The following is a 57,671-nucleotide window of genomic DNA, read 5'->3' as shown; positions in this document are numbered from 1 at the left end:
GTCAAGGTAATGGTGGCAATATCTTTATCGATACACGCGATGCTGTTACCTTTGACGGAACCAATGGTAAAAATTCGTCAACTGCGGCATATACTTTTGCTAGTGGAAGCGGTAATGGTGGAAATATTCAGGTTAAAACAGGAACGCTGACCTTAAAAAATGGTGGTGTAACTCGCACCTCTGCAAATCGGAATGCTGGAAATATAAACATTGATGCCCGCGATGCTGTCATTATCGATGGTACTAGTGGCAATAACCCGAGTGGCGCTTTTAGTTTTTTGTCTGCTGGAGGTGTTGGCAAAGGTGGGGATATCCAAATCACAACTAACTCCTTAACACTAAGCAACGGCGGACAACTTGCTGCTACAAGTTTTGGTAAAGGTAATGCGGGTGACATTATAGTTAATGCTGGCAATGCTATTGGCATTGATGGTGTCGGTAGTAATGGAAGTTCAAGCGGTGTTTTTACTACCTTAGAAGGTCAAGCTGAAGGTAGGGGAGGCAATATTAACCTGACAACAGGCTCTTTATTTTTAACCAATGGTGGAATAGTCAATGCTAGTACTTTTTCGAGAGGCAATGGGGGTGATATTACCATTGATGCACGCGATCGCATTCTAATCGATGGTATTGGCACTACAGGTTTTTCTAGCGGTGTTTTTAGTGCAGTCAGTCCAATAGCTGTGGGCAATGGAGGTAATATTTACCTTATAACAGATTCTTTGTATTTAAGTAATGTTGGGCGACTAAGTACCAGCAGTGTGGGGCAAGGGAAAGCCGGAGATATTAATATTAATTCTGGTTCCACAACACTTGATAACAAAGGATTTATTACAGCAACCACCAACTCTGGTGATGGTGGAAATATTAATTTAACTGCTAGCGATCGCTTAATATTGCGTCGTGGTAGCGGAATTTCGACTACCGCAGGTACAGCCCAATCAGGTGGCGATGGTGGTAACATCAATATCGATTCAAGATTTATCGTCGCCATCCCCGAAGAAAACAGCGACATCACAGCCAACGCCTTCACAGGAACAGGTGGGAACGTCGAAATCAAGTCTCAAGGTATCTTTGGTATCGAGTCGCGGACAAAGCCAACGGAAAAAAGTGATATTACCGCCAGTTCAGAACAAGGCGTTTCAGGAGTGATTAGCATTAACGCACCTGATACCAGTTCCATTCAAAACAGCTTTACCCAATTACCTCCAGTCATCGATACCAATGCACTCATTGCCAATAGCTGCATTTCCCGCGCTACCAAGCGACAAGAAAACTCTTTTACCATTACAGGTTCCGGTGCTTTAACCAATAATCGGCCTGATAATGCTTTGGTTTCTAACTACACAACTGGTGAGGTGAGAGGTGTAGAAATTACATCCCGTCCTTGGAAGAAAGGCGATCCGATTATTGAACCACAAGGATTATATCGGCTTGATAATGGGCAGTTGCTATTGAGCCGAGAATGTTCTAATTAAACGTGAGTTCGACTGGTCACAATACTTTTCGGTTAAGGGGAAAAGGGGAAAGAAAAAACCTTTAACCTTTACCCAAAACCCAATTCCGAGTTAAAAATCCTTAACCGAGCAGTATTGCGACTGGTCATATCATGTCCACCCAAAAGACCTCTCCCTGGTTTTACTACGCAAAACCTGTCCCTCTGCGACTCGGAGAGGGACAGACTTGAACTTTAGTTCAAGGCAGGGAGAGGCCTGTCGAACTTACGTTAATTAAGGACATGATATTACCTGGAGAATGCACAAGTTATCGCTATGTATAGCGGTTCCCATTCAGATGAGGTACAACATTATACCGCAAGGTGTAAGGGCACGGCACTGCCGTGCCCTTACAGGTGTACCTTACTAGGTCGGGAAATTCTATAGATAATCTTATCCAAACCGTATCGAGTTGCTGAGAAGATTATTTAGCAAGCAATAGGGGTTCTTGGACTGGTTGTAGCAGTTGAGTATAAAGTTCACTCAACTGAGTTGCTACACCATGCCAACTAAACTTGCTTTCAACGCGCTTTCTACCGGCTTTACCCAATTCGTCTCGCCACTCTGGATTTAAAAGAATTCGGTCAATGGCAGACGCAAAGGCATCTACATCTTGTGGTGGTGCTAATAAACCAGTTTCTTCATTAACTACAGTAAACTGAAGTCCGCCAACATCGCTAGCTACAACTGGTGTACCGCTTGCCATCGCTTCGATCGCTACGAGTCCAAAGGGTTCGTAATGACTAGGAACAACGCAAACATCGGCGGCTGCGTAATAAGTTGGCAAAATCTCTTGGCTGAGACGACCGGCAAGGATGGTAAAGTCGCTCATTCCCAATTCGTTGATAATAGCCTCAATGCGATCGCGCTCAATTCCATCGCTGTTACCTGGAGTGCTACCACCACCAATAATTAGCTGGATATTTTTCGAGTCGCGTAGTTGAGACTCGTTGACTGCACGCACCAAGGTTTCTATACCTTTGCGTTGGTCAAAACGCCCTACATACAATACAACCTTAGCTTCTTTGTCAATACCAAATTCAAATCTGGCTGCTTCCCGCCCAATGGAACCAAACTGCTGAATATTTGTACCACAGGGAATGATGTCAATATTGCCTTTGAGTGAAACTAGCGATCGCATGTGTTCTTGTTCTTGTGGACTTGTCGCCACAATTCGCTCTGCTGTTTCCAACACCTGTTTTTCTACTGCTAATCGCTGACTAGCAATCAGAGGAATATTTTCTATAGTGTTATATTTTACTGCCCCTAAGGAGTGGTAGGTGTGAACTTGTTTACTTCCTTGGATTTTATTTAACTCCATCCCCACCCAACTAGAGAGCCAGTAATTAGTGTGAACTAACTGGTATGTAATCTCATTTTTTACTTGAAATTTGAGGAAATTATCCACAAATTCAGGCAGATAATCAAAAATCTCATCTCGCGGCACAAACTCAAGAGGGCCAGCTTTTAAACGAATAGTTCGACAATTGTCACTGTGTTCAACAATCGAGTCTTGCTCCAGACTCACCTTGCGGGTAAACATATCAACTTGCCATCCTAGCTGCGCTAGTGCTTCACCCACCTGGCGCACATAAACATTTTGTCCCCCAGCTTCTTCTTTCCCTATTTCAATCGCCGGATCTCCGTGGACGGAAATTAAGGCGATACGTTTTTCGGTGGTAGAGTTCATAGTTTGTGTGTTGCTGATTTTAACAAAGTTTTAGGCTGTTCCAAGCTTGTGAATAACACACTTGCCTGAATTGTTTAGGAACTTTGATTAATATTGAATTGATTTTAATTTACTATACCTAATCTTTTTTTACATCCTCTGTCAGAAGTATACTTTTAGGTTAAATATTTGTATTTAATCTGTATTTAATTTGTTTTTAATTTCTTTAGATGTAGAAAATCGTTATATTTATATCTCATACTTTTGATAGATGAAAATTATATTTTTAATTTATATATAGCTCTAGTTTTATAGATATAGCAATCTTAAATTTGCTCTCTACCGAGATCCTCCGATCCCCCGACTTCTTCAAGAAGTCGGGGATCTTCTGATTTATAGATGCATTGACGCTATATCAGCAAAATAACTGATCAATAAGTATTATTTTTAATAAGTATATGTTCAATTTAGATATTGAAGTTCAAACCAAATACCACATTTACCTCACCGTGTTGAACTCATTTTGTATTAAGTAGTAAGAATAACTGTTAAATATTGATGCAAAATCGGGTAATTTATTGAATTTGCTTCGGAAAGTTTCAGATTATATTTTCAACCATTAATAAATTTCAGGAGCAAATCAGGTGTTTACTTCGACCTTACTCGCTGCTGCAACCACACCCCTGGAATGGAGTCCAACAGTTGGTCTGATTATAATTCTCGCTAATATCGTTGCGATCGCCTTTGGCAAATCTAGCATCAAGTATCCCAACGCAGAACCAGCACTACCTTCACCCAATTTATTTGGTGGTTTTGGTTTACCCGCACTTTTAGCAACTACCGCCTTTGGTCATATCTTAGGCGTGGGCGCTGTCTTAGGGCTGCATAACCTGGGAAGAATTTAGGCTTTTACCCAAGTTAGCCTTTATTTGATGATTCTTTTGTCTCCAGCTTTGAGCCAGAGAGTTAGTTCTCTGGCTCTTTTTTATACAAATTGTCCTGAGAAAACCAGGTTTGTTGAAGAAGAATTCAGAATCAAGACGCTCTCTACGTTCATGCAGCGTATCGCAGACAAACGCTACGTCAGACCCGCGACTGAATTGTTGCACCACCAAATTTTAAATTTTCACGCAACCCAGACACAGAAAGCAATTCCCAATCAAAAATCTAAAATTCAAAATGGTATAAGCAGCCTAAAAATTACTAAAAAAGGTGGGCTGTTTGCCCACCGAATGATTAGGATTTTTTCAGATATGCCAAAAATCCTTTGCTCAAAATCAATCTATACTCTAAGAGTGACTTTCTAGCGGATTAGCAATGTATTTGAATGTTGGCTCAGAATTCCAAGGGCCACGCTCGTCTTTACCATCGCCGTTTGTCGATAGGTTGTAGTAGAGAGCAACAGTTTCATCTGGCTTAACATTACCAAAGAATGGATCTGTCAATTTACCCAGTGAATCTAGAGCTTTCATAAACATCTGAGTATGAGAAATTTCTCGTGTTAACAGATGCACTAAAGTCTCTTGGGTTCCTTTGTCGGTTGCCAACTTGATCAATGATTCGTAAGTCTGACGGGCACCGGCTTCTGCTGCAACGTTAGCTCTTAAATCACGTACCACATCTCCACCCTCATTCAAGTAACTTGCAGTCCAAGCAGTACCCTGGCTATCTAGAAAATGAGGACCAATCCCTCTAACTGCAAAGAGAGTACTTTTATAAGCCTCTGTTTGATCCACATTTTTAGTATGAGCCTCAATAAGTTTCCCAACCATTTCTAAATGGCTGAATTCCTCAATGGCAATGTCTTGCAGCATATCTTTAATGCCAGCATTTTCGACATGGAATGATTGAACCCAATATTGAAGTGCTGCGCTAAGTTCGCCAGTAGCTCCCCCAAACTGCTCTAGTAGCAACTGAGCAAAACGAGGGTTTGCTTCACTAACGTTAACTGCATGAATAGGCTCTTTCTTGTGAAAAAACATAGATTTACACTTCCCAAAATTTGGTGTTACAGAATGAATCGATTTAATCTTTTAGTCTTTTTCCAGAGAGAGCTAATTTGATGTTTGATAGCTTCTTCAACTGGTGAACTAAAACACTGAATAAAATACAGTAGTTATCTCAGGTTTGATAACCGCTAATCAGTGATTAGGCATTGCTGCTTCTTCTGATTAATCCCCATAGATAAATAGCAACAATTGCACCAAGCACAGCCACTAAAACACCAGGAAGAGTTAAACCAGTGCCAGCCGCAGTAATTTGTAGAGTTCCTGTTCGTAACAAGGTAAATAGAGTTCCACCAACGAAAGCACCAATGATACCCAAAATCATTGTGGAAAGGATTCCACCACCTTGATAACCAGGATAAATAGCTTTAGCGATTGCACCTGCCAAAATTCCTAAAACTATCCAAGCAATAATACTCATAACTGCCTCAACAAGCTCACCTGTGTCTAAGTTATCAACTCTGATTTCAAATTCTTTCTACCAGATGGGGTAAATGCTAAATCCAAAAGTTAGACAAAAGAGTTTATATCAAAAGAACTTAGATCCCCGACTTCTTAAAGAAGTCGGGGATCTGGGCAGCACAATTTGCAGAAATGATATCAAATAGCGCGGGAAAATTTTGTCTCTCGCGTTCTTGTATGAGTATCAAAGATGACGGCAATATTTCTTACTAGTAATCTACCGATGTCTGTAATCTGGATCTGATTTTTTGATAAACTGACTAGACCATCGGCTTCTAGTGGTTTTAACGCCTCTAGCTCATCAGAAAAATATTCATCGAAACTGATATGATATTTGTTTTCAATGTCTTGCTTATGAAGCTGAAAGTGAGACATTATGCCCATAATCACATCCCGTCTGATGATATCGTTCTGAGTAAGTTTAATACCTTTACTAACAGGTAATGTACCCGCTGTAAGTGTCTGATAATAATCCTTTAACTCTTTGTGGTTTTGGGCATAAGCATCTTCTAGCATACTGATGGATGTGGCACCAAAACCAAATAATTCTGTTTCAGCGTGGGTAGTATAGCCCTGGAAATTACGCTTGAGAGTGCCATTGCGTTGAGCGATCGCTAGTTCATCATTAGTTTTGGCAAAATGATCCATCCCAATAAATAGATATTCGTTACTAGTCAATTCTTCAATGGTCATTTTCAGAATATCTAACTTTTCCTCTGCTGGGGGTAGCGCTTCTTGAGGAATATTTTTTTGTGTCGGTTTGAGCCACGGCACATAAGCAAAGTTAAAGACTACAATTCTGTCAGGATCTAATTCAATCGTCTTTTTCAGCGTCTCATGAAATGTCTCGCGGGTTTGATAAGGTAAACCATAGATTAGGTCTACATTCACACTTTCAAACTTAGCTTCTTTGATCCAACTCATGACATCAAAGAGCATTTCTTCAGGCTGGACACGATTTACAGCTACTTGAACTTGGCGATTAAAATCCTGAATGCCAAAACTAATGCGGTTAAAGCCAATCTGTCTCAGAAAGAAAATGTAGTTTTTATCGATATAGCGGGGATTAATCTCAATTGAGATTTCTGCTTGGGGGTCGATGTTGAAATAGCGATTGATGTTTTTCCATAAAAATTCTACTTGGTGAGGTTCTAAGTAATTAGGAGTACCACCTCCCCAATGGATTTGCAACACTTTTCTATCTGGATCGATTAAAGCTGCGGTGTTTTTGATGTCTTGAACCAAAGACTCTACATAAGGTTTAGCAATATTTTTATTGTTGGAAATTACTGTGTTACAGCCGCAGAAGTAGCAAGCACTTTGGCAGAAGGGGATATGGAAATACAAAGAAAGAGGGGTTTTGCGTTGATTCGAGGCTGCGATCGCGGCCTTAAAATCAGTTTCAGTGAATGTTTCGCTTAACTCTGTAGCGGGCGGGTAACTGGTATATCTAGGTGCGCGAGTGTCGTACTTTTGAATCAAATCCAGATCAAACTTGACACCAGGTAATAGAAAAACCATTGAGTTGCTTTCCAATGAATGAGGGGATTGGGAATTGGGGACTGGGGATTGGGGATTGGGGATTGGGGACTAGGGATTGGGGAGAATTATTGAACAAGTTTCTTTCTAATGCCCAATGCCCAATGACAAATGACAAAATTAATTAGTCGCCGCTACTTCAGTGCTACCTGAATTCCGAGAACGAGTGAGGCTATTAAACAGGACTTGACCGAGTGCTTTAATTAAACTTCCCTCTAACTCTTGAGCCATTTGTAAATTGAACCCAAAGGCATTATTGGCTTCTGCAACAATCCGTTCTGCTGTTATATCATCAACGGGTAATGCATTTAATGCCTGACGATACTTATCCTTAAATGCCTTTTTGTCAGGAATTTGCTCAAAGTTGTAAAAGGATGTGCCTTCATAGCCAGAAAGTTTCAGGGCTGACTGAGCAACTTTTTGTAGCATTTGACCCCCAGAAAGATCGCCCATGTAGCGAGTATACGCATGACCTAACAATAAGGCTGGTTCACTAGCAGAAATTTCCCGAATGCGGCTAATGTATATCTGGGCAGCTGGTGAGGCTGTAACTCGCTCTCGCCAATTATCCCCATAATAGAATACCATGTCTTTTTCGAGCGAAGATTGGCGATTAAGTTCAGGAAAGTAAACTGCACTAATTACAGGATGCTTTATATGGCTTTCTAATGCCGCTTCTAGTTCACTGTAGACGTAATACAAGTTGCTTAAGAACTTGGCAAAGCAGTCTTTATCCACAACTCCTTGCAAAAAACATTTCATGAATGCCACATTTTCCGCTGATGTGTGGGCTTGTTGAGTTCCAGAGCGGAGTTTGATGGCTAGATTGCTACTCATTGTTGCTTCCTTCATGTTCAAGCGCAAGGTTTCTCGGCAGTCACCGATTCACGATGCCTGCCAAGTCCAGCTAAAAAATTGTTATTGTAGGTTTAGGTTTAGAAAGTATTTGCATCACTCTATCCAGCAAGAATCACTGCCGATGCAAATCCTAGCTATTTTTATCTCTCCTAAAAGTATTTAACTATTCATTCATATATAACTATGCGGATATTAATATTTATTTATGTTTTCTGATGCTCATATTCAGGCATCTAACCTTAATCTGAAACTAGCAGAGATTGGCAAGAGCGATGCCTACGACGGCAAGCTACGCTCAACAATTATAAAATTTTGCCAAAAATTACTCTTGATAACCTCCATTGTTGGGCATCTATTGCAGACTTACCTAATTGTGAAGGAGGTAGCCCCGATGAAACAAGTTTCAAAAGCCTTGAATGAAAGAATAACTAGGGACTGGGGATTGGGGATTGGGGACTGGGGACTGGGGACTGGGAGGAGAATAATAACTCAGCACTCAGCACTCAGCACTTTCAAGTCAGTCCTGATCAAACAAGTTTCACAGCCTTGAATGAAAGAATGACTGGGGACTGGGAACTAGTATTTTTACTCAGCACTCAGCACTCAGCACTTTCAAGTCAGGAGGTTGCAATACAGCATAGCAACTCTTGGATTTCAGTGCTACTGAAGCAAAAATTTAACTTAATCTTATCCTGTTTTTGATTTGTTCTTAGTTGTGCTAAGACTTTTAATACAATATATTCTGTTTAATCAGTATTAAATCTTTTATAAAAATCCGATTTAATCTTGTAAAATCCTGGCTGCTGTAGCTTTGAGTGATGTAAATCAGAGCTTCAGTATACTTAACAAGATTCATACCGGATTCTGAAGATATCTATGTGATATTCTCAAAATGTGTTTAAAGATTCAGCCTGACTGTTTGGTATCGTACTCACTAAATCAGGATAGACTCTATGTATCGATTCCAAATCAGTGCATACACGCAAACGGGCGAATACATTGGTATTGTTGGTTCTACTCCAGAGTTGGGATTGTGGGATATTACCAAATGCATCCATCTGCATACAAGTAGCGATCGCTATCCTTTATGGTGGACAAATATTGACATTCAAATTTCTGGCGATGGACAGAAAGTTGAATACAAGTATGTGCGTCTCGATACAAACGGTAACGCAACATGGGAGAGCTTACTAGATACAAACCGCTGGATTCCCATTGATTCTAACAATGACGCCAACACAATTATTGTGGATGATGGCGCATTTGGCTATTTACAACCTTATCCGTTCGGATATATTGAGAACCCTGCTGTCAGAATATCCCTGGATGAAGAGTCTCAAGGATTAAAAATCGTAGTCATTGGTAGTTCCGTCGCATTAGGTCATAAAGCCTGGTTTTTGAAAGGTTGGGTCTGGTTGTTGGCACAGGCTTTACAGCAAAAATATGGGCATAAACTCGTAAATGTGTCAGAGGTGGGGGCGAATGTCAGCAGAACGGTCGCTCGATTTGGCTCAGTTGTCACTCCAGAACAACCAGATATCGTCATTATTGCCTTGTCTCTGGGCAACGAAGGATTAGCCTACTGTCCCCCTCACGAACGTCGGGCAGTACAGCGACGGTTTGAAAGTGGCTTGCAGCAACTTGTGAAAATGACACGCGACATCGGAGCAATCCCGATTTTAGGCGGAGTCTATCCCAACGGTGATTATTCCCAGGAACATTACTCGCTGATCCGAGACACACATAACCGGATGCTAAGTTGGGGCGTGACTGTATTGGATTGGTTGGCAGCCGTCGATGATGGGCAAGGACGATGGAAAGCAGGGACATCTTTCGATCCGGCTCACCCGAATACAGTCGGTCATAGCCTCATGTATCAGCAGATCGACCACCACCTATTCGATATCGAAAAAGACGAATTAGCAAAAGAAAAACAACGCTCCCAGCAACCGAATGAATTCCCCATCTACTTTGACAATGGTGGCTTCCATCTCTCTATCTGTATGGAAGAGAAGCGTTTGCGGATTGTTAATCCATCACAATACAGCTATACCATCGCTCCCTATTGGCAGGAACTACAAACTGCACTGCAAAGTCAGGCGGGATTGATATCAGGTATTTACATTGCCAAGAATGCCCAGCCAGAAACGCTCCCTTTCTTGGCTGTAGAGGATGGCGCGATCGCAACTACAATAAATATTCCTCCTGGTGTCAACCTAGAATATAGCGCCGCCTTCAACCTCTTTTCGCCGAACAACGTTTTGTTCTATGACGGGCATTTGGGGATTTTGCAAGCTGATGAACGCCACCTCTGGATAATCAACGAATCAGACAATGAGTACAATATCCAGCCGATGTGGACGGAGGTTTGCAACGCACTTAAAGCTATGCCATCGGGTGTTTATGAAGATCCGCTTTATCCCGATGCCCCTTTTCGCACCATGATGATTGGTAAGGATGGGTTAGAAAGTCGGGTGAAAGCACCACCTAAGTCTGCGGTGTTGTTTCAATACAAATGTGAGTTATCGGATATTAGCCGTGTGGCCATTCTTCCCCTTGGCGATCGCTGTGCCGTCCGCATGATGTTATATAAAATGGAATATGATGGTCCCGCCTTTCCCTTTGATCTGACGCGCACCACCAATATTGGAGATGTTGCGGATGCGATCGCACACGGTTTTGATGATATGTGGAATCCTGCTTTTCTGCATTACAGTCCCGATGCAGGTAGAATTTACCATAGTAAGTGGTCGGGATTATCCTTTGCCCATGAAGTTGAGGAAACAGACGACCCCACGAACGATATGTTTCCCGTCCATGAACGGATGCGCGTTCGCTACACAGCACGCTCTGAAAGGTTTTGGTACGCATTGCAGCACTGCGACAAAGTTCTTTTCGTCCGCACTGGAATTAGCGATCGCGGTGGTGTGATAGATTTGGTGAACAAGCTACAAAAACAATGCCAGGGGAAACCATTTCATCTGTTGCTGCTTTCTCCTCAAAGCGATTATGAATTTTTAGGCCTTCCCAATGTACTGCATTACAATGTCGAGTTTAATCCCGATCGCATGTATGATGATTTGGGACACTGGATGTATTGCACAGAGGTGATGCGAAGAATTCTGGAATCCCTTGGTGTGTCGAGCAAAAACCTCTTTTGGTGTCCGCCGAAAATACCAAAGGTTACTTCAAAAGCGTAGGGAAAACTAGTCTCAATTATTTTTATAATTTATGTGAAAAATATTGATAACAAACGTTAGCTTTCATTTAAAAATCTATATCTATATCCCAATTCAATGAAATATTTTCAAGTTCCACTAACAAGAAATTGTTAATTCCAGTTGTTTCCCATAGTCTCATAAAATCATTTCTATTTATATTTGAACCAACAGGTATATCTATACGTTCTTCTTCTGAAGACTTTATTGTTACTAAACCATTGCCTGTAACTGGAATTACTTTTCCGACTTTGCCAATCAATATCGAAATTAATACATCTTCTAAATTTAAAGGATTATAAGGTAATTGTTCTATACATTCTTGTAAGTTTTTGTTATTCCAAACAAAATCTTTAGGATAAGACATTGCGTCAGCCTTTTCCTCAGTATACTTATAAGCATCTTGATGCCATATACAAGTGGAACCATATTTATCAAAACCTTTTAATGAAAACCCAGGAACATAATCGTTAATAAATAATTCCCATATAGCTACTTCAGATGACCATTTATTTTGTCTTGTTAATTGATCGTGAAAATGAGCCTTATTACTGCTAGATGTTTTATAATCCCAAGAGTAATTAGTTCCTTTACGTAATCTTGGATATTTGGCTTCAAACATACAAACTTTTACAGCGTTTTTAGCACGGAACAATATAAGTGCATCACATCCAATTTTTTTTTCTAAATTACTATTTAAAATTTGAGACTGAAAACTAAACAACCGTTTTACAAGCTGACTATTACGTAAAAACAATCTTACATAACTCATTAATGTAGATACATAATCACGCTCGTCTACAATGCAACAATCATGTATATCTTTTCTAAGATGTTGATCTAAAATATAAATGCCTTTAGCTATAGAACTGTAGGGATAAAAGTTAGGCTGAATAGCTATCATAAATATTTTTTGTCAGGAAATGATTAGAATGTATTATATCTTCAATCTAAATATAAGTCATTTGATATTATGCAAGGTTGTTATATTCTAAAACAATCTTAGTGACTGGGGATTTACTTAAGTTAAAGGAATTACGAGGTTTGAAATTCTAAGTCTAACCCTCTTCCGTCACTCTGGAGTGAAACCTTAATTTTTCGTTAGCTAAAATATCGAAAATTCGTTAATTTTTCCAAACCTGATGAAAGAGGACTAATTAGGCGTTTACGATCGCTATCAGCAAAATAGCTCAACCACCGTTGGCTTAGTCACTTTCCCCATCGCATTGCGCGGTAATTCTTCAACTATCAAAATTTGGGTTGGCACTTTATAAACAGCCAATCGCTCTTTTGCCCAACTTCTGAAAGCTTGTAATGTTAAAGGTTGTGAGCCTTGCAATACTAACGCGGCACAAACCCGTTCACCCCACTCTAAATCGGCAACCCCAACCACTGCACATTCTTGAATATCTGGATGAGTTCTTAGCACTTCTTCAATTTCTAAAGCTGAAACTTTATACCCTCCGGTTTTGATGATATCTACACTCATCCGTCCTAGAATGCGGTAGTTGCCATTCTCCACTACGGCGGTGTCTCCAGTACGGAACCAGCCATCTTGGAAGGCTTTGGCGGTTGCTTCAGGGTTTTGCCAATATTCTAGAAACACTCCAGGGCCTTTAACTTGGATTTCTCCTGGGGTTTCGTCTGGGACTAACTCTCCGTTTTCATCCACTAATCTGACTTCAACATGAGGTAGAGGTTTACCAACATATCCAGACAACCGTTTACCATGTAAAGGGTTTGATAACGCCATACCGATTTCAGTCATTCCATAACGCTCAAGCAGAAAATGGCCGCTGATAGTTTGCCACTTTTCTAAAACTTGGACTGGTAATGCTGCGGAGCCAGAAACCATCAGGCGCATCTTAGAACAGCCTTCTGACATGATTTGTTGGCGTTCCTTAGAGGCTGTTTCCCAAGCAGTAATTAGCTTTACATAAATTGTTGGTACTGCCATAAATAAGGTTAAGTCGCCGTCACAAATTCGGTTCCAAACAGTTTCAGCATCAAATTTGCTCAATATATGGCACTCCGCGCCAGCCCATAAAGCACAGGTGAGTACGTTAATAATTCCATGAATATGATGTAGTGGCAGGATATGTAAAATGCGATCATCCGATTTCCATTCCCAAGCGGTGATTAAGCTAGTCACTTGCGCTTGAATATTTTGATGAGTTGTAACTACACCCTTGGGTTTACCTGTTGTACCGCTGGTGTAGAGAATTAAGGCGCGTCTGGTGATATCTATCTCTGGGAGCGGAGCAATATTAGATGGGAGCGTTTCTGAGGTGAGGATAAATCGTAAATTGTGTTCTTGGGTGAGCGATGCCTGCGGCGGTAAACTACGCAGTATACCTTCAAAATTAGGATGAGCAACAATAATCGATGCTCCAGAATTTTTAATTACGTACTCCAATTCTGGACGTGGGTGGGAAACACACAGAGGTACAGCTATGCCACCAGCACGCCAAATTCCCCATTGAGTGGCTACATACTCAAACCCAGGCGGAATGAGAAAGGCAACTCGCTGCTCTTGTAAATCTTCTGTATTTTGAAGAAGACTTGTTGCTATTTGACTAGAAGTGTGTAGCAAATCTCGATAAGTAAATGCTCCATCCGTTGTCACAATTGCTGTTTTTTCGTTTTGTTCTTCAGCACGAATAATCAATGGTAAATTCACGTTTATTTGCCGATTTAGGGTTGATTCAGTCTAATTAAAGAAAGTATATATATAAATCTAATTTAATTTACTTCGCACCAACAGACTCAGATCCCTGACTTCTTGAAGAAGTCGGGGATCTTTTTATTCGTAACTTTATAGATACTACAACCAACGTTGTTTTTTCGCATAGGCAATACTACCAATTACAATTAATGCCATCATACAAATCACCATAGGGTAAGCCCAAGGTTGTTCTAATTCCGGCATATATTTGAAGTTCATACCATAGAAACCAGACATAAAAGTGATTGGTAAAAATATTGTCGAAAGAATAGTCAGGCGATTAATTCGCTCACCTGTTTTACTAGCAATATTATCACGTTGAATTTCCATTAATTCTGACATCCAGGCTCTTATCGCTTGATATTCTTGCCAGAGCTTATCAACGTGATGAACCAATTCTTGATTGAATAGTTCTTTCACTGGCTGGCCGATCCATTGGAAATCTTCATTATCCATAATCGCCATAAGTAACTTGATACTTTGAAAATTACGGCGTCCAGAACGAGTAGATTGCCTCATGGTGGCAATTTTTTGGTATGTTGATTCATCACCAGAATTGTCTAAAACTTCATCTTCTAAATCATCAAGTTTTCTAGAAATATAGGTAAATACAGTTTCGTAATTATTTAAAATGTCTTTAAATATGAGATAAAAAAGATAGTCGATTCCCAATTTTTGGATATCTAGAGTTCGTTTTTGGAGATTATTAGCTAGAACACTTAAAATTTTTAATTCAGTGATTTCAAAAGTTATAATGAAGTTATTGCCAACGACAATATTGCCACGCACCACCTCAAACTCATTATTTTTTATTTGAGAAGTTAGGATTTCATAGCTGTCAAATAAACAATCTTCTACGTCTTCATCAATTCCTAGAGGTGAATGGTTGAAAATCATGTTAACACGAGATGGATTGAGTCCAAAGTGCTTGATAATTCTAGCTGTTCCAGTGCGATCGCGAAAGTGAATACAACGTAACCAAATATTGTGAGAACCATCAATTCTTTCTAGTACCGTATCGACATCCCTACTAGTAAATATTTCCAGGTTATCTGGATAAAAAGTCAGGAGAATTAGCATATAACAATCCTAATTGAGTCGTGAAAAAATACGGTGACTCATATTGAGCAATAATTTATATAACGCTAAGTAGTAAGGACTAAAGAGCTTACTAGGGAACATCTCACTTTCGTAAAAATATATCTAGCCGTGGCGAATAGAATTCGCGGCTATACAGACAAAACCCACCTCCGTGGGTTTCAAATTTCTTGAGTCCGCGCAGGCGGACTTGGTTTGTGTAGCCGCGATTTCTAATCGCCAGGTATATTTGCTAGTCGTAAATTTGTAAAGTAAAACACATTTAAATAGCACAATCACTTTCTAAGAGTTTTGACAGTTGACAGTCAACATTATATTGAATTGTGGCTCAATTTTTTTCTATTTTCCCAGATTTAGGGCGCGTAGTTGGCGCTGGCGCTGAATTATTTTGCAGAATTGCAATTTCCCGCCGTGCATCTTGATAACTATCTTGTTCCCCTTGCTGTTGGAATAGTTTTGCAGCTTTTTTGAAATCTGCGATCGCACCCGATTTATTTTTCTGCTTGGTGCGAATCACGCCCCGGTTATAATAGGCTAAGGCATTGTTAGCGTTAATTGCGATCGCTCGTGAATAATCCTGATTTGCAGCTTTTTTATTTCCTAGTTCGAGATAGGCGTTACCACGGTTGTTGTAAGCTGCTACATTATTAGTATCTAGTTTTAGGGCTGCGGTATAATCTTCAATAGCACCTTTATAATCTCCGAAAGAAAAGCGGTGAATACCTCTATGAATATAAGCTGCAATAAATTTCGGGTCTATCTGTAAAATAGTGTTGTAATCTTCAGTAGCTTCTACTTTATTGCCTAAATCGCTGTAAATATCACCACGATTAAGATAAGCTTCTATATATTTGGGATTGATGTTAATTGCGTCTGTATAATCTTTAAGTGCCGCATATTTTTGTTTATTAATCGATTGAGTTAAACCCCTTTGATAATAAGCTTTGGCATCACTAGGATTAATCTTAATTACTTTATCAAAATCTTGGATAGCTTCAAGTCTTTGTCTAAGACGACGGCGGAGAATCCCTCGTTGTAAGTAGGCTTCAGTATACTCAGGCTTGAGAGCGATCGCTTTGCTAAAATCTGCAATTGCACCGTTATTATCCTTCAATTGAGTACGAGCTAATCCCCGGCCATAATAAGGGTATGCCTCTTTAGAATTTAACTTAATTGCTTGGGTATAATCTGCGATCGCTTCTTTGTATTTGCCTAATTCCGAAAAAGCAAATCCTCGGTCAAAATAAGCATTAGCATCTTGAGGATTGAGTAAAATGGCTTGGCTAGAGTCTGCTTGTGCTTGCTCATAATCTCCTAATCGATAATAAGCATCACCTCGCCGATTATAAGCCAAAGCATTTTGCGGATCTAATTTAATAGCCTGATTAAAATCTTCAATTGCTCCTTCATAGTTTCCTTCTTCATATTTATTCTCTCCTTTTTGGTACAATGTCTGTTGAGCATCACGTAAAGGTTTTGGCGATCTCAATTGCCACGCTGCAACACCAAGAGTGATACAGACAGTTATACCAATTAGAACTAGTAATAATTTTTTTTGATGCTGTTTTTGTCGATCGTCATCAACATTTGTTATCTTTTTCAGATCGTCTAAAACTTCCGTTGCATACTGGTAACGCTTACGATAATTAAAACGCACCATTCGATTAATAATTTTTGCTAATTTCTGGTTAACTTGGAGATTTTTGTCGCGCCAAATTATTTCACCTGTCAGCTTATTTTTCTGGTTTTGTAAATTAGATATTTCCTTTGTAGGTAAACCTTTAAGTGCTGCGATCGCAACCATACCTAAAGCATATATATCACTGTTATATTTGAGGTTGCCATTAACTTGTTCTATCGGCATATACTCGGAATTTTCAACCGTATTAGTGATGGCTTCATTAACATTACCAAAATTAACCAAAACTAACTTTTTATCTGATTCACGGCGAATAATATTTGCTGGTTTAATATCCCGATGAATTACGCCATAGCTGTGTATAACAACCAAAATTTCTAATATTTCTGATAAAAGAGTAATTACTTGGTCTTCTCTCAAAGGTTGTCCCTGGATAATTTCGTCAGTTAAAGGATTCCCATGTATGAATTCTTGGACTATATAAAATTCTTGATTTTCTTCAAAATAAGCAATTAGCTTTTGAATTTGCTCGTGTTTCTGTCCGAGTTTTTCTAAAGTTGCTGCTTTACTGGCAAATAAGCGGTGTAAGCTTGTTAAAGCTTGAGGATTGCTATTAGGAGAATATAACTGCTTTACGATAAATTGGCTGCTAGGAAGATTAACATCTTCAACTAGATAGGTTATTTCTTTTTCCCCATCATTGAGAACTTTTAGTATTTGATAATGTCCATCTAGTAAATGACTATCCATCAATATAAATATAGTTTGATAAATTGTCCGATTATAGCTTACGTGTTATTTTTGGTTTTAAAATATAAATATTTATTTATTAAGCGCAGCCTCACATATAGCAATCCGATAGCGAAGCGGTAGCGAGTCAGACGCTACTGCGTCGCTAACGCTGCGCTATCGAGCGTCTTTGATTTCTGAATCACTCGTAGAGGTAAGGGACTGGGGACTGGGAAGAAGGAATAAAGGTGTACTGAGTTTTGTTCAAAAATCAAATATGAGTCCTATAGAATTAGTATAAGCGGCTCCAGTCCTTAAAATAGGGCTGGAGCCGCTTACTACAAACCTTTAATTATTCACGCCTACTTACCAGAAGAGTAAATAGACCACACGGTTAATTACGAATTATTCAGTTAAGTTTTACGCTGGTACGACAAATTTCTCGCTACCAGCCAATTCAAAGGCTGCGTGAATGGCTTGCAAAGCTTTAACACCTTGCTCTTGTGCCACAACACAACTAATTTTGATTTCTGAGGTGGCTATCATTTGAATATTGATTTGTTGTTGAGCTAAAGCTTCAAACATTTTAGCGGCAATACCTGGTTGTCCTACCATCCCTGCACCGACAATACTCACCTTAGCGATCGCACTATCTAAAACAACTTCACCCCATCCTAACTCTGCTGCTACTTCGGTAAGCATTTTTTTGGCATTTTCCCCATCGATCCGCGAGACTGTAAAAGCAATATCTCGCCTGGGAACACCATCAATGACTCGGCAGCGCTGAGATTGGATAATCATATCAACGCTGATATTATGCTGCGCTAATAATCCAAACAACTTCGCCGCCATCCCTGGCCGATCTGGTAATTGGCGAATAGCAAGACGCGCTTGATTCAAATCGAGAGCAACACCGCGAACGGGAGGTGCTGAGTGCTGAGTGCTGAGTGCTGAGTGCTGAGTGCTGAGTGGGGAGTGAGAAGTTAGGAGTGAGGAGTTAGGAGTGAGGAATTCTCCCCTGCTCCCTGCTCCCTGCTCCCCTGCTTCGATCTCAAAGGCGGTACGGAGTGCGTTGACGGCGCGATCGCATTGGTTGGCATCGACTACGCAACTTACTTTCACTTCGCTGGTGGAAATCATTTGAATATTCACGCCTGCTTCGGCTAAGGTAGCGAACATCTTTGCCGCGACACCAGGACGCCCAATCATTCCTGCGCCTGCAATGCTGACTTTGGCAATGTTATGTTCTACCATTACCTCGGCTTCATCCAAGTTGGGGTTAGATTGACTCCTCAGTGCTGGGGCGATCGCTGTTGCTACTGCTTCTGCTCGTTTTAATATTGGCATCGTGACAGTAAATGCAATGTCATTACTGTTACCTTCATGAACTGACTGAATAATCAAATCTACATCTACTTTTTGCCGAGAAATTTCGCCAAATAATCTTGCTGCTACGCCTGGTTTGTCAGGTACACGCAACAAAGCAACTTTCGCTTGATCAGTGTCAAATTCTACAGCATCTACTGGACGGGCAATTTCTAGATTGATTAGCGATCGCCCTTGGGGTTTAGCTGATGTCACCCAAGTACCTGGCTGATCCGTCCAACTAGACCTAACTACCAGGGGAACCCCATAGTTACGGGCAATTTCCACAGCACGGGGATGCAACACTTTTGCGCCCAAGCTAGCTAATTCCAACATTTCATCGCAGGTGATGGCATCCATCAACTGAGCTTCAGCAACCAAGCGGGGATCTGTAGTGAGAATACCTGGAACATCTGTATAAATTTCGCAAAAATTCGCTTTTAATGCGGCTGCGATCGCCACTGCTGACGTGTCAGAACCACCACGACCCAAAGTCGTAATTTCCATCTCTCCAGCGCTAGAGATACCTTGGAAGCCAGCTACTACAACTACTTTACCTTCATTTATGTGGCGATTGAGGCGAGTAGTTTCAATATGCAAAATCCGAGCGCGGCTGTATTCAGCTTCAGTAACAATTCCTACCTGAGCGCCAGTCATAGAGATTGCGGGTTGTCCGAGTTCCTGCAAAGCCATACTGAGTAAGGCAATAGTTACTTGTTCGCCAGTGGAAAGCAGCATATCCATTTCCCGGCGGTTAGGATTTGGAGAAATTTCAGTAGCTAGTTTGACGAGTCCATCGGTGGTTTTGCCCATTGCCGAAACCACTACGACAATAGAGTTTCCAGTTTTAACAGTTTTATAAATACGCTGTGCAACAGCTTGAATACGTTCGACTGAACCGACAGATGTACCACCGTATTTCTGAACTATGAGCGCCATAACTTTTTTTAATCAATTGTGCCTGCTTTCATCAACGCTTCCACCTGGTTAGGAAGCCTTCAAGGCTTATCAGTTATATATTTTACTAAATATTGCGTCGAATACCCTATAATAATTGATTATTCAAAAATGACATCTTCGTAAAGTGTTGCCATTGTTTCCTCAAAATCCACGCTGTTGAGTCGAAATGATTGATCCTCTGCTGTGTAAGATTGTAAAACCCATAACCCTTGTTCATTGCGGCGAAAACACTCAACTCGCTGACGTTTTGTATTAATTAAAACATACTCTTGCAGACTTTCCAGTGTTTGATAATCGGCGAATTTATCACCCCGATCAAAGGCTTCGGTAAAATTAGATAAAACTTCGACAATTAAACAGGGAAATCTTTTATAACCTGGCGTTTCTTGATCTCGGCGATCGCAAGTAACCATCACATCAGGATAATAAAAGCGATTCAGAGATTCGATTCTGGCTTTCATGTCAGCGATGTAAACACGACAACCAGAGCCGCGCACATGATTACGGAGGAGAGCGAACAGGTTTCCCGCAATGGTAACGTGTGCATCAAGCACCTCAGCCATTGCGTAAATATAGCCGTCTATATATTCATGCTTGATATCGCTCTGTTCCTCCATTGGGAGGTATTCTTTAGCAGTAAGATAGTTTTGTTGGGGCGAGGCTATCATAGTTGAAACTTCAAGGTTTGAGTGATATTTATTGATGGCAAGTATATTTTATAATCCAATACGTTTCCGTTAAAGCAAGAGACGCGATAAATCGCCGTCTTTACAAGAATGAATCTTTTGTAGAGACGGCGATTTATCGCGTCTTTAAGAGCGATCGCTTGTAGATTTACACTTATTTTCTAGAGCCTACGTCTTGACAACACCATCATTCAAGGCTTTGAGGCGAGATAATATAGCTGTGAACTCCATTTGGGTAGACCAATGCAACTAGAAGATTATTTTGACTTTTTATCAGCCGATGATATTCGCCTGAAAGGACACCGCATCGGCATCGACAATATACTTGATTATTACTTGGAAGGATATACCCCGGAAGAAATTGCTGCTAATCTACCTAGTTTGAGTTTGGAACAAATTCACGCTACTATTACTTACTATCTCCATAATCGCACTAATATCGAAGCTTATTTGTCACGTGTGGCAACATGGCGCGAACAGCGTTACCAAGAATCGCTTGCAAATCCTTCATTTTTGGTACAGCGCCTCAGAATCTTAAAAACTCAAAGAAATGAACGTCAGGTAAGTGCTTAGTGAAAGTTCGTTTTTTGCTTGATGAAAATTTGTCACCACGTTTAAAAGTAGCTGTTCTTCGGCTTAATCCGGCAATAGATATTTTGCGCGTGGGTGAAAGTAATGCACCGACATTAGGAACTTTAGACCCTGATGTGTTGCTTTATCTGCAATTATCTCAACGGCTGTTAGTGACAGATAACCGCGCTAGTATGCCGGCTCATTTAGACACACATTGGGCAGAAGGTAGACATATTTGGGGCTTATTCTGGTTGCGTCCGAGAATACCAATAGGACAATTAGCACAAGAACTATTGCTAGTTTGGGAGACTACTGAGGCAGAAGAATGGATCGATCAGTTGGAATGGATTCCTTTTTAAGCGATCGCCTGTAGATTTATACTTTAAAGTAGAGCGATCGCCTTTATAACACCATCATTCCACCTCAGAACAAGAAACGACTAGCTCGGAACTAAAACGTTCTCGTTTGAAACAGGAACGTTCTCGCTTGGAACAGAAACGTTCTCATTTAGAACAGGAACATTCTCACTTGGAACAAGAAGGTTCTCATTTGGAACAAGAAGGTTCTCGTTTGAAACAGGAACATTTTCGTTCAGAACACGAATGGCCAAGTTTAGGCGATCGCACTTTTCAGTTTGATCACGGTACGCTTTGCACAAAACTAGCTTATTCTGAATTTTGGGAGAGGCGATCGCGCAAATCTGCTAAATTTTCACGCACAGTAGCAGTATTGGGATGATCTACCCCTAACCGACGCTCTAAAATATCTAAAGCTTGGATGCAAAGGGGTTCGGCTTCGCTGTATCTGCCTTGTGATTGGTAGAGTGACGCGAGGTTGTTGAGGCTAGTGGCGACAGATGGATGTTCTTCTCCCAGCAGTTTACGCCTGAGTGCTAAAGCTTGGATGTAAAGGGGTGCGGCATCACTGCATCTGCCTTGGGAGTTGTAGAGATACGCGAGGTTGTTGAGGCTAGTGGCGACATTTGGATGTTCTTCTCCCAGCAGCTTGCGCCAGAGTGCTAAAGCTTGGATGTAAAGGGGTTCGGCTTCGCTGCATCTGCCTTGGGAGTTGTAGAGATACGCTAGGTTGTTGAGGCTAGAGGCGACATCTGGATGTTCTTCTCCCAGCAGCTTGCGCCTGAGTGTTAAAGTTTGGATTAAAAGGGGTTCGGCATCGCTGTATCTGCCTTGGGAGTTGTAGAGATACGCTAGGTTGTTGAGGCTAGTGGCGACATTTGGATGTTCTTCTCCCAGCAGCTTGCACCAGAGTGCTAAAGCTTGGATGTAAAGGGGTTCGGCATCGCTGTATCTGCCTTGGGAGTTGTAGAGATACGCTAGGTTGTTGAGGCTTTGGGCGACATCTGGATGTTCTTCTCCCAGCAGCTTGCGCCTGAGTGCTAAAGCTTGGATGTAAAGGGGTTCGGCATCGCTGTATCTGCCTTGGGAGTTGTAGAGATGCGCTAGGTTGTTGAGGCTTTGGGCGACCTCTGGATGTTCTTCTCCCAGCAGCTTGCGCCTGAGTGCTGAAGCTTGGATTAAAAGGGGTTCGGCTTCGCTGTATCTCCCTTGGAAATGGTAGAGTGCCGCTAGGTCGTTGAGGCTTTCTGCAATAGAGGGATGTTCTTCTCCTAAGCGTTCTTTGGTAGCTTCTAGACACTTTTGGTACCAAGGTGCAGCTTGCCTATACAATCCCTGACCTTTATAAAATTTAGCGTTACCCATGAATGGCGAAATTAAATCATCATCACTGACGTATTGAATTAGATTCTTCGCTATTTCAGCTATATGAGATATGGCGGGGGAAACAGCAGTGATTAGCTTAAGGGTAGGGTCTTCAGGAATATCTTTAGCAACTGCTACCATTATCCGACAAAGCGATCGCTTAAGTTCCTCTGCTTTTTCTAAACCTGTACACTTATATTGGAAAAACTCCCGCAACAGTGGATGCAATTGATAGATTCCCTCATCTTTGCGCTGGAGTAAATGCAGATTCAGCAAGGTATCATCTCTAATTTCCTCTAAATCTTCGGCATCTTCTTCTGGTAAACACTGTTCCACCAACTCCCAGGGTATGGGTGCGGCGGCAAATAAACTCAATAAACAGCCCAATTGCTTATCGCTGTCCTCTAATTCTTGCCAACTCAACTCAAAGGCTGCTAATACACCTCGTTGTGCTGTCATGTCGGCTTCCGACTTAGATTTAGACAGAGAACGCTCATCTAATCGCTTGTTTTGCAACCGCCGCAACATTTCTGCTAAAGATAAATCCTGTTTCCGCGCCAGATAGCGCCCCACTAATTCCACACCCAAAGGTAAATATCCTAGCCACTCACACAACCGATTTGCTAAAGCTAATTCTTTTTCAATTCGCCCCGGTGTTTCTTTGAGTAAAGACTTTAATAACTCCAGCGCCGCCTCTGGTTGCAGCACATCCAAAGATAACTGTGCGATGCGTCCCAACTTCTGGCGCGTAGTTATCAGCACTTTAAACCGAGAAGGTAGCGACTGTAAGTAAGGTTTGACTTCCTCGTAGTCACTGACATCATCCAAAACTAGCAGCACATCGCCCTCACGCCAATGCCGCCAACAATATTGCACTTGCGCGAGTATGTCAAAATCTTCTGGCGGCTTTAAATCAAGCTGCGTTCTGGCAAACTGCACAACTTGAATGCCCACATCCCCAGTTTTTGCGAACAACCAGCAAAGCCCACCGTTATATGTTTCGCGGCGTTTAATGGCATATTGTAAGGCGAGTTCTGTTTTACCAACTCCACCCATACCAGCGATCGCAGCAATGGCAACTTGTTTATTATCCTGCAAAAGTTGGTGAAGATTTTGCAATTCTTCTTCACGCCCGACAAACTTCTCTACCCCACTCAGGGGCAAATTTTGCGGTATTTCAGTAGAAAGTATCGATTCCCCTTGGGGCGGCTGTAGTCAGAAGTTTAAGGTGTTACCAGAAATAGTATTAGTTCCACCTTTGATATTTATCCCCTGCCAATTTTCAATAATAGTGTTCGTCAGTTGAGGTTGTGCCTCATTGGCTACAGCTTCCACAGCTTTAGCAATTTCAGGATCTTTCTTCGCCGCTTCTTCTACCTGCTGCCCAATAAGATAAGCTTGACCATAATCTAAAGATTGTGTTTTAGCCTGTTCAATAACCTTCGCCGTGCTAGGTTCCTTGCGTTTTAGCAGAACTAACAACTTTTCGCCTTCGTCCCAAGCCTTTTCACCGATGATTTCACCAGTTTTTTCAAAGGCTTTGATGATTACCAAAGTTGCGATCGCACCTGCTGTCAGTGATACTGGCTCCATAAGTTTGCCAAAGTATACGAGATTTCACTTATGATTCTCAGTTTAACAGAGCTAGGGCGAATGGAATGAGACTGTTGGCGAATTAATAGGGAGTCTAACCCATCATTCCTGATTACTCTGATTTCAGTCCGTTTCAACGGACTTGAGCTATTAGCCCGAAATTTATTTCAGGGCGGGAAAGCAACGCCAAACCAATCTTTTAGGGGTGAGTAGCTGCGGTTTATAACCGCCCTTTTAAATTTTAAGGGACGACTCCAACAGGTGAAATCGTCCCTTTAAACTTATAAAAGTGAAATATTCTCTATCTGCTTACTCTGGAAGGGTCAACCCACTCATCCCAAGAGCTATCGTAGCCATCATAAGTAATTTTATAATGATCGTTACTAACTTCTAAAACCTTTCCTGGATACCATTTACCCTTCCACAAAATTCTTACTGCATCTCCAGCTTGAAATGATGTCCGAAAGCGTTCAGCATCAACCCATTCATTCCAAGAACTGCTGTAACCATCGTAGGTAATATAGCACTTTTCATTATCATTATTAACCTTAAGTACCGTTGCTGGATACCATGCTTGCTTCCAAAGAACCTCAGCCTTTTGTCCTACAGAACAGGGTGAGGCAGCAAAAGCGCTAGGAATTAATGTCCCTACCCAAGTTGCCATAAAGATAGCGCCAAACAATACTTTGTTTTTCATGATTATTTCTCTCCTCAAACAGTAAAACGGAATTTTGATGATGATTTATGGAAATCTACTTCAAAATTTGCAACTAACTGTTACTATTTTTATGGAGTTAAATTAGCGATCGCCTCAGCAAAAATTAGGAATTTCCGTCGCAGTATATGAAGTTAGTACAGCAGAATTCCGCATTGAAAATAAATAGTAGTTACAGATTTTACTTAGCTGACAATTCAGGTTATGTGGAAAAGCTAACGATTGACCTAACCGCCTAGCCCCCTTCCCGTTTCGGGAAGGGGGAAAATTCAAAGTCTCTCTCCTACAAGGAGAGAGAAATAGAAGAGAGGTTTTCCAGATACCGTGAAAAGTCAGTTTACTTAGTTTCTCTAAATTAAAATATAAACGCTCAGATCCCCGACTTCTCGAAGAAGTCGGGGATCTTCTTCTTCGTAGTCATACTGAAGCTCAACTTCACAATTTATTGATATTTTTTAAACTACCTGCTCTAAATCTAATTTCATATATTCCCAGCAAACCCGCTGCCAGCAGCAAAGGTAAAAAGTAGTATATTCCCCGATAAGCTAATAGTGACCCCAAAACTGCCGCCGCCGAAATTTTATCAGAGATAAACAGCAAAATCACAGTTTCAAATACACCCAAACCGCCAGGAATATTACTAACCACACCTGCAAACATTCCTAGTAAATAAATTCCTAAAAATTCTAGATAAGACAAAGGTGTATTGCTAGGAAGTATCGCATAAAGAACCGCCGCAGCCAGAATCCAATCAAAGCTAGAAATTGCAATTTGAGCTAGGGATATTGGCAAGGAAGGAAAGCGAAAATCTTGCTGACGAATGGTTAATGGTTGTTTAATTAAAATACTTCCCAACAAGTAAATAGCAATCAACAGCAAAAAAATTACACCGATAGGACGTACTGTTGCAAAAGGCAAATGTAATTGTGTGGGAATTGTCAAAGGGTTGATCACAAATATTAACCCAGCTAGGGCAAACATCCCTAACCAAAAGGTAAAATTAGCGAAAGCAATTACTTGAGCGATCGCAACTGCTGACACACCCCAACTTGAGTAAAATCGATAACGGATAGCACTGCCAGTCAGCAAAGCAAAACCAATAGTATTACTAAATGCAGAGCTAATAAAGCTAGTGAAAGCTATCTTATTCCAACTTAGAGAACGATTAATGTAGTTAAAACCTAAGATATCGTACCCAATCATCACTAGATAGCCCAAAGCAGTCAGCCAAATCGCCCAGCTTAAGCGACTTTTGGGAATAGCAGCTAGAGAGTTGAGGATATCACGATAATTATACTGACGTAATTCGCTAGCGATCGCCCACAAAGAAAGTACCAGCAACAACAAGCCAAACAAAGAACTGAAATTGAGTCGAAATTTTTTAAGCATCGTGAAGAAACTTATCCTAACTTTTGACTTTTAATTTACAACCAGTCGTAAAGTTTCCATCCTGTTGACACAGCATTGACATATCACTTGCATAAGCTTTTGAAGGCAAGCACCGACTATCCAATAATGCCTTGTTTGGCCAACACCCTTCAAAGATGAACTACAAACAATCTAAAATTCTCTTGCTATTTTCAGTATTAACCCTAGTTGGCTGTAATTTCTCCCAAAGTGTCGTCGCAAAACCACTGCAACCGCAAAATTTACAAACAGCGCCTCCCATTATTCCAACCAAAGCTACTCTCCTAACCTACAAAATTGAAACATACAATAGTAAAGCAATGGGTGGAAGTCGCACTTATGGCGTTTCTTTACCTCCTGGCTATGAAAAAAATCCAAAAAAAAGCTATCCTGTAATCTTTCTTCTCCACGGTGGACATGGAAACCCCAATGATTGGTTTAATCAGAATAAGGGACAAGCTCTCAAAACTGTGGAACAACTTTATACTACAGGTAAGTTGCCACCCAGCATCATCATTACACCAGATGGCAACGACAAACGCGGCTCTAGCCCTTACTGGGACTCTCAATATATCGATGGCCCTAACGGTAAAGTCTCCACAGCCGTAGGGAATGAGTTAGTAAAAGTTGTGCAAAGCCGTTATCGTACACTAACTAACCCAGATTTTTGGGCAATAGGTGGTTTATCTTCTGGTGGTTGGGGTGCAATCAATGTCGGATTACACAACGTAGATCATTTCTCAATTTTATTTAGTCATAGTGGTTATTTTCATGATAAAAGTGGCCCAGCAAATAGCCCAATATCTTATATTAAAAATATTCCTCTAAAAGCTCAAAAAAGATTGAAAGTTTACCTAGATTCTGGCACATCAGATAGTGAAGAAATTGACGAAGCCGAACAATTTACTAAAGTGCTAAACAAACTCAAAGTTCAAAATTTATTTCGTCAGTTTCCTGGCAGTCATACTTGGCAATACTGGCGGGAACATTTAGCCGATTCGTTGACATTTGTCGGTGAGCAATTTCGCTCTTCTGAAATAGCACATGGAACTGGTAATTCAAGTCTTAATGCTCAGAAACATACTCAAAATAATTAGCCATCTTTAGTAAGAAATTAAACATAACTCTTGTGGGGTAGGCATCTTGCCCGCCCAGTCTATGCAATTATCTCATTCCCAGTCTCCGACTGGGAATGAGGTTTTAAAAAAGTTTCAGCTTAAGTTGATACTAATGGGCAATGCTGTGCCCAAATGTACCTTACGCTTGTCGAGAAATGTTATAGAAGCATAATGCAATTACTTTTTTATTCCACCAATTTATACTTAAACTCCTACAAATTTAAGACATTAACAAACATTCCACTATTGATTATGCTTTTTAGTAGTAGAATTAGCATTTTGTTCTGAGATTACATAGTAATTATTGACAATGAAGCTTATTCACACCTTAAAATCTTTTTCTTGTAAAGATTTTAACGCTTCAATCTGTCAAGAAATGATTACTATCTTTGAGAACCAAAACTTATGCCTATTGATGATGCTAATAACAATGCATTCTCAAATAAACAGCTAAATGCCACTTCAATCTCCTCTTTAGATAGCTTTCATACACAAGATTACTACAACCTCAAATTTAGTGGACGTAGTAGCTATAAATCAACTGATGCTGATGTGCAGTTGCTAAATAATGGTGACTCCGAAAATACCAGTAACGCTACTACCAATGATTTTAGTGCAGAGAATTATAACTCCACGAATGGCTATGGCTTAATTAATGGAGCAGCAGCAGTAGCTAAAGCTATTGGTCAAAATACCTTTGCTGATGTTCCCGATCTTGGTGGCAATAATTGGGGAGCAGACCTTGTAAAAGCACCAGAAGTTTGGGCACACGGATACACGGGTAAAGGTGTTGTTGTCGCTGTTTTAGATACTGGAGTTGACTATAACCACGAGGATTTAAGTAATAATATCTGGACAAATAGCAAAGAAATTCCAGGTAACGGTATAGATGATGATGGCAATGGCTATGTCGATGATAGTTCTGGCTGGAATTTCTCTGAAAATAACAACAATACCCTAGATAAAAATGGTCATGGAACTCATGTTTCTGGCACGATCGCAGGAGAAAATAATAACTACGGTGTCACTGGTATTGCCTACGATGCCAAAATTATGCCTGTCAAAGTTTTAAATGACTCTGGCTCTGGTTCCTATAGTTCCATAGCGAAAGGCATTTACTACGCTGTGGATAATGGAGCTAATGTAATTAACCTCAGTCTAGGAGGCGGCTCTTCCAATAGCACTTTAGAGTCAGCCATTAACTATGCCAGCAGCAAAGGAGTAATTGTCGTCATGGCAGCAGGTAATGATGGTAACTCATCACCAGGTTATCCCGCGCGCTATGCCTACAAGTCCGGAATTGCCGTTGGGGCAGTAGATGGAAACAATAACATGCCTGACTTCTCTAACCGCTCTGGAACCAATGAAATCTCTTATGTTACAGCCCCAGGAGTTAAAGTCTATTCATCAGTTCCAAATAATCAATATGCCACTTATAGCGGCACTTCTATGGCTACTCCCCACGTTGCTGGTATAGTTGCCCTGATGCTTAGTGCTAATCCTAACCTGACTGATGCCCAAGTACGTCAAATTGTCACAGAAACCGCAGGAAATAGTACACAAACTACAAGCTCTAGTTTAAATATTTCTAATGTCAGTTCTCTAGCGAGTCAGGTGATTGCAGAAACCACAGGAAATAATTCACAAACTACAAGCTCTAGTTTAAATATTTCTAATGTCAGTTCTCTGGCAAAGCAGGTAATGTCTGATAATAATCTGTTAGGGGTCTATGGACAAACTGCAAATTATCTGACATCACAAACAAGTTCTAGCTTTAATAGTTCCTATTTTGGTTCTCTAATGGGTCAAGCAATTATCGGAACTGCAAAATATCTAACGCCAGAAACTATCGCTAGTTTCAATAATTCCGATGTTAGTTCTCTAATAGGTCAGGCAATAACAGAAACTACAAAATATCTGACACCAGAAACTATCGCTAGTTGGAATAATTCTGATTTTAACCCTGTGATTGGTCAGGCAATAACGGAAACTGCAAAATATCTGATATCAGCCCAAGGTAATAACGCATTAGCCAATCCAGAATTATGGTCGCAAGTCCAAAACTATGAGGCAATTCTGGGAAACATCAATGTGGATAGCAGTGAAGATGAGAATAATATTGATTATGGCAAACTGCTAGAGGGAATGCAAAAACAAATAGAACAGTATAGAAAATTCTTTGGTCTTGCTTGAAAACTATAATGATTTCCAGTTGACTCCAATACACAACCAATAGTATTCAGTTCAGAAAATCAACCAATCGAAGAACTTTGTAGAGATGTAAAATTTTGCGTCTCTACATTCTTATGAAGACAAAAATTTGTTTTGAATTGCTCAAAATCTGGCATTGGTAATGAACAGGTATGAGAAGGGTAGTTAAGCTAAAACCCTTTTAAAATTACCTGAGTTCGACGAGTCATATAGTGTCCAATTAGCCCTAAAAAAGACCTCTCCCTGATTTTACTACGCAAAACCGTCCCTTTCCGAGTCGGAGAGGGATAGACTTGAACTTTAGTTCAAGGCGGGGAGAGGTTTATCGAACTCACGTTAAAATATTGTTTTCAGCCTCTAGCGATTTACGTAAAACTATACGCGGTAGAGACAATTCATGAATTGCCCCTACCATAAAATGATTTTTTTCAGATGTTGTTTGCGTAACTTCTAATAGCGATAAAAACAGCAGAAGCTACAAACCTACCTAACTGAAAATGCTTCGTTGAATCGTCGTGTCACTGGCTCGGTAATAAATGTCAAAATTGACTTCTTGCGAGTGACAATTTCACCTGTAGCAGCCATCCCTGGTGTAAATTCTACTTCTTGACCCCGGACGTTTACTGAGTGTTTACTCAGCTTAATTCTTGTCGGAAAAACTAAGCCTAATTCTTTATCAATAATTGCATTTGGACTGACTTGCACGACTTCGCCCTCCACAATGCCAAATTCTTGGAAGGGGAAAGTCGCCATTTTAACTTTTGCCTTCATTCCTTGACGAATAAACCCAATATCGCGGTTAAGAACTTTCACCTCTAGGAGCATTTCTTCCCCTTCCGGCAAAATTGACACCAATTCTTCACCCGATTGTACTGGCCCTTTAGTGGCTTTGACTCTGTAAATCGTACCAGCAACGGGAGCTTCAATCGTTTCTAGTGCTTGCTGCTTTCTAGCCTGTTCTAAATTACCTTGAATAGTTGTGAGTTCTTCTTTACGCTTGTTAAACTGCGTCAAAATTTCACTTTGGCGTTCTGATACTACACGCTGAACCTGATTGCGTGCAGCTTTGTAAGCTTGTTCTGCTTGGTGAATTTCTTGGACTTGGGCAGCAATATCTTTTTCTAATGATGTGACTTTATCTTGAGCCTCTGTTATTTTATTCTGACCATTGGTCACTTCATCTTGCGCTCTAGTAATTTCTGTCTTTGCACGAGTTAATCTTTCTTGGGCATCTATGTAATCGACACGAGGGACAGCGCCAGGAGTAATTAAAGTGCGTAAGCTTTTTTCTCTTTCTTGTGCAAGAGTCAAATTGCTTTCAATTTTAATTCGGATGCTATCTGCGTTGGCAAGGTTGGTTTGAGCATTTGCAAAGCTGCTTTTGGCATTAACTAAGTTGTCTTGCAATCGAGTCAAGCGAACTTTGGCTTGATCGACAAGTGCCATTTGGCGATTTGCTTCTGCTTCTGCTGCTGCTTGACGCGCTTGGTAATCTTGCAGGCGGGAGTTTAAAAGTTCATCTTGCAGTTTCGTTCCAGCAGTTTTGCTTCCCGTGCGTTCTGCATCCAAACGTTGCAAATCGTCTTGAATTAATCTGGTAGATTTCGCTAGGCGGGAAACATCGGTTATTTTCAAGTCTGGATCTTTTTGAATCAGAACTTGACCTTTAGTAACGCGATCGCCTTCTTGCACTTTCACAGCGACAATTGACCCTCCACCCAAGGATGTCACCGGTCTTACCTGTGTAGAAGCAATTAATTCCCCTGGTGCTGTTGCTACTTCATCTATTTGCGAGAAGTACGCCCAAGCGATCGCTCCAAATACGACGACGCTCATCGTTCCGGCTAATAATCTAGTGTACAGAGGTGGCAATTCTTGTACTGCTTTGCCCAATTCATAAGTGAGTTGATCCTCTGGTTGGGCGAATCGCTCTTTTGTCTGACGTGCTTGAGCAGCATTTGTCATTTGTCCTTTGTCCTTTGTTATTTGTTATTTGTCATTTGTCCTTGGTTATTCACTAATAACCAATGACTAATGACTAATGACTTGTGTTTAATTCAAACTGCTAAATAGCGCCGCAAAAAATTTTCTAATGTCTCTAACTGGAAGTTATAAATCGCCTCTAAATTGGCAATTTCATCTTTTGTACAGAAAAATTCATTTGCTAGCAATGTGCGGTAAGTTCCCAAAGCTTTTTGGATTTGGGGATTAAATAAACCCAATGCACCCTGTAATCCATCAACAACGAATAGTGGTGAGTTAATTATTACTGGTTCTTTGGTGAAGATCCGACCAAAAATCCGGGGAATATCTTCTCGTAATAAAATCTCCGGCCCTCCGACGGGTAAAATCTGGTTACGAGCGCCTTCAACTGTCACAGAATCTACCACTATCCTTGCCAAATCATCGGTACTGACAATCGAGGTACGGTTTTTGCGATCGCCAATCAGCAGATACAATCCCGTTTCCCGAAATCGTTCTACCAGTGGCAGCAAGTTAGATGCTAATCCAGCTGGGCGTAAAATAGTGTAATTTAAGCCACTAGCTACCAAATATCGCTCTACTGCTCGTTTAGCTTTGAAAACCGGAGCATCTTCATATCCGCGATCGGCTCCCAATACGGAAATAAAGACAAAATGCTCTACACCATTGGCTTTTGCTTGGTCAATGAGTTCAATATTGGCGCGGTAATCTAAAGATAGGGCATCGCTATCAGAACCGTGGGCGCTGATAATATACTGGACACCCCGACTAGCTTTCTGGATATCTTTTTCCTCTAGCAAGTCACCGATGAAAACTTCTGCACCACGGTGTTCTAACTCGCTGTAGCGTGAGTTAAGGCGGGCAAATGCCCGCACAGACTGTTCTCGTTGTCGTAAGAGTCGCACAACTCTGCGACCAATTCCTCCGGTTGCTCCAGTTACCAGAAACATATAAATACCTAAATTGATACCTAAATTGAATAGTTACAGCGTTTATAGTTGTCAAAATGCTCACTCAATATATAATGTAAGACCAAAAAAACTACGGAGTTTTTGAGGCTATTCGCGATGAATTAGGAAGATCAGACTTCAGTCGTAGGCAAGTATGAGTAGTTCACTACTCTAAAAATTATCCCCCATATCTTTGTAGATGTGGGGGATATGTTAATGATATTAGTTTTACTAGCTCAACAAGTTTATAGCTTGTTCAAGCGACATCTTAGCTTTGTACAAATTGAGCAGGTTTTCTTGGTCGTATCGGTCAGGATAGCTCATTTTCCTGCCTTCCAGCGTTATCCGAATTAGTGCTGCTTGCTCATCGGTAGGTGAATTCATCTCATCTATAGCAGAACTGATTATCTGGATAGCGTTAAAGTTAGGGAATTTTAACCCTCTACCTTGCTTCATTTGTTGCAGCGCTAAAAATGAAAATGCCATCAGAGTTACGATGTACGAGGTTTTGTATCCTGCATTCCCAGTTGGTTTGATGCCGTATCTACGACACAAATCGCGTAATTCTTTAATAGTCTTGATTTCAAGTTCGGAACGCGTGAACATAAAATAGTAGTGTCCATTTTTGATATTGGATATTGGTGGTTGTACTTCCGGCAAGTTGTAGCAACCACCAAAAAACAATCTATTGTTTTGGCACCAAGTAAATCAAGTCTTGTTGATATTTCTCAATAATGCCTAATCCTAAAGGGAACCCACAAAATTTACAACCAATTAAATCAAATAGAGAAGAATCATTAACAGAGAGGATTAATCTACGCATTACCAAAACCATGAAGGAAGAACTATCTACCAAGGATGATCCTCCAGAATTTTGCCGTCGTGCAATCCAGGAAGCGTTAGATAAAGATAAAGAAAATGCCTAACCCTAAAGGTCATTCAGAAAATTTAAAACCATTTAAATCAGAGAGGGAAGAATCTTTAAGTGAGCGTCTTAATTTACGTGTCACGAAAACCATGAAAGAAGAATTATCCACCAAGGATGATCCTCCAGAATTTTGCCGTCGTGCAATCCAGGAAGCATTAGATAAAGACAAAGAGAAGTAATCTCAAAGGTTAATAGCGGTTCTTAATTGCATAGAATACAGACCATTTGTAGGGGCACAGCAATGCTCATTGGTGTCAACTTAAGCTCAAACTCCTTTAAAACCTCGTTTCCAGCCTCCGGCTGGAAACGAGGTTTTAAAGGTGGCTCTGCCGCCAGTAAAGAGAGGCGGAGCTTCAAAGACAAGCATTCCCAGTCGGAGACTGGGAACGAGGGAATCTAAAAGCTAGTTCTAGACTTGCTTTCACGTTAAGTTGACACCAATGAGCAATGCTGTGCCCTATTGTGTATGCATCCAAACGAGAACCGCTATATAGCAATCCTGAATCATTCGTAAAAAAAAATATCCCCGACTTTTTAAAGAAGTCGGGGATATGCGGGTTACAATTTCTCACAAATCAAATCTGACTGTTGTCGCTATCCTCAAAACTATTCAGAAGCTTTGTTATTAGCTCTATTAGCACGCGCTTCAGCCGAAGCCATCACCTCATCGAAATTCTCTAGCACTTCACCAGGAAAGTTTTCCAAAACTCTGGTAGAAAGAGCAACTCGCCCTTTACCTTCATCCAAGTCGATAATTACAGCTTTAATTGGCTGGCCAACTTGAAAGACTTTTTCTAAAGAATCAATGAATTTCTGGCTTACCTGCTTGATATGAAGTAAGGCGCTCATCCCACTTAAATCGACAAATACACCAAAAGGTTTGATGCCAGTAACTTTACCTTCCACCAGTTGACCGAGTTCTAATAAACTGAAGTTGCTAGAACGAGTTGCTAAACGTTGGGAAAGGATGAGTTTGTTGGTATTGCGATTAATTTCCAAAAAACCCACAGTCAGATTTTGACCTTTGAGTGCTTCTAAATTATCACGCTCTGCCAGGTGCGATCGCGGGATAAATCCCCGCAAAGAAAGAATATCGACGGTTACACCACCTTTATTCACACCCGTAACCCGTACTTGTACAGTTTGAGCATTCTCCTGCATTTCGGCCAATCGTTCCCAGATGTGCTGAATTTCCAACTGCTTTCGAGAAAGGGTCACTTGACCTTCTGCATCTTGATCTCGGATAATCAAAAACTGCATTTCCTCTTGCAATGGCAGCACCTCCGATAAATCGGTAACTGCTCTCAAAGAAGCCTCATCGCGCGGCAGAAAAGCTGACGACTTGCCACCAATATCCACATAAGCGCCATCATGGTCAAGTTGGAACACTTTGCCATGTACAACCTGTCCTTTTTGAAATTGGTAGTCGTGTTTTTCTAGTGCTTTGGCAAAATCGTCCATTGTAAAGGGCGAATTGGCTGTTTGAGAAAGTTTCGATTCGGAATTCATGACTTTTGAAGATTAGTTGTTATTTGATATGGTGCAACTGAAGTTTAAATTGTCATTTGTCATTTGTCCTTATGTTGTTCACTAATGACTAATGACAAACTTGGCTGCGTATGCTTCAGTTCAGTTGACTAAAGAGTTGTTTTACTTGCTCCCAAGCATCGTCCGCAGCTTTAGGATTATAACTGGCACGGTGGTTACAGAAAAATCCGTGATCAGCTCCATCGTAGCGAAACACACGATGAGGAATTTTATATTTTTCTAACTCTGCTTCAACCTCATCTACTTGTTCGCTTGGGATGCTAGCATCTTCTGTACCAAAAAAGGCATAGAGAGTACCTGTGATTTCTCTGGTACGGGTGACAGTAGGAGCTACACCTCCCGGCGTGCGAGTGGTAACTCCAGCACCATAGAAAGAAGCCGTAGCTTTAATATCTGGCAAGGTGGCTGCAAGATATGCGACATGACCGCCAAAGCAGAAGCCAATACAGCCAAAACCATCTTTTTTGACTTGGGGCAGATTTTTGAGGTAGTCAATTGCTAGTTGAATATCGCTCAATAACTCTGAAGCTTGAGTTTGCATAGCGTAATTTCTGCCCGTTTCAATGTCTTCGGGTGTGTATCCGGTTTCAAATCCAGGAGCAATCCGTTGAAAAAGGGCAGGCGCAATCGCTACATACCCAAGTCGGGCAATCCGTTCTGTAACTTCCCGAATGTGAACGTTAACACCAAAAATCTCTTGTAATACAACGACTCCTGGATAAGAACCAGATTCTTTTGGTTCCGCAAGATTTGCAGACACTTGAATATTATCTTGCAAAAGATTAACCGTTGTGGTAATTGTTGCTTGCTCTGTCATAATAATTTTTACCAGTGCCGTGTGATTAGCCGTGTGTTTATTTGATATAACTATGCCAGTATGCCTAGCTTTTTTCTAATTAAATGATCAATTACCAATAGTGAGCGCATTAAAAATTTGTATCAGAAAAACTTTATATGTAAATAAACATATTTATGATGTAGCAAATACATCTGTACACTGAAAGAGTGCTGAGTTAAAAGTGCTGAGTAGGCAAGCAACACTTAATACTCAAACCTCAGCACTCAAAACTCAGCACGGGCTAAACGCCCCGCTACCGCTAACAGCACTTAGCATTAGGAGGTTTGGTGATGATTCAATTCCGTATTCAGCCAGACAGCGAAATTCCCGCATCAACCCAGCTGTTTAATCAAATCCGATTTGCGATCGCTTCTCGACAATATCCCCCTGCTTATAAATTACCAAGCACACGCGCGTTGGCAATGCAAACGGGGTTACACCGCAATACCATAAGTAAGGTTTACCGTCAACTAGAGGAAGATGGATTTGTTGAAAGTATGGCTGGTTCGGGTATTTATGTTCGTGCCCAAGGTCATGAGGGCGGTAGTAGGCTGCAATCACCAATTCTCAAGCAAAATCCTAATACATATCAAGTTGTCCAGCAAGCACTTGATGAGTTGCTCTCCCAAGGATGTTCACTGAATCAAGCTAGAGAGCTATTTTTAGCGGAAATAGACTGGCGCTTGCGTTGTAGTGCGCGGGTACTGGTTGCAGTGCCATCTTATGATATGGGTGCTGGTGAGTTGATGGTGTATGAATTAGAGCGATCGCTAAAAATACCAGTCCAGCTGGTAGCAATGGAAGAATTAACAGCTGTGCTAGATAAAACTACCTCTGCGACAGTAGTCACCAGTCGATATTTTATCAGTAATGTGGAAGCGATCGCAGCTCCAAAAGCTGCACGGGTAATTCCTCTCGATATCTACGACTACAGCAAAGAACTCAGCATCTTGAAAACCCTACCAAAAGAAAACTGTGTAGGCATAGTTAGCCTCAGTTCCGGGATTGCAAGAGCAGCAGAAGTCATTCTCCACGGTTTGCGGGGGGATGAACTATTGGTGATGACTTCGCAACCAAAAGATGCTTATAAACTCCAGGCAATGGTTAAACGGGCTGAGGTAATCATCAGCGACCAAGCTAGTTTTGCGGCAGTGCAAGCAGCCGTGCAAGCATCTGATGAAGATATTATTCGTCCACCAAAGCTGATTAAGGTTGAAAATTATATCGGTGCTAACTCGATTAACTTGCTAAAACGAGAACTAGGTTTGAGTTAATTTAAAGGGTAATGAAGAGATGTAAGAATGGCATAAGCGGACATACCTAGCAAATAACTCAGTATTATGATTGTGGAAATGCAACCCTACATTGGTTTGCTGGAAGCAATCAAGTAGATGTATATCTGAAACTGTTGAGAGGCGATATGAGTATCCCACTTCTGGACTACCCCATACAAGAGAAACTAGTGACCGTTGCCGATGTTTCATGGGAGGAATTCAAAGCTATTGAGGCACAGCTAAAGGACAACCGCAATGTCCGACTCTCTTATTTGTCAGGAATATTAGAAATTATGTCCCCCATAGGTGAAAAACACGAGGAAGTGAAAACAACTCTTGGATACTTGTTAGAAGCTTACATGAGAGAGTTAGGAATCCGGTTTTACGGTCGTGGTGGCTTTACTTTGGAAGAACCTGGATATGCTTCTGGTACACCAGATGAATCTTACTGCATTGGCAGCAATAAAGAAACTCCCGACATTGTTATTGAAGTTATTGTTACTAGTGGCACTATTAACCGAAAAGAATTATACAAACCCAAGAAAGTGCCTGAAGTTTGGTTCTGGAAATCTGACCAGATAAAAATATTCCGTTTAAATGGGATTGGCGAATATGAGGAAGTACATCGTAGTGGTTTCTTTCCGAATTTAGACCCAGCTTTGTTGCTACAATATATCGAGCATCCTGACCAATACGACGCTGTTGCTGAATTTGTGCAGGCTATCCGAAAAATCAGTTAACCCAGCTGTGGCTCTGGCGTGTTAATTTGCAAAAACTCTTGTACCCGTTGCAGATAAGTTGGTACATCTTCCAACATTGGGAAGTGCGCTGTGTTGGGAATCATCACAAATTCCACTTTGTCGCTCAGTGCAGCTGCTTGACGACCCATCTCAGCTGGAATAATCTTGTCATACTCCCCCGCCACGAGTAAAGTCGGTACTGTCAACTTAGCAAACTCTTGCGGCATCACTTCAGCTTGAGCCTTACTGACTGAAGTAAAAATTGTTCCTAAAGCTGCATCATAATCTGCTTCGAGAAAATCTTGCAAAAAAGCTTGCCGCTCAGAATGTGGTATGGAACTATATAAAAATCTGGCCATAAACATTCGGTCAACAAATGGAATTTTGCCTAACCACTTGGGACGGAATTTCACTACATAGCCACCGAATTTATGAAAGGCACTAAAGGATTTTTCATCGTACTCGAAAATGCCGCTACAAGTTAAAATTCCTCGTTCAACTCGTTGGGGATAGCGGTTAAAAAATAAAGTGGCAACAGAAGCACCCATTGAATGAGCATGAATATAAACACGCTGAATATGTAACCCATCTAGCAAAGCTGCCAAATCATCAGCATATTCCTCTAACTCATAGGTTAACTCTCTGATTGCCTCTGATTCTTCCTGTGGGGACTCAGATTCAGCAACAGCTTCACTTACCTGGGCGATGGTTGGCTTCCCACGAGAACGGCCAAATCCGCGCAAATCGTAGAGTAAACAATCAAATTGTTCTGATAAAGCATTAGCAGTATTTTGCCAATACCTAGCCGAACCAGCCCAACCGTGAATGAAAACCATCACTGGTTTTACCAAAGAACCGGATGGTTTTTTCACCCATTCGTAGTAATGCTCAACGCCACGAACGTTAATATAAGGCATTAGTCATTTGTCCTTTGTCAGTATGTCATTAGTCCCTGGTATATGGTTATTATTCCTTATTTTTTGACCAATGACTAATGACCAATGACTAATGACTATTAAGCTGATTCTGGCTTCGGTAATGAAGATGGATGTATTATCAGTTCAGCAGTCGATCGCTTCTCGACCATTTCCCTTGTAACTGTACAGCGTGTCACATCCTTACGGGATGGTAATTCATACATTACATCCAACATCAATTCTTCGACAATACCACGTAATGCTCTCGCACCAGTTTTACGGCGGTAGGCTTCTTGAGCGATAGCTCGTAAAGCATCTGCTTTAAAATCTAATTGGACATTATCCATCTTCAGCAGCTTTTGGTACTGCTTCACTAAGGCGCTGCGTGGTTGAGTCAGAATCGCCATCAGCGCTTCTTCATCTAGCGGATCTACTACTGCTACCATTGGCATCCGCCCAATAAATTCTGGAATCAGGCCAAATTTTACTAAATCATCCGGTTCTAGATGGCGAAGAGTATCTGCTGCTCGTTTCTCTTTCGATTGGCCTTCTCCCGGTTGCACAAAGCCGATTGCTTTTTTGCCAACTCTCTGATCTACAATCTTGTCTAAGCCCACGAAGGCACCACCACAGACGAACAAAATATTACTTGTATCAATCTGGATGCAGTCTTGATAGGGATGCTTGCGCCCTCCTTGGGGTGGTACATTAGCGATCGTTCCCTCTAACATTTTCAGCAAGGCTTGCTGCACGCCTTCGCCAGAAACATCGCGGGTAATTGACGTGTTCTCACTCTTACGAGCAATTTTGTCAATTTCGTCAATATAGATAATTCCCCGTTGCGCTTCCTCTATATCTAAATCTGCCACCTGCAACAGTCGCAGCAAGATATTTTCTACATCTTCTCCCACATACCCCGCTTCCGTCAGCGTCGTCGCATCGGCGACGGCAAAGGGTACATCCAAGATTTTCGCTAGGGTTTGGGCTAAGAGAGTTTTGCCGCAACCAGTCGGGCCAATTAATAAAATGTTGGACTTTTGCAGTTCTATAGCATCATCCGCCCCAGGTTTGCCACTGGCTTTAGACTGAATCACCGCCAGTCGCTTGTAGTGATTATAAACTGCGACTGACAGCACTTTCTTGGCTTCGTCTTGACCAATAACGTGTTCGTCTAGATATTTTTTAATCTCTCTTGGCTTGGGTATTTGATTAAACGAAATACTAGCAGAGTGGGTACGCCGTTTTTCAGTTGGCTCTGCTCTTGGTGCTGGTTGTGCTGCCGCACCACTGGTATCGAGCAACTCCTCGTCTAGTATTTCATTACACAAGTCAACGCATTCATCGCAGATGTAGACTCCCGGCCCCGCGATTAATTTACGCACCTGCTCTTGAGACTTGCCACAAAATGAACATTTTAAATGGGAGTCGTACTTAACCATACCAGCCTCTTATTTCAGAATGGTGACGTTTTCCCCTGCTACGGGAAGATTTTGCCTGGAAATGACCTGATCAATCAAACCGTAGTTTTTTGCCTCTTCAGCTGACATAAAAAAGTCGCGCTCAGTATCTGCTTCAATTCTTTCTAAGGGTTGACCAGTATGGTGAGCCATTAACTGATTCAACTTAGCCTTAACGTAAAGAATTTCTCTGGCTTGAATTTCAATGTCAATGGCTTGACCTTGAGCGCCACCAAGTGGTTGGTGAATCATAATCCGGGAGTCGGGCAGAGACATTCGCTTACCGGCAGCTCCTGCTGTCAACAAAAATGCCCCCATGCTCGCGGCTAATCCAAAACAAATGGTAACAACATCAGGGCGAATTTGCTGTATTGTATCATAGATTGCCATCCCTGCGTAGACGGAGCCACCAGGAGAATTAACATACAGTTGGATGTCTTTTTCTGAGTCTTCGGCGTCTAGGAATAACAACTGAGCCACAATTGAGTTGGCTACGGCATCATCTATTGGTGTTCCTAAAAAGATAATCCGCTCTCGCAGCAGGCGGGAGTAGATGTCGAAAGCCCTTTCTCCCATACCGGATTGCTCTATAACCATCGGTACGATGTTGCTAGGGCTGCTCAACTGGGAGTTAATGTTTATTCGACTGAAGTTGCTGATTGGGGAATTTCCCGACTGCGATTCAAGCATACAAGCTTTCTGTGACGATAATTTAGGACAAATGTTTCAGCAGCCGATGCTGCCTTTTCAACCAATGGAATTTGTATAAGCTACGTGTTAACCATTATGCCTCATATAATTTCCTCTCGTGTAACACAGTATCAAGCTCAGGCGATAACCGGTGTCACTATTTGCCGAAAATTCATTAATTCTTTAATTATTTGTCATGGGGCATTGGGCATTGGGCATTGGTTATTTATCCCCCTGCTCCCTGCTCCCCCGCTTCCTCATCTCTCTTACCTTACCCATTTCACCAGTACTTTAACTCAGAACTGGTGAATTCATGGCTGTGGGATTTTTGATTATCCTTCTGTGACTTCTGTGGAAGTTTCGCTGTTTTCTTCCTCAGTCTGAGGTGCATCAGCATCGCCATCTGATTCCGCGTCTTCCGTTTCCTCTGCGGGACTTAAGGAACCTTCCGGTACAAGTTCAATTGAGGAATGTTCTAAGAGCCAATCGATGATTTTTTCGGTTAACAGTTCGTTTTCCACGATTGAGCGCAGTTTATCTTCATCAACGTCCTGTTCTTCTGGATATTGCTCCAAAAGCTCTTTGACTCTGGCTGCGATTTCTTCTGGTGTTGTCTCGATAGATTCGCGTTTGCCGATTTCCCGCAAGGATAAGGAACGAGTGATGCGTTCAATTGCTTCAGTACGCGATCGCTCCCGCAATTGCGGAATAATATCTTGGGTAAACAACTTTCTCACATCCAATCCCTGCTGAGACAGCCGGATTGCTGTTTGGGTTAGCATTGCATCCACTTCTTGCTCAATCAATGTTGCTGGTAAGTCAACTTCTACGTGCTTGAGCAATTCCGTTAACAAGGCTTCCTGCTTATTGGTTTTTGTTTTCTCGTCCGCCTCTTTTTGATATCGCTCTACCAAAGAAGCGCGTAACTCCTCTAAGGTTTCAAAATCACTGACTTCTTGGGCGAAATCGTCATTTACTTCTGGTAGTTCCTTTTCCTTCAGTTCTTTGAGCGTCACGGTGAAAGTTGCCGCTTTTCCCGCTAAATCTTCATTAGCATAAGGAGTTGGGAACTGTGCCGCAATTTCTTTGGTTTCTTCAGGATTCATCCCGACGATTCCCGAAATAAAGCCTGGAATAAATTTATCTTCCTGCAACTCAACTTGAAAATCAGTTGCTTCGGCTCCAGGAATCGGTTCTAGTTCTGCTGCTTCATCTTCGCCCTCAGCTCTGGCGAATGAACCTTTAAAATCAACTACGGCAATATCGCCAATTTGGGCTGCACGTCCTTCCACAGGAATCAATGTCGCCAATTCTTGACGTTCTTTATCTAGAGTGTTTTCTACTCGCTCTGGATCAAACTTGACTTCTTCAGCCTTAGCTTGCAAATCAGTGTACTGTACTAGATTCACTTCTGGTTCTACATCGACAGCAGCCGAAATCGTCAGGGGTTTTCCCGGTTCATAATTATTAATCAAATCCTCAAAAGAGGAGCGCAATTGCGGCTGACCGATTGCTGGGATGGCTTCTTGTTTGACTGCTTGCTCAATGCCATCTTGAATTAGTTCTTCCAGCGCCGCTGCTTTGATTCGAGTTGTACCCAGCCGTTGTAGTAATATCGGCCGAGGCACTTTGCCTTTACGAAACCCAGGAATATTGGCAGTACTCGCCAAGTTTTTAATGACCTGTTCGTAAGTTTGCTTGGTAATTTCCGGCGTAATCTCTATTTCCAGGCCAATTTGGCTGGCGGGAAGTTTTTCCTGGGTGACTTTCATGCTTTGTCTCTAGTTTTCTGGTATTTTATACTCCGAGTACACACAAAACGCAATAAAATAATTGTTTGCGTTTATGGCTTGATGTCTCTTAGGGGTAATGGGAGTTTGCCAAAAGGTCTTGTGACATCCAAGGATGGATGTTTGTCCTGGGGCAAAGATCCAGTTTACTGCCAATTATCAAGGACTTGACATTTTACTTTCATAACAATTTGGTTAATGGGGCATTGGGCATTGGTTATTCTCTATCTTCCCCTGCTCCCTCATTATTCCTCCACTCCCGACTCCCCTCTTACTCTCAGGAATTAATTATTCAGTGGGCTAATGCCGTGATATCCTGGTTCTCAACGAGTGGTTAGTGCCCCAAGTTAAAGTTATAGTATTGAGTCTAGCCATTTTTAAGTTATGGTACGACAGCGTATCTGTTACTTAAGCGCATAGCTAGCTAGGCTTCGTGCATTTCGATCTTAGTAGTATATTCATCATCTTGGTAAACAACTTTGTAGCCAAGACGTTTCTTGCCTTAACTTATAGGTGAGATACCTGTTAAACGTCTAAGTGCAGATATCTTCATTTTTCTGCTAAATGGCAGTTTGTTGTATAATAATATATAGTTAAAATCGATGAAAGAAATGGATGTCCATTGTTGTAAAATGCAACATCACTTAACTTATTAAAGAGCCAAGCGAATAAATGTATTAAATATATAAAAACAGAGTAAATTAGAGAAAAATCTAAATCTATTCAAAATCTATTTGTAGACTGCGATCGCTAATTATATAAAAATTGTCAATTGTTCCAATAAATTGCAGATAAGTCTCTTAAAGGAGGAAGCAAGTTTGTCGAAATCCTATCGTTTAGCTATTTTGGGAGCGACTGGTGCAGTTGGCACTGAGTTGCTAGAATTATTAGAAAACCGTAACTTTCCGGTTGCTGACTTGAAGTTATTGGCATCAGAGCGGAGTGTCGGGCGATCGCTACGCTTTAAAGGGGAAAATATACCAATAGAGCCAGTTAGCGATCGCGCCTTTGAAAATGTCGATATAGTACTAGCTAGTGCAGGTGGTTCCACATCCAAAACTTGGGCAGCAATTGCCGTGGAAAAGGGCGCAGTGCTAATTGACAACTCCAGCGCTTTTCGGATGAACCCGGAAGTTCCCTTAGTAGTGCCAGAGGTGAATCCCCAAGCCGCAGCGCATCACCAAGGCATTATTGCTAACCCCAACTGCACAACGATTTTAATGGCTGTGGCAGTCTGGCCATTACACAAAGTTAAACCAGTGCAACGCATCGTCGCTGCAACCTACCAATCGGCTAGTGGTGCTGGTGCTAGAGCAATGGCAGAAGTCAAAACCCAAACAAGCGCTATACTACAAGGACAGCCACCAGTTGCCGAAATATTGCCTTACCCATTGGCATTTAATTTATTCCCCCATAACTCCCCATTAAACGATTTGGGTTATTGTGAGGAAGAAATGAAAATGGTCAACGAAACCCGAAAAATATTTGGCACGCAGCAAATCAGAATCACTGCGACCTGTATACGGGTTCCCGTACTCCGCGCCCACTCAGAAGCCATTAATTTAGAATTTGAGACTCCCTTTAGTGCGAAGGAAGCCAGAGAAATTCTAAATTCCTCCCCTGGAGTCAAATTGGTGGAAGATTGGGGAACTAATCATTTTCCGATGCCAATTGAAGCAACAGGTCAAGATGAAGTTCTAGTGGGAAGAATTCGTCAGGATATTTCTCATCCTTGTGGCTTGGAATTATGGTTGTGTGGCGACCAAATCCGCAAAGGCGCAGCGTTAAATGCAATACAAATCGCTGAGTTGTTAGTAGAGAAAAATATACTCAAACCATTAGCTATTAGTCATTAGTCATTGGTCATTGGTCATTAGTCCTTTGTCATTGGTTAAGCAACAAAGGACAAAGGACAAAGGACGAAGGACAAGTGACAAAGAACTAATGACACTTGAAAGCAATTTGCAGATAGGTTATTACAATAGAGAACCACCAAGATATAAAAACATGGGTAATCAGGAGTGAAAAAAGGGTGGGAGATTTTGGCAATGTTTTAACCGCTATGATTACGCCATTTAAAGCAGATGGTAGTGTCAACTATGATGTAGCGGCAGAACTGGCGGCGCATCTAGCTAACAACGGTACAGATACATTGGTGATGTGCGGCACAACAGGAGAATCCCCAACACTAAGTTGGGATGAAGAATACCAGTTGTTTGTCGAGGTATTGCAGTCCGTGGCCGGAAAAGCCAAGGTCATCGCAGGTTGTGGATCAAATTCCACCAAAGAAGCGATCGCAGCTACCCAAAAAGCGTCTAAAATAGGAGTACATGGTTCCTTACAAGTTGTTCCTTATTACAACAAACCGCCACAAGCGGGATTGGAAGCGCACTTTAAGGCGATAGCACAAGCCTGTCCCGACTTACCATTGTTGTTATATAATGTCCCCGGTCGTACCGGACAAAACCTTCAGCCAGAAACAGTTGCCCGGTTAGCTGAGGTTAACAATATTGTCGGGATTAAAGAATCCACTGGTAGTATAGATCAGGCAAGCGAAATTCGTCGCTTGACACCAAAAGAATTCCACATCTATTCTGGTGATGATTACATGACTTTGCCCTTGTTAGCGATCGGGGCAAAGGGTGTGGTAAGTGTAGCTTCTCATCTGGTAGGAAACCAACTACAGCAGATGATCCAAGCTTTTAGTGCCGGAAAAATTGAGGTAGCAAGCGACATTCATCTCCAACTGTTCCCGTTGTTTAAAGCCCTATTTCTCACTTCAAATCCCATTCCAGTGAAAAAAGCACTGAAACTTCAAGGTTGGGAGGTTGGTTCAACTCGTCCGCCGCTATGTGAAGCTGATGTAGAAGTCAGTCAAAAATTAGAAGCGGTTCTGAAAGAACTTAGTTTAATCTAGCCACCAACTAGTTAAGCATTGGTAATCTACTTCCTTACCAAAGATACATATAAACAACAATCATAATTGTTCATAAGTTGCAATTTAAAAACCTGTGCTAGGACTGATAGATATACTATGAATCCTTGAGTGTACAGTCGATTTTATTGAATAAAAAATTGAAATCTTCAATTAAAACTTGATTGCTTTCAGACTGACTTAAGAGACAGATGATGTCTTAAATGCAAGTTCGTTAACTATCAACTTAATTAACCACAAGTAACAATCTCAGGAGAAAATGGCTAAAAACGAAGCTAATAATTCCGCCTTGAAAATTATTCCTTTGGGCGGTTTGCATGAAATTGGGAAAAATACCTGTCTTTTTGAGTATGATGATGAAATTATCCTGTTAGATGCGGGATTGGCTTTTCCCACAGAGGCGATGCATGGAGTAAATATTGTTTTACCAGATACGACCTATCTGCGAGAAAATCGCCACAAAATTAAAGGGATGATCGTTACTCACGGTCATGAAGACCATATTGGCGGGATTGCTTTTCATCTCAAGCAATTTGATATCCCCGTAATTTATGGGCCCAGATTAGCAATGGCAATGCTAGAGGGTAAATTAGAAGAAGCAGGAGTCCGCGATCGCACCGAAATCAGAACAGTTCTACCACGTGATGTGGTACGGATTGGCAAAAACTTTTTAGTTGAATATATCCGCAATACCCACTCCATCGCTGATAGTTTCACTGTTGCCATTCATACTCCCCTTGGTGTAGTCATTCACACAGGGGATTTCAAAATTGACCATACCCCAGTAGATGGTGAAAAGTTTGACTTGCAACGTCTAGCAGAACATGGAGAAAAAGGCGTTCTGTGCCTTTTAAGTGATTCCACTAACGCCGAGATACCAGGATTTACACCTTCAGAACGTTCAGTTTATCCCAATCTGGAGAGAGTATTTAGTCAAGCGACAGGACGACTATTTGTCACTACCTTTGCTTCTAGCGTCCATCGCATCAACATGATTTTGGATATCGCCAAGAAGCAGAATCGTGTAGTGACAGTTGTGGGGCGTTCCATGCTGAACTTGATTGCTCATGCCCGCAATTTAGGTTACATCAAGTGTGAAGATAATCTGCTGCAACCATTGCACGCCGTCCGCAATCTACCAGATGAAAGAGTACTGGTTTTAACTACAGGTTCTCAGGGTGAAACGATGGCAGCAATGACTCGTATTGCTAACAAAGAACATCCTCACATTAAAATCCGCGAAGGAGATACGGTAGTATTCTCTGCTAACCCAATTCCCGGAAATACCATCGCTGTAGTCAACACCATTGATAAATTGATGATTCAAGGTGCAAAAGTGGTCTATGGTCGGGATAAAGGGATTCACGTCTCTGGTCACGGCTGTCAGGAAGAACAAAAGCTGATGATTGCCTTAACTCGACCGAAATTCTTTGTGCCATTTCACGGCGAACATCGGATGCTAGTGAAGCACGCAGAAACGGCTCAGAGTATGGGCATTCCCGCAGAAAATATGATCATTATTCAGAATGGTGATATTGTCGAACTGACTGAAGATGCTATTCGCGTCGCTGGTAAAGTGCCATCTGGTATCGAATTGGTGGATACTACTAGTTCGGGTATGGTAAGTGCTAAAGTCCTGCAAGAACGGCAACGCATGGCTTCAGAAGGCATTATCACGATCGCAGCTGCCATTGATTGGAATGGTAAACTGTTGGCGAAACCAGAAACTCACCTGCGGGGTGTAGTAACAAGTGTAGAGCGATCGCTGTTACAAACTTGGGTAAAACAACGCATTGAAGAAATCCTCACTGTGCGCTGGTCAGAATTTGCTCCTGGCGGTGAAGCAGCAGATATAGACTGGGGTGGATTGCAAGGTACTTTAGAACGAGAATTGCAACGTTCCATCCGTCGGGAATTGCAATGTCAGCCATCTGTGACTTTGTTGATGCAAATCCCTGATGAGCCACCTGTAAAAGTTGCTGATGGGAGAAGACGGCGCACTCGGACTGCTGCTCAAGTAGCATCATAGAGAATTTACAGTGTCTACTTTTGCCCTGGCGAAGGTCATTCGCGGCTACACAGGCAAAGTCCGCCTCCGCGGACTAAGGTCAAATCAAGGTTTTGAAACCCAGGATCGGTAGCTTTTGTTTGTGTAGACGCGGTTTCTAACCGCCCGTTTCGCTGTGCCCCTACCGCGTGGTCTATTTACCTGAAAATAGCTGTAAGATAAAAATCTCACACAGAAGCGCAAAGACGCAGAGTTTTTCTGAACGTCTTTGCGCTTTGGCGTGAGATAGAGTCTTTTATTATGGGTATGACTAAAACACCAATGAACAGGCAAAAAGTATTGAGACTACCTCGGCTATCCTCAAAACTGCTCCACCTCTCTTAGTTGAAGTGGTAAGCCCTGAATCTATTGATAGAGACTATAACCAAAAAACCTCTGAGTATGCGGCGATGGGTGTGGTCGAGTATTGGATTGTTGATCCTCTGGAAAATAAAATAATTGTGTGTTTGCCAAATCAGAGCAGTTACAAGCAAACTGTGTTTATCGAAGACCAACGGATTGTTTCTCAAACATTCCCAGAATTAACCCTGACAGCCCAGCAGGTGTTTTCAGCTTAGGGTTAATTTTTTCACTAACTTGCTTCATTCTGGCATGATTCATATACGGAAACTGTTTTAAACAAAGGGTTGGATATGCGTATCAAGCGTGTACTTAAAAATAATATTACTTATTTACATCTAGTTGAGGAGGGTTATAGCCCTGAAAAGAAGAAGGGCGAAAATAAAATAATTAAGGTATTGGGGGTAGAAGAACAAGAACTAGCCAGGCCACTCAATGACATGACTGAAGAGTTTGCAGTTGTGTGGGCGGAGGACAGGACTTTAGGTAATGCCGTGCCATTTAGTGAAAGAGTTATAGGAAAGTTCCCAGAGGAAGATAGCGGTAGTGGCGTAATCCTCCCCTGTGATATAGTTCCATGTGGCAAGTTTCGTAACGGGGCAGAGCGCTGGTGGTGTCGCACCCATCAAGTACACTGGGGAGTCAAAGCTGATTTGCAACAGGCAGTTCAAGGTGATGAGGGTATAAGATGCTCAAACTCCACCCAGCCTATGCATTACACAAAAAATCCGTTGGTGATTAATCCAGATGATTATGCAGGAGGAATAGGTATTTGGGCAGCACTACCAACTGCAATTAACACTACAGATGAACCTGATATTAATGGCGTTTTAATTCATGTACATATCAGACCTCAATTGCAGGGCAAAAAGAGTATAGATGGTAACTTCCCATCTGTAGTGATAAAGTCCTGTGAATCGTCACCATTATTTGGTAATGCACTGATAAATATACAAAGAGTTGTCATTGCTCCACCCTCAGCACTAGCATATCTAGAAGCATTGATTAACAACCTGCCTCTGGGGACACTCTACTGTAACAGATGCCAGCACCCACATTTAGACCTTGGTGACTTTGCTAGAAATCCACACAAAAAACATTTTTGCGGCAACTGCGGTGTTGATTCTAACTGGTCAAAGACACCTATCGTTAGTAGTCCCCTCAATGAATTAGCAAACAAACTCACAAAAAACCCAAACTTTGTTGAGAGCGATCGCACTTTAGACCTGAGAGACTACCAGGACTGTCAGATCAAGGTATGGTCATCGACACCAGCCGTTCTCTGGACTAGCCAGCTACCCCAGGAAATGGGCATCCATGTCCATATCTATCAAGGGAAAAAAAAGATTGTAGATGACTCATTTGGAAAGGTTACAGGATTTGACGGTTCGTCTCTTGAGCGTGAAAAGCTATTAGCGACTATGTTAGATAAAGCAAAAAAACCTGCTGTTTGATACCTCAGAGAAAGTTAAGTACGATTGCCTTTGATAGAGCGATCGCCCTCAATTAACCTAGAGGACTGCGATTAACACTCAATATCATCGGCAGTAATGTCTAATGATAAGCCGCTACGCGTCTACGCCTAAAAAATCCTGCATAGGATAGGTTGCAATACTGCGTAGGTTTTTTCTAAAAAATAAAAATGTGTCAGTTGGGTTGAGGCTTTGCGAAACCCAACCTACGAATATTCTGAGACTATATCACTCTCAAATTGCCACTGCCAACCTAAGTTTTGTGAAATGCAATCGATTCTACTCGATTAAAATCAGTGCTTCTACGGCATTCAGCTATCAATGAACAGGACACACTTACGTGAGAAAGTGGGAACACGGAGAGGAAAAAAGCCTTCTAGGGTATTACTGATGTTTATACTTAGCAAAAATACTTTCAGAAAGACCTTATATTAAGGTTTGTAAATGTTACACTAAAACCTATCCAATGACGGATGTCTTTACTAAAATTTAAACTGTGTCAAGTTATGAACAAGATCGTAATATTACACTACCGATCCCCAGAAAATTGCGATTAACTTGACGTAGTAATAAATTAGGTTCTGACTTAAGTGGCTAATTAGGTATTACATTATATCGCAGTCAGAACGCGATTTTTCCGGGAAAGTTCGTTGCCACGTTGTATATATTCATCAAAAAGGTGAATAGCCTCAATAACACAGAGGGTTAACCATGAAGGTATTCGACAATACCACCAAAAAGATTTTTCTGGCAAGCTGGGTATCAATCAATCAAGCAGAGACTACTGACCATAAAGTAACCCAGCTTAACCATTCTCCTTCCAAGCCCTACTGGGATATTCTCCAACCCCTACGGCAGCGAGTAGAAAGCATTCAAGTCCGCGATCGGCAACTAGCTCACCGTTTGTGCAAAGTGATTCCATCTCAATGCCCCTTTGAGCGCGATGTCAAATTATTTGGGAAGACCTTGTTTCACATCCCACCCATGTGCAAGCTCAACCCCTTATATGAAGAAGTGGTTGGTTTACGTTTCCGAGCGTTGTGCTATCTAGCCGACGAGTGTGGCGAAGATGTATCGCAGTACTGCTAATACTGAGATATGAACGCTGAGGAAAAAGTTAGGAGTCATGATTAAAAGGTCGGGGATCAATAATATAACTCCTAATTCCTAACTCATAACCATTTTTTATTATTTGTTTACTATTTCTTTTGCCATTTTTGAATGGCATCCTGAGCATCTTCATAAGCGGCTGTTTCCTCTGGCACTAAAGCAGCGGTCGCAATTGCGGCATTACGATCTCCTTCGGCGGCGCGACGCTTGGCCAGGTCTAAAATTTTCTCACTCCATTTATTGATCGATTTCTGGGCTGCATCGAAGCCTGGTTGATCGGCTGGTACTTTCTTGGCGACTTCAATTGCCCGATTATAGGTAGATGCCTGTTCAGACTTAATTAAGGCATTAGCCGCATCTAAAAGAGTTTTGTTACTCACATACTGTTTACCCTCTAGCCGCCACAGATTAATTGCTGCTTGTGCTTTGGCGTAGGGGGCTTCGTCTTTGGTGATTAATCGAGCAGCAGCAATAGCGCTGGCATACTGTCTTTGTTTAGCTCGACCTTCTGCTAAATCTAAAATCATCTGGCTCCAAATCTGAATATTCTCTTGAGCTTGTTCGTACAGTGGTTCACCCGATTGAATTTTTCGGGCTGTAGCGATCGCCATACTCAAATCACTCGCCTGAGTTTGTCTGAGCGACATTTTTGCCAGGTCTAATACTGCTTGATTCCGTTTTTTTGACTCGGAATTAGAGACTATTTGGGCGCTAGATTGATTTTTGAGTCTAACTGCTGGAGTACCAACGCTTGGTAAATTCTCGATCACCTGGCGATCGCTAACATTAGTATTAGGTGATGTGCTTGATATTTGCTTAATTCTAAAAGTTTCTTGATTACGGAGAAAAACTACAGCGATTAAACCTGCTACCAGCAAGCTGCCTCCGCCCCATAAGATAAACTGTTTCCAAAAAGGGATGCTTGGCTGATTCGCTGGCAATCGCGAGACATAACCTTTGGAGGAATTGGGGATAAATCTTCCTCTGGTACTAACTCCTAAAGAAGTTTCCGCCATTGGCTGGGAAACTAAGCTGCCACTTGACTCCTGGACTTTTTGACTTTTCAACTGTTGGGAAGATTTCACAGTAGCTTCTCCTCGTCTGCCCCGATCTGCCGAAGTTCTAGAGGAATCATCGAGGGGAGGAGCTGCAAGGGCTACAGCAAAAGATTCTTCAGGATAAATTACCGGTTCTGCTTGAAAGTCGCTTTCTACTGCCAATTCTGGCAAGATTACTTGCTGTCTTGATGGGATAATAGTGGCAGGGTTTTGGACAGGACGCCAGTGGTGGTGACATAATTTTGGCACAATCAGGCTGAGGTAGCTTTCTAAATCTGCCAAGTTGCTACCATTACCAGAACCCAAAGCTTCTAACAAAGCTGCTGTAAAGAATCCGTGACCTAATTCGCTACTTTCATGGGAAAATTGCTCTGGTTGGCAAGAAAGAATTGTTGCGAGTTGTAGCTCTTGGGCTAGTTCTATGGTTTCTTCACCAACGGGAGCATCTGCTTGAGTGCCAAAAGCACGGTTGATATCGAGTAGTAGCAGTACATTTAAGTCAGCAAGTTGCAGACTTTGCATCAGCGATCGCAATTCTATGCCAGTCTCTTGTACTAGTTCGGGGTTGCCCTCTGCTGGCATTAAGTAATCTTTGCCCTTGTAGTTGACTCCATAACCGCTAAAGAATAACCACAGATAGTCTTCTGGTTGCCAACTTCTTGCTGCCAAATCTTCAAGTAGCAGCAAAATATTCTCCTTCGTCGGGTAAGTTGACCTATCCCCAATCGGTGGCGAAGTATCTGTCATGACTAAACAGTGTTCGGGGAGAAAACCTGCCTCTGTCACCAAAAAATCGTCTAGTGCCTCAGCATCCGCTTGGGCACAACTTAAAGGTTGAAATAACTGATATTGATTGATGCCAATCGCGATCGCCCAGTAATTTGCCATCCCGCTCTTTGTCAGTTATTGTTTGCTGGTCTTAAAATTGCGGTTGGCTTTGCCCAAAAAACAAAGCTAACCTGTGTCTTATAGTCTAGGGAGATTCTAATTGAATCTTCAGTTAGAATGTAATTTTTATTACGTTAATTAGCCGGAAAATACCTTTTACCTAATTTCAATAACAGATCATCATTAAGGAGATAGAAGGTCATGAGCAAGATTTCTGCTCACCTACCATCATGGATCACTCCCTTTTCAGTTATTAGCCAAATTGCCAGAAGAATCCGGATAATTCCTTTAGTAGTTTTGCTTATATCTACTGTCCCTGCGTGGTTTTTGATGGAAGCGATCGCACCGCAGGTTGTGCGAGCTTACACCGCTAGAGTTGATCTAGCTATCGACCGTCTGCCAGGAGAAAACTATGAAACCGTTCTCAGAAGGGCGGAAGCGGCTGCAAGGGCAGCTGCTCAAAGGAGCTTCGACCAAGATATCTTGGTGACAGATGTTTCCATTATTGTTTCCGTACAAAATGATGGCGCGATCGCACCAGTTCTGGCATTAGATGTCAGTCGTCCACAATGGCGATCGCGCCCCGATGCTCAAAATTGGGCTACTTACTTTAAAACTGCGCGATCGCTACTTTTCTTTGAAAATAACTCTAATACAGTTCCCGCAACTGGTGGTGCGCCAACTAAAAAATGACGGGTTTAGCCAGACACAGAGAGAAGTTCGAGCCAAGAAAGGCTTGGCTCGAACTTTTTCTCAGAGAGATACAAAGTTTCCATGTCCCACGTAACTTTTAACCCGACTTACTTAATTCCTAACTCAACTGTTGTCCTTCGCGTCAGTGGATGGCCTAGAATAAGAAGGTTGTCAAGAATCGCGATATCTGCTGAAATGGCTGTTCCTAAGAAGAAAACTTCAAAATCAAAACGAGATAAACGCCGAGCTACCTGGAGACACAAAGCTGTCGTCGAAGCTCAAAAAGCCCTGTCTCTGGGCAAATCAATTTTGACTGGACGTTCTACATTTGTATATCCAACTGCTGAAGAAGAGGAAGAAGAATCTTAACAATTCAAAATGACGCTCTCTACGAGACGCTGCGCTCACAAAATTCAAAATGAAAGACATTTTCAGACGGGGATTTAGCGAGAAACGCGGTCTTGGGCTTTGCCCAAGAGGAGCGATTTCTCAAGACAAACCCCGACTGAAACTCACAAGCTCATTAGATGAAAAAAATTGGTAGTGAGTAATTGGGAATATCCATTACCCATTACCTATCAAGTAATCATATAAAAAAGAAAACATCTGATGCTTTGGGCGACTCAGCACAAAAGATTGTAAATACTTTGAGAAAACTTATTTTTCTCCAACTATGCTAGGAAAATTTTTTCAGAAACCAGCAAAAGAAGAAGGCGATCGCGTCCCTCCTGGTCAACACTTAGCTAAAGGTTTCCCTGTATTAACTTATGGTGAAACTCCCCAAGTCAGCACTGAAGAATGGGAGTTTCGAGTTTGGGGTTTAGCAAAATCTGCTACCTTTAGTTGGTCAGACTTTATGGCGCTACCTCAACACGAATTCACAGCGGATTTCCACTGTGTAACGCGTTGGTCTAAACTCGATGTCAAATGGACTGGCATTAAAGTTACAGATTTTATGGGTCTGATTGAACTAGATCCCAAGGCAGCCCACATTATGGAACACTGCTACGGCGATTACACTACCAATATTTCTGTAGAAGATTTTATCCGCGAAGAGAACTTCTTTGCTTTTAAAGTTTTTGGTGAAGACCTTCCATCTGAACACGGTGGCCCGATGCGGCTAGTTGTACCCCATTTATATGCTTGGAAAAGTGCTAAGTGGATTAATGGTTTGGAATTTTTGCCCGGCGAAGAACTTGGTTTTTGGGAGCGCAATGGCTACCATCGCCGTGGTGAACCCTGGGCTGAGGAGCGTTACAGCAACGCTTTTGGGATTTGATAGTTAGGAGTTATTCAATTTTAGATTTTAGATTTTGGATTGGAAGAAAAATCTAAAATTGGCAGAGTTAGGAGTTATGGATTTTTATTCCTCACTCCTCACTCATAACTTTTAACCCAGAAGTTTCTTTATGAAAGGCAATTTGCCCTGATATGGAGCGTACCGCCATTTTAAATCAAGCCAGAAAGAGTTTTGCAATACACTTTTTTGATGGGAAAATGTGTCAAAACTAGCTTTACCGTGATAGTTGCCAATACCGCTATCTCCTACTCCACCAAATGGTAAAGATGAGACACCAACCTGCATAACTGTATCGTTAATACAAACTCCACCAGAGGAAGTTTCCTGTAAAACTCGCTTTTGTAGGTTTTTGTCTTGAGAAAATAAGTATAATGCCAAAGGTTTTGGTCTAGAGTTAATCAAGGCGATCGCTTCTGCAATGTCAGTATATTCAATGATGGGTAGAATCGGCCCAAAAATTTCTTCCTGCATTACCGAATCTTCTAAGGAGACATTATCAATCACTGTCGGGGCGATATAACGCTCTGAAGGTTGAGTTTTTCCACCGATGATAACTTTTCCATCTTTGAGAAAGCTAACCAGTCGATCAAAGTGTTTTTCACTAATAATCCTGGCATAATCGGGGCTGTTTATCGGATTATCGCCATAAAATTCTTTTAAGTTTTTTTCCAGACCATCTATTAAATCTTTTTTGATTTTTTTATTAACTAAAAGATAGTCAGGGGCGACACAGGTTTGTCCAGCATTAATAAATTTTCCCCAAGTGATTCGTCTAACAGTGTGTTCCAGATTAATGTCAGTATCTACGATACAAGGACTTTTGCCACCTAATTCTAAAGTCACTGGGGTGAGATATTTTGCCGCTGCTGTCATAATAATTTTGCCGACGGCTGTACCACCAGTAAAAAAGATATGGTCAAACTTTTCTGCAAGTAGTTTTTGACTCGCTTCCACGCCTCCTTCAACGACTGCAATATAACCAGGGTCAAAATGTTTGGCAATAATTTCAGCAATGATATGGGAAGTATGAGAAGCAATTTCTGAAGGTTTGATAATTGCACAGTTACCAGCTGCGATCGCACCTATTAAAGGTGAGATAATTAACTGAAATGGATAGTTCCAAGGCCCAATAATTAAGACAACCCCCAACGGTTCTGGATAAATTTTTGCTGAGTATGAAAAAAAGTCCCAGGAAACGGATGCTTTTTTGGGCTTACTCCAGTTTTGAAGATGTTTTATAGTGTAATCAATTTCTTTAACTACGCTGATTTCTGTAATGTAAGTCTCAACTTCTGGTTTATGTAAATCTGCTTGTAATGCCTCGACTATTGACTTTTCATACTTAATGATTGCTTGCTTAAGATTTTGAAGTTGCTCAATGCGAAAATTTACATCTTTAGTTTTTCCTGTTTGAAAAAACTCTCGCTGATTATGGAGAACATTGCCAACGTTAGATAATTCAGTGGTAATCATTATTTTGTCCTCTTAAAAACTATTTGCTTAATGCTAATGCTGTTATAGAAATCATACTCAAATCGTCAATTTTAGGGTTGAATTTTATAATTTAAATATTTAATTTTCATAGCAGATAGTAGTAATTATAAATTATGAATTATCTGGTTAAAAAGCTCTAAAATTCATAATTTACAATTACTAATTTTCTTAGATTTTGGTGGGTAGAAGCACAATAAATACACTACCTTTGCCCAACTCAGAATTAAGCAGAATAATGCCTTGATGTGCCTCAACGATTCGACGAGCAAGGTACAACCCTAAGCCACTACCAGAACTCTTATGGTTGCCTTGGCGAAATCGTTCAAAGATGGTAGCCAGTTCTTCAGGGGGAATACCCGGGCCTGTATCCGCTATTTCAATTCTAATATAGTTAACAGAATTGAACTTTCCAGATAACTGAGATTGACTACTGTTGTCGGACTGGCGTTGAGAAGTAAAACGAATAGTCACAGAACCAGAGTCGGTAAATTTGATCGCATTGCCGATAAGATTTGTAAATAGACGATGTAACTCTAAGCGATCGCCCATAACTGTGTTTGATTCTTGGGTAAAATCCACACTTAGCGACAGTGCTTTATCTTGAGCTAAGGGTGATAATTCTCCAGTTACCTCTTCTAGCAATTGACCCAGATTAACTGGTTGAAACGCTAAACTTTTGCGACCTGCTTCAAAACGATAAACTTCCAATAAGGTATTCACCATAGAAAGCAGGTTGATATTGCTACGGGCCATGATGGCGATTACTTCCTGCATTTGCGTTGATAATGTTCCCAACGCGCCTTGCTGAAATAGCATTAACATGCGATCGGCGGCTACTAAGGGAGTGCGTAAGTCGTGGGTGAGGCGGGAAACAAAATCTTCTCGTTGGCGGGCAATTTCATCACGTTCATCCATACTATGCTTCAAACGTAAGAGCGATCGCACTCGTGCCAGCAATTCATCTACTGTTACAGGTTTACGGATAAAATCATCAGCACCCAAGTCTAATCCGTGGGCGACGTTGGGCGCATCGTGGGCAGTGATCAGCAATATGGGGATGTATTGCGGCAATTTCATCTCTTTGCGAATGTGCTTAGTGACTTCGTACCCATCCATCCCTGGCATCATTAGATCCAGTAGAACCAAGTCACAAGGAGAAGCTTTTAATTCTGCCAAGGCCGAAATCCCATTTTCTGCGGTGCTAATGGTGTAACCTTCTTCCTCCAAAATAGTTTTGATCAAAAACACGTTATCAGGAGAGTCATCGACAACCAGAATTTTGTCAGAACGAGAAGATTGTGAAGTCATAGTAGATGCAAAGTACGGGGTAAAAGTAAATTTTTTAGAAAACTGGTTTATTTGGTATAGTTTTTAAATAAAACTTTTAGGTAAATTCCTTCCAAATCAAATT

Annotated in this window: 49 protein-coding genes (1 of these 49 only partly in view); 22 read left to right on the top strand and 27 right to left on the bottom strand. The window is 41.4% G+C overall.

Annotated features, from left to right (window positions below; genetic code table 11):
• Positions 1–1,478, top strand: the 3' end of a protein-coding gene (locus V7L07_RS30705) for a two-partner secretion domain-containing protein (protein WP_335063144.1). The gene continues 2,692 nt to the left of window position 1, outside the view; only the last 1,478 of its 4,170 coding nucleotides appear in the window; its start codon lies beyond the left edge, outside the window; the stop codon is at positions 1,476–1,478.
• Between the two features lie 442 nt (positions 1,479–1,920).
• On the opposite strand, the gene V7L07_RS30700 is transcribed toward V7L07_RS30705, so the two are convergent.
• Positions 1,921–3,186, bottom strand: a complete 1,266-nt coding sequence (locus tag V7L07_RS30700; RefSeq protein WP_335063142.1) for a glycosyltransferase family 4 protein — start codon at positions 3,184–3,186, stop codon at positions 1,921–1,923.
• Positions 3,187–3,809: 623 nt separating this feature from the next.
• On the opposite strand from V7L07_RS30700, the gene psaK reads away from it, so the two are divergent.
• Positions 3,810–4,070 carry a photosystem I reaction center subunit PsaK gene (gene psaK / locus V7L07_RS30695; protein WP_292851518.1) on the top strand — a complete coding sequence of 87 codons (261 nt, stop codon included), beginning with the start codon at positions 3,810–3,812 and terminating at the stop codon, positions 4,068–4,070.
• Positions 4,071–4,454: 384 nt separating this feature from the next.
• On the opposite strand, the gene V7L07_RS30690 is transcribed toward psaK, so the two are convergent.
• From V7L07_RS30690 to V7L07_RS30675, 4 genes are all read right to left on the bottom strand, one after another.
• The gene (locus V7L07_RS30690; RefSeq protein ID WP_335063139.1) at positions 4,455–5,147 is read right to left on the bottom strand and encodes a manganese catalase family protein; all 693 of its coding nucleotides are present in this window, start codon (positions 5,145–5,147) and stop codon (positions 4,455–4,457) included.
• Positions 5,148–5,313: 166 nt separating this feature from the next.
• A complete protein-coding gene (locus V7L07_RS30685; RefSeq protein ID WP_335063137.1) occupies positions 5,314–5,592 on the bottom strand; it encodes a GlsB/YeaQ/YmgE family stress response membrane protein in 279 nt (92 codons plus the stop codon).
• A gap of 179 nt (positions 5,593–5,771) precedes the next feature.
• A complete protein-coding gene (hemN, locus tag V7L07_RS30680; protein WP_335063136.1) occupies positions 5,772–7,154 on the bottom strand; it encodes an oxygen-independent coproporphyrinogen III oxidase in 1,383 nt (460 codons plus the stop codon).
• A 138-nt stretch (positions 7,155–7,292) separates the two neighbouring features.
• A complete protein-coding gene (locus V7L07_RS30675) occupies positions 7,293–8,009 on the bottom strand; it encodes a biliverdin-producing heme oxygenase (RefSeq protein ID WP_335063135.1) in 717 nt (238 codons plus the stop codon).
• 226 nt (positions 8,010–8,235) lie between these two features.
• Here V7L07_RS30675 and V7L07_RS30670 point away from each other — a divergent pair, with 226 nt between their 5' ends.
• Positions 8,236–8,580: a hypothetical protein gene (locus tag V7L07_RS30670; RefSeq protein WP_335063133.1), complete on the top strand. Its 345-nt coding sequence runs from the start codon at positions 8,236–8,238 to the stop codon at positions 8,578–8,580.
• Positions 8,581–8,983: 403 nt separating this feature from the next.
• Positions 8,984–11,230: a DUF1796 family putative cysteine peptidase gene (locus V7L07_RS30665; protein WP_335063132.1), complete on the top strand. Its 2,247-nt coding sequence runs from the start codon at positions 8,984–8,986 to the stop codon at positions 11,228–11,230.
• Positions 11,231–11,297: 67 nt separating this feature from the next.
• Here V7L07_RS30665 and V7L07_RS30660 read toward each other — a convergent pair whose 3' ends face one another.
• From V7L07_RS30660 to V7L07_RS30635, 6 genes are all read right to left on the bottom strand, one after another.
• On the bottom strand, positions 11,298–12,152 hold the full coding sequence (locus V7L07_RS30660) for a hypothetical protein (RefSeq protein ID WP_335063130.1): 855 nt from the start codon (positions 12,150–12,152) through the stop codon (positions 11,298–11,300).
• Positions 12,153–12,425: 273 nt separating this feature from the next.
• Entirely contained in the window at positions 12,426–13,928 is a 1,503-nt protein-coding gene (locus tag V7L07_RS30655) for an acyl-CoA synthetase (RefSeq protein ID WP_335063128.1), read from the bottom strand.
• Positions 13,929–14,072: 144 nt separating this feature from the next.
• Complete coding sequence (locus V7L07_RS30650; RefSeq protein ID WP_335063127.1) at positions 14,073–15,053, bottom strand: magnesium transporter CorA family protein; 981 nt, start codon at positions 15,051–15,053, stop codon at positions 14,073–14,075.
• A gap of 346 nt (positions 15,054–15,399) precedes the next feature.
• Entirely contained in the window at positions 15,400–17,460 is a 2,061-nt protein-coding gene (locus V7L07_RS30645; protein ID WP_335063126.1) for a tetratricopeptide repeat protein, read from the bottom strand.
• Positions 17,461–17,859: 399 nt separating this feature from the next.
• Entirely contained in the window at positions 17,860–19,743 is a 1,884-nt protein-coding gene (locus tag V7L07_RS30640) for an aspartate kinase (protein ID WP_335063124.1), read from the bottom strand.
• A 119-nt stretch (positions 19,744–19,862) separates the two neighbouring features.
• Positions 19,863–20,432: a Uma2 family endonuclease gene (locus V7L07_RS30635; protein ID WP_335063122.1), complete on the bottom strand. Its 570-nt coding sequence runs from the start codon at positions 20,430–20,432 to the stop codon at positions 19,863–19,865.
• A 261-nt stretch (positions 20,433–20,693) separates the two neighbouring features.
• Here V7L07_RS30635 and V7L07_RS30630 point away from each other — a divergent pair, with 261 nt between their 5' ends.
• From V7L07_RS30630 to V7L07_RS30620, 3 genes are all read left to right on the top strand, one after another.
• Positions 20,694–21,023 carry a DUF433 domain-containing protein gene (locus V7L07_RS30630; protein WP_335063121.1) on the top strand — a complete coding sequence of 110 codons (330 nt, stop codon included), beginning with the start codon at positions 20,694–20,696 and terminating at the stop codon, positions 21,021–21,023.
• Positions 21,023–21,382 (top strand): DUF5615 family PIN-like protein, encoded by a 360-nt coding sequence (locus V7L07_RS30625; protein WP_335063119.1) that lies wholly within the window; start codon positions 21,023–21,025, stop codon positions 21,380–21,382. The genes V7L07_RS30630 and V7L07_RS30625 overlap by 1 nt, the downstream gene beginning before the upstream one ends.
• Positions 21,383–21,488: 106 nt before the next feature.
• Positions 21,489–21,761 carry a hypothetical protein gene (locus tag V7L07_RS30620; RefSeq protein WP_335063117.1) on the top strand — a complete coding sequence of 91 codons (273 nt, stop codon included), beginning with the start codon at positions 21,489–21,491 and terminating at the stop codon, positions 21,759–21,761.
• Here V7L07_RS30620 and V7L07_RS30615 read toward each other — a convergent pair.
• The 4 genes from V7L07_RS30615 to V7L07_RS30600 form a co-directional block, all read right to left on the bottom strand.
• Entirely contained in the window at positions 21,689–23,908 is a 2,220-nt protein-coding gene (locus V7L07_RS30615; protein ID WP_335063115.1) for a tetratricopeptide repeat protein, read from the bottom strand. The two genes, V7L07_RS30620 and V7L07_RS30615, sit on opposite strands and share 73 nt — an antisense overlap.
• A gap of 51 nt (positions 23,909–23,959) precedes the next feature.
• Positions 23,960–24,337 (bottom strand): hypothetical protein, encoded by a 378-nt coding sequence (locus V7L07_RS30610; RefSeq protein WP_335063113.1) that lies wholly within the window; start codon positions 24,335–24,337, stop codon positions 23,960–23,962.
• A gap of 301 nt (positions 24,338–24,638) precedes the next feature.
• Positions 24,639–25,034: an agenet domain-containing protein gene (locus V7L07_RS30605; protein WP_335063112.1), complete on the bottom strand. Its 396-nt coding sequence runs from the start codon at positions 25,032–25,034 to the stop codon at positions 24,639–24,641.
• Between the two features lie 453 nt (positions 25,035–25,487).
• Positions 25,488–26,441: a lysylphosphatidylglycerol synthase domain-containing protein gene (locus V7L07_RS30600; protein WP_335063111.1), complete on the bottom strand. Its 954-nt coding sequence runs from the start codon at positions 26,439–26,441 to the stop codon at positions 25,488–25,490.
• A gap of 155 nt (positions 26,442–26,596) precedes the next feature.
• Between V7L07_RS30600 and V7L07_RS30595 the strand changes: the two genes are divergently transcribed.
• Together V7L07_RS30595 and V7L07_RS30590 are read left to right on the top strand one after the other, a co-directional pair.
• Positions 26,597–27,556: an alpha/beta hydrolase gene (locus tag V7L07_RS30595; protein ID WP_335063109.1), complete on the top strand. Its 960-nt coding sequence runs from the start codon at positions 26,597–26,599 to the stop codon at positions 27,554–27,556.
• Between the two features lie 426 nt (positions 27,557–27,982).
• On the top strand, positions 27,983–29,770 hold the full coding sequence (locus V7L07_RS30590) for a S8 family peptidase (RefSeq protein ID WP_335063107.1): 1,788 nt from the start codon (positions 27,983–27,985) through the stop codon (positions 29,768–29,770).
• Positions 29,771–30,271: 501 nt separating this feature from the next.
• Here the strand turns inward: V7L07_RS30590 and V7L07_RS30585 are convergent.
• From V7L07_RS30585 to V7L07_RS30575, 3 genes are all read right to left on the bottom strand, one after another.
• Complete coding sequence (locus tag V7L07_RS30585; protein WP_335063105.1) at positions 30,272–31,753, bottom strand: HlyD family efflux transporter periplasmic adaptor subunit; 1,482 nt, start codon at positions 31,751–31,753, stop codon at positions 30,272–30,274.
• A gap of 92 nt (positions 31,754–31,845) precedes the next feature.
• Positions 31,846–32,721, bottom strand: coding sequence for an SDR family oxidoreductase (locus tag V7L07_RS30580; RefSeq protein ID WP_335063104.1), 876 nt, complete (start codon positions 32,719–32,721; stop codon positions 31,846–31,848).
• 231 nt (positions 32,722–32,952) lie between these two features.
• Positions 32,953–33,327 (bottom strand): hypothetical protein, encoded by a 375-nt coding sequence (locus tag V7L07_RS30575; protein ID WP_335063102.1) that lies wholly within the window; start codon positions 33,325–33,327, stop codon positions 32,953–32,955.
• A 128-nt stretch (positions 33,328–33,455) separates the two neighbouring features.
• Between V7L07_RS30575 and V7L07_RS30570 the strand changes: the two genes are divergently transcribed.
• Together V7L07_RS30570 and V7L07_RS30565 are read left to right on the top strand one after the other, a co-directional pair.
• Positions 33,456–33,647 carry a hypothetical protein gene (locus tag V7L07_RS30570; RefSeq protein ID WP_334706085.1) on the top strand — a complete coding sequence of 64 codons (192 nt, stop codon included), beginning with the start codon at positions 33,456–33,458 and terminating at the stop codon, positions 33,645–33,647.
• Positions 33,640–33,828 carry a hypothetical protein gene (locus tag V7L07_RS30565; RefSeq protein WP_322677442.1) on the top strand — a complete coding sequence of 63 codons (189 nt, stop codon included), beginning with the start codon at positions 33,640–33,642 and terminating at the stop codon, positions 33,826–33,828. Before V7L07_RS30570 ends, V7L07_RS30565 begins: the two co-directional genes overlap by 8 nt.
• A 427-nt stretch (positions 33,829–34,255) precedes the next feature.
• Here the strand turns inward: V7L07_RS30565 and V7L07_RS30560 are convergent, their stop codons facing one another.
• Together V7L07_RS30560 and V7L07_RS30555 are read right to left on the bottom strand one after the other, a co-directional pair.
• Positions 34,256–35,158, bottom strand: a complete 903-nt coding sequence (locus V7L07_RS30560; protein ID WP_334775435.1) for a S1 RNA-binding domain-containing protein — start codon at positions 35,156–35,158, stop codon at positions 34,256–34,258.
• Between the two features lie 115 nt (positions 35,159–35,273).
• Entirely contained in the window at positions 35,274–36,014 is a 741-nt protein-coding gene (locus V7L07_RS30555; RefSeq protein ID WP_335063099.1) for a dienelactone hydrolase family protein, read from the bottom strand.
• A gap of 311 nt (positions 36,015–36,325) precedes the next feature.
• Here V7L07_RS30555 and V7L07_RS30550 point away from each other — a divergent pair, with 311 nt between their 5' ends.
• Together V7L07_RS30550 and V7L07_RS30545 are read left to right on the top strand one after the other, a co-directional pair.
• Positions 36,326–37,309 carry a GntR family transcriptional regulator gene (locus V7L07_RS30550; protein ID WP_334775437.1) on the top strand — a complete coding sequence of 328 codons (984 nt, stop codon included), beginning with the start codon at positions 36,326–36,328 and terminating at the stop codon, positions 37,307–37,309.
• A gap of 146 nt (positions 37,310–37,455) precedes the next feature.
• Positions 37,456–38,049: a Uma2 family endonuclease gene (locus tag V7L07_RS30545; protein ID WP_335063097.1), complete on the top strand. Its 594-nt coding sequence runs from the start codon at positions 37,456–37,458 to the stop codon at positions 38,047–38,049.
• Here V7L07_RS30545 and V7L07_RS30540 read toward each other — a convergent pair.
• The 4 genes from V7L07_RS30540 to tig all read right to left on the bottom strand — a co-directional run bounded on the left by V7L07_RS30540 (position 38,046) and on the right by tig (position 42,885).
• Positions 38,046–38,966, bottom strand: coding sequence for an alpha/beta fold hydrolase (locus tag V7L07_RS30540; protein WP_335063095.1), 921 nt, complete (start codon positions 38,964–38,966; stop codon positions 38,046–38,048). The two genes, V7L07_RS30545 and V7L07_RS30540, sit on opposite strands and share 4 nt — an antisense overlap.
• A gap of 98 nt (positions 38,967–39,064) precedes the next feature.
• Positions 39,065–40,405: an ATP-dependent protease ATP-binding subunit ClpX gene (gene clpX, locus V7L07_RS30535; protein ID WP_335063093.1), complete on the bottom strand. Its 1,341-nt coding sequence runs from the start codon at positions 40,403–40,405 to the stop codon at positions 39,065–39,067.
• Between the two features lie 9 nt (positions 40,406–40,414).
• Positions 40,415–41,113 carry an ATP-dependent Clp endopeptidase proteolytic subunit ClpP gene (gene clpP / locus V7L07_RS30530; protein ID WP_335063091.1) on the bottom strand — a complete coding sequence of 233 codons (699 nt, stop codon included), beginning with the start codon at positions 41,111–41,113 and terminating at the stop codon, positions 40,415–40,417.
• A gap of 332 nt (positions 41,114–41,445) precedes the next feature.
• The gene (tig, locus tag V7L07_RS30525) at positions 41,446–42,885 is read right to left on the bottom strand and encodes a trigger factor (protein WP_335063089.1); all 1,440 of its coding nucleotides are present in this window, start codon (positions 42,883–42,885) and stop codon (positions 41,446–41,448) included.
• 836 nt (positions 42,886–43,721) lie between these two features.
• Between tig and V7L07_RS30520 the strand changes: the two genes are divergently transcribed.
• From V7L07_RS30520 to V7L07_RS30495, 6 genes are all read left to right on the top strand, one after another.
• Complete coding sequence (locus V7L07_RS30520) at positions 43,722–44,759, top strand: aspartate-semialdehyde dehydrogenase (protein ID WP_335063087.1); 1,038 nt, start codon at positions 43,722–43,724, stop codon at positions 44,757–44,759.
• Between the two features lie 176 nt (positions 44,760–44,935).
• Positions 44,936–45,820: a 4-hydroxy-tetrahydrodipicolinate synthase gene (gene dapA / locus V7L07_RS30515; RefSeq protein WP_335063085.1), complete on the top strand. Its 885-nt coding sequence runs from the start codon at positions 44,936–44,938 to the stop codon at positions 45,818–45,820.
• A 277-nt stretch (positions 45,821–46,097) separates the two neighbouring features.
• Positions 46,098–47,867 carry a ribonuclease J gene (locus tag V7L07_RS30510; protein ID WP_335063083.1) on the top strand — a complete coding sequence of 590 codons (1,770 nt, stop codon included), beginning with the start codon at positions 46,098–46,100 and terminating at the stop codon, positions 47,865–47,867.
• A gap of 317 nt (positions 47,868–48,184) precedes the next feature.
• Positions 48,185–48,463, top strand: coding sequence for a Uma2 family endonuclease (locus V7L07_RS30505; protein WP_335063204.1), 279 nt, complete (start codon positions 48,185–48,187; stop codon positions 48,461–48,463).
• Between the two features lie 75 nt (positions 48,464–48,538).
• On the top strand, positions 48,539–49,699 hold the full coding sequence (locus V7L07_RS30500) for a hypothetical protein (protein WP_335063081.1): 1,161 nt from the start codon (positions 48,539–48,541) through the stop codon (positions 49,697–49,699).
• Between the two features lie 729 nt (positions 49,700–50,428).
• Entirely contained in the window at positions 50,429–50,806 is a 378-nt protein-coding gene (locus tag V7L07_RS30495) for a Mo-dependent nitrogenase C-terminal domain-containing protein (protein WP_335063079.1), read from the top strand.
• Positions 50,807–50,916: 110 nt separating this feature from the next.
• Here V7L07_RS30495 and V7L07_RS30490 read toward each other — a convergent pair whose 3' ends face one another.
• Complete coding sequence (locus V7L07_RS30490; RefSeq protein ID WP_335063077.1) at positions 50,917–52,773, bottom strand: caspase family protein; 1,857 nt, start codon at positions 52,771–52,773, stop codon at positions 50,917–50,919.
• Between the two features lie 201 nt (positions 52,774–52,974).
• Here V7L07_RS30490 and V7L07_RS30485 point away from each other — a divergent pair, with 201 nt between their 5' ends.
• The 3 genes from V7L07_RS30485 (at position 52,975) to V7L07_RS30475 (ending at position 54,745) form a co-directional block, all read left to right on the top strand.
• Positions 52,975–53,466 (top strand): hypothetical protein, encoded by a 492-nt coding sequence (locus tag V7L07_RS30485; protein ID WP_335063075.1) that lies wholly within the window; start codon positions 52,975–52,977, stop codon positions 53,464–53,466.
• Between the two features lie 195 nt (positions 53,467–53,661).
• Entirely contained in the window at positions 53,662–53,835 is a 174-nt protein-coding gene (gene rpmF / locus V7L07_RS30480) for a 50S ribosomal protein L32 (protein ID WP_012407602.1), read from the top strand.
• Positions 53,836–54,139: 304 nt separating this feature from the next.
• Positions 54,140–54,745, top strand: a complete 606-nt coding sequence (locus tag V7L07_RS30475; RefSeq protein WP_335063073.1) for a sulfite oxidase-like oxidoreductase — start codon at positions 54,140–54,142, stop codon at positions 54,743–54,745.
• Between the two features lie 111 nt (positions 54,746–54,856).
• Here V7L07_RS30475 and V7L07_RS30470 read toward each other — a convergent pair whose 3' ends face one another.
• On the bottom strand, positions 54,857–56,239 hold the full coding sequence (locus tag V7L07_RS30470) for an aldehyde dehydrogenase (RefSeq protein ID WP_335063071.1): 1,383 nt from the start codon (positions 56,237–56,239) through the stop codon (positions 54,857–54,859).
• 189 nt (positions 56,240–56,428) lie between these two features.
• Complete coding sequence (locus V7L07_RS30465) at positions 56,429–57,568, bottom strand: hybrid sensor histidine kinase/response regulator (RefSeq protein ID WP_335063069.1); 1,140 nt, start codon at positions 57,566–57,568, stop codon at positions 56,429–56,431.
• Positions 57,569–57,671: the final 103 nt, after the last annotated feature.

Origin of the sequence: Nostoc sp. (assembly GCF_036916985.1) — a bacterium.
Lineage (GTDB): Bacteria > Cyanobacteriota > Cyanobacteriia > Cyanobacteriales > Nostocaceae > Nostoc.
The sequence above is the reverse complement of the archived record's forward strand: the minus strand, read 5'-3'. Positions and strand labels throughout refer to the sequence as shown.

Excerpts from the sequence above, each read along its gene's own strand:
- V7L07_RS30700 (WP_335063142.1), bottom strand. The coding sequence starts at position 3,186 with ATGAACTCTACCACCGAAAAACGTATCGCCTTAATTTCCGTCCACGGA.
- V7L07_RS30690 (WP_335063139.1), bottom strand. The coding sequence starts at position 5,147 with ATGTTTTTTCACAAGAAAGAGCCTATTCATGCAGTTAACGTTAGTGAA.
- V7L07_RS30685 (WP_335063137.1), bottom strand. The coding sequence starts at position 5,592 with ATGAGTATTATTGCTTGGATAGTTTTAGGAATTTTGGCAGGTGCAATC.
- hemN (WP_335063136.1), bottom strand. The coding sequence starts at position 7,154 with ATGGTTTTTCTATTACCTGGTGTCAAGTTTGATCTGGATTTGATTCAA.
- V7L07_RS30675 (WP_335063135.1), bottom strand. The coding sequence starts at position 8,009 with ATGAGTAGCAATCTAGCCATCAAACTCCGCTCTGGAACTCAACAAGCC.
- V7L07_RS30670 (WP_335063133.1), top strand. The coding sequence starts at position 8,236 with ATGTTTTCTGATGCTCATATTCAGGCATCTAACCTTAATCTGAAACTA.
- V7L07_RS30665 (WP_335063132.1), top strand. The coding sequence starts at position 8,984 with ATGTATCGATTCCAAATCAGTGCATACACGCAAACGGGCGAATACATT.
- V7L07_RS30660 (WP_335063130.1), bottom strand. The coding sequence starts at position 12,152 with ATGATAGCTATTCAGCCTAACTTTTATCCCTACAGTTCTATAGCTAAA.
- V7L07_RS30650 (WP_335063127.1), bottom strand. The coding sequence starts at position 15,053 with ATGCTAATTCTCCTGACTTTTTATCCAGATAACCTGGAAATATTTACT.
- V7L07_RS30645 (WP_335063126.1), bottom strand. The coding sequence starts at position 17,460 with ATGGATAGTCATTTACTAGATGGACATTATCAAATACTAAAAGTTCTC.
- V7L07_RS30640 (WP_335063124.1), bottom strand. The coding sequence starts at position 19,743 with ATGGCGCTCATAGTTCAGAAATACGGTGGTACATCTGTCGGTTCAGTC.
- V7L07_RS30635 (WP_335063122.1), bottom strand. The coding sequence starts at position 20,432 with ATGATAGCCTCGCCCCAACAAAACTATCTTACTGCTAAAGAATACCTC.
- V7L07_RS30630 (WP_335063121.1), top strand. The coding sequence starts at position 20,694 with ATGCAACTAGAAGATTATTTTGACTTTTTATCAGCCGATGATATTCGC.
- V7L07_RS30610 (WP_335063113.1), bottom strand. The coding sequence starts at position 24,337 with ATGGAGCCAGTATCACTGACAGCAGGTGCGATCGCAACTTTGGTAATC.
- V7L07_RS30605 (WP_335063112.1), bottom strand. The coding sequence starts at position 25,034 with ATGAAAAACAAAGTATTGTTTGGCGCTATCTTTATGGCAACTTGGGTA.
- V7L07_RS30600 (WP_335063111.1), bottom strand. The coding sequence starts at position 26,441 with ATGCTTAAAAAATTTCGACTCAATTTCAGTTCTTTGTTTGGCTTGTTG.
- V7L07_RS30595 (WP_335063109.1), top strand. The coding sequence starts at position 26,597 with ATGAACTACAAACAATCTAAAATTCTCTTGCTATTTTCAGTATTAACC.
- V7L07_RS30590 (WP_335063107.1), top strand. The coding sequence starts at position 27,983 with ATGCCTATTGATGATGCTAATAACAATGCATTCTCAAATAAACAGCTA.
- V7L07_RS30585 (WP_335063105.1), bottom strand. The coding sequence starts at position 31,753 with ATGACAAATGCTGCTCAAGCACGTCAGACAAAAGAGCGATTCGCCCAA.
- V7L07_RS30580 (WP_335063104.1), bottom strand. The coding sequence starts at position 32,721 with ATGTTTCTGGTAACTGGAGCAACCGGAGGAATTGGTCGCAGAGTTGTG.
- V7L07_RS30575 (WP_335063102.1), bottom strand. The coding sequence starts at position 33,327 with ATGTTCACGCGTTCCGAACTTGAAATCAAGACTATTAAAGAATTACGC.
- V7L07_RS30570 (WP_334706085.1), top strand. The coding sequence starts at position 33,456 with ATGCCTAATCCTAAAGGGAACCCACAAAATTTACAACCAATTAAATCA.
- V7L07_RS30565 (WP_322677442.1), top strand. The coding sequence starts at position 33,640 with ATGCCTAACCCTAAAGGTCATTCAGAAAATTTAAAACCATTTAAATCA.
- V7L07_RS30560 (WP_334775435.1), bottom strand. The coding sequence starts at position 35,158 with ATGAATTCCGAATCGAAACTTTCTCAAACAGCCAATTCGCCCTTTACA.
- V7L07_RS30555 (WP_335063099.1), bottom strand. The coding sequence starts at position 36,014 with ATGACAGAGCAAGCAACAATTACCACAACGGTTAATCTTTTGCAAGAT.
- V7L07_RS30550 (WP_334775437.1), top strand. The coding sequence starts at position 36,326 with ATGATTCAATTCCGTATTCAGCCAGACAGCGAAATTCCCGCATCAACC.
- V7L07_RS30545 (WP_335063097.1), top strand. The coding sequence starts at position 37,456 with ATGAGTATCCCACTTCTGGACTACCCCATACAAGAGAAACTAGTGACC.
- V7L07_RS30540 (WP_335063095.1), bottom strand. The coding sequence starts at position 38,966 with ATGCCTTATATTAACGTTCGTGGCGTTGAGCATTACTACGAATGGGTG.
- clpX (WP_335063093.1), bottom strand. The coding sequence starts at position 40,405 with ATGGTTAAGTACGACTCCCATTTAAAATGTTCATTTTGTGGCAAGTCT.
- clpP (WP_335063091.1), bottom strand. The coding sequence starts at position 41,113 with ATGCTTGAATCGCAGTCGGGAAATTCCCCAATCAGCAACTTCAGTCGA.
- tig (WP_335063089.1), bottom strand. The coding sequence starts at position 42,885 with ATGAAAGTCACCCAGGAAAAACTTCCCGCCAGCCAAATTGGCCTGGAA.
- V7L07_RS30510 (WP_335063083.1), top strand. The coding sequence starts at position 46,098 with ATGGCTAAAAACGAAGCTAATAATTCCGCCTTGAAAATTATTCCTTTG.
- V7L07_RS30500 (WP_335063081.1), top strand. The coding sequence starts at position 48,539 with ATGCGTATCAAGCGTGTACTTAAAAATAATATTACTTATTTACATCTA.
- V7L07_RS30495 (WP_335063079.1), top strand. The coding sequence starts at position 50,429 with ATGAAGGTATTCGACAATACCACCAAAAAGATTTTTCTGGCAAGCTGG.
- V7L07_RS30490 (WP_335063077.1), bottom strand. The coding sequence starts at position 52,773 with ATGGCAAATTACTGGGCGATCGCGATTGGCATCAATCAATATCAGTTA.
- V7L07_RS30485 (WP_335063075.1), top strand. The coding sequence starts at position 52,975 with ATGAGCAAGATTTCTGCTCACCTACCATCATGGATCACTCCCTTTTCA.
- rpmF (WP_012407602.1), top strand. The coding sequence starts at position 53,662 with ATGGCTGTTCCTAAGAAGAAAACTTCAAAATCAAAACGAGATAAACGC.
- V7L07_RS30475 (WP_335063073.1), top strand. The coding sequence starts at position 54,140 with ATGCTAGGAAAATTTTTTCAGAAACCAGCAAAAGAAGAAGGCGATCGC.
- V7L07_RS30470 (WP_335063071.1), bottom strand. The coding sequence starts at position 56,239 with ATGATTACCACTGAATTATCTAACGTTGGCAATGTTCTCCATAATCAG.
- V7L07_RS30465 (WP_335063069.1), bottom strand. The coding sequence starts at position 57,568 with ATGACTTCACAATCTTCTCGTTCTGACAAAATTCTGGTTGTCGATGAC.